Source organism: Paenibacillus sp. NPDC057934 (assembly GCF_042887565.1).
In the GTDB taxonomy this organism is placed as follows: domain Bacteria; phylum Bacillota; class Bacilli; order Paenibacillales; family Paenibacillaceae; genus Paenibacillus_AQ.
This window is the reverse complement of the sequence record NZ_JBHVPB010000002.1, coordinates 1-57,419: the sequence shown is the minus strand read 5'-3', so window position 1 is coordinate 57,419 and position 57,419 is coordinate 1. Positions and strand designations below refer to the sequence as shown.

Here is a 57,419-nt window from a genome sequence, read left to right as displayed (position 1 = left end):
AAAATCTCATGAATGCGCGGATTCTTCAGCTCAGTTGTCATCACTAGCGCCTTGGCGTAGATATAATCCCCTGTGTACATGGCAATTTTATCATCCCATTTGGCTTTGACCGTCTGCTCGCCCCGGCGCAGTTCGGCATCATCTATGACATCATCATGTACTAGTGAAGCGCTGTGAATCAGCTCCAGGGGCACAGCCACCCGCTTCAGCTTCTCCAAGTCATAGGTTCCGAATTTGCCACCCATGAGTACAAAGACTGGGCGCAAGCGTTTGCCCCCAGCCTTCAGCAGATGTAGTGAGGTCTCAGTTAGCAGTTCGTCGTCACCCTGAACACTGCGATACAGTTCTTTTTCAATCTGGTCCATATCTTTATTTAGCATGCCAAATATTTGCAGTCTTTTCATTCCTTCACCCGTGTCAGCAGATTGTGGCTCCAAAGCTCCATCTTCACTTCCTGCGGCAGCAGGCCCATTTCATAGGCATAGCGGAAATAGAGGTTCAAACCTTCCTGCTGCCTTTCTTCAAAGTCATAACACAAATTACGGAAGTATCCATACCAGTAGGCCTCCGTACCGCCAACCGCACGCATGGCTTCGGACACAATCGGAGCCAGATCACGCACCCCGCGCCGTTTGCTCTCAGCAAAGGCTTCTGCGATCTCCGCGACCGCATCGAATTTGTTACGTGCCGCATCCCGGTTCACAGCCCAGACTGCAAAGGTCATGCCATGTCCGGTCCAGTTTTTCCAGAACTCACCGAGATCGGTAACCACATACCCTTCATTCTGCCAGGAAGCCTTAATGGCATTATCGCCGATCAAGAGACAGGCATCAGCCTGCTCCATCATTGCGTCCAAATCCGGTTCTGCACTTATGTACTGCGGGCGTCCTCCGATGGCCTTCTGCATAATAATCTTCAGCAGATTGGTCGAAGTTGCCGATGTGTTAGTAACCGCTATGACTCCATTCGCAATCTCTTCGAGAGGCTTCCTGGAGAATAGCAGGATGGACCTTACAGGTCCGTCTGAACTGACCGACAGAGAGGGGAGCAGCAGCAGACGGTCACTAGCCTCAGCATAAGCGAAAGAGGATAGTGCGCCAACATGAATACTGCCTTCACTCATGCCTCGGTTCAGGACCGCAGGCACCTCGCTGACCATTTTTGCAGGATATTTCAGGGAAGAAGGATGAAAGTTGTGAAAGACCGGCCATGAGTTGGTATAGCTTATTTTCCCAATTACAGTAGCACTGTTGCTCATCTCTTTACTCCCCCCATCTACGAAATAACTGATGTTCAATATTCAAGCTGTCCAGTACCTTGCCGACCATAAAGTTAATCAGATCATCCATGCTCTGCGGTCCATGATAAAATGCCGGCATGGCCGGAATGATACGAACGCCCAAGCGGGCCAGCTTCAGCATATTTTCGAGATGTATCGCATGCAGCGGCGTCTCACGCGGAACCAGTATCAGCGGGCGTCCTTCCTTCATCATGACATCCGCCGCACGACTCATCAAGTTATCAGAAGCGCCATTTGCTACTGCAGAGAGTGTGCCCATAGAGCACGGCATTATTATCATGCCCTCCACACGAAAAGAGCCGCTGGCGATCGAAGCTCCAATATCAGCAACAGGGTGATAATGCAGAGAACCGGGATGGCCTTTGAACGTATCGTTCAAAAAGCCTTCCCGGTCTGAGACGGCGAAGCCCAGCTCCTCCTTGAATACACGCCAGCCGGCAGTACTTACCACAAGATGCACGGTATGCCCCATCGACAGCAGGGTCTCCGTCAGACGAACGCCGTAGATCGCGCCGCTCGCCCCCGTAATGCCCACAACAAAACTCTTAGGTGAAGAAGTAGTCATTTATAGTATTGCACCACCAGGTCAATCAATGTGAATGAGAAGACGACGATGCTGAGTACCCCATTCATGGTGAAGAAGGCAGTCTGCAAGCGACTCAAGTCATTTGGGGTAACAATATAATGCTCATAGAACAAGATGATGTAGGCAATAATCATTCCAGCTGCATACCACCAGCTCAAATCGGTCATGAAGAACAAAGATATAAAACCAATACTGGTCAAAATATGAAATACACGAGCAATAACCAGCGCCTTAGCCACACCAAATCGCACAGGGATGGAATGCAATCCTTCCTTCGTATCAAACTCCACATCCTGACAAGCGTAGATAACATCAAACCCTGCTAACCAGAATACGATCGTGAAGTAAAACACCATGGACGTAAGATCTACAGTTCCGGTTACTGCCACCCAGCCTCCGAGTGGAGCTAGCGCCACTGTCAAACCTAGAATAAGGTGACAAGCCCAGGTAAATCGTTTGGTAAAAGAATAAAAAACAAGTAAAAAGACGGCTATCGGTAATAACTTCATCGACAGCGGATTCAGCTTAAATGCAGCCCAGAAAAGCAAGAAGAACGAAAAAGCGATAAAGATAACAACTTCTCCAATCTTGAGCAGGCCCGCCGGGATCGCTCGTCCCGCTGTACGTGGGTTTTTGGCGTCACTAACCCGGTCAATTAACCGGTTTAAGCCCATAGCCGCGCTTCGCGCGCCAAACATTGCCACAACAACCCAGCCAATTTGCGCCCAGGACGGCAGTGCACCAAACATAACCACCGAACCGAGTAATGCGCCCATAAATGCGAAGGGCAAAGCAAATACAGTATGTTCAAACTTGATCATTTGCAAAAAGATGCCGATTTTCTTAAACATCTCACTTCTCCTTGAGCCCAATGTGTAGTGCCGCGATGCCTCCGGTCAAGGGGAAGGATTCCACTTTGTTCAGTCCGGTTTCACGGAAAATAGCAGCCAGCTGCTCCCGGTCAGGGAACAGGGCCAATGATTCGGGTAGCCATCTGTACTGCTCATAACGCTTTGCAAACAGTTTACCCATTAAAGGAAGTATCCGCCTAAAATAAAAATAATACACACCCTTGAAAGGCTGTTTCATCGGCTTGGACAGCTCGAGACACACCACCATGCCGCCCGGTTTCACCACGCGCTGCATCTCTTTCAAGACTTGCACAGGATCGGGCACATTGCGGAGGCCAAAGCCGATTGTTGCATAATCGAAGGAATTATCGCCGAACGGCAACTCCATCGCATTGCCCTCGACGAGCGAAATACGGTCCTGTAGGCCGCGCTCCTCTACCTTGCGTTGACCAACCGCCAGCATACCCGCACTGAAGTCGAGGCCCATCACGGAGCCTGTCTCGCTCTTCTCGGCCAGGGCGATACTCCAGTCACAAGTACCGCAGCACAAATCCACAGCGGTATCTCCGCGGCGCATCGCCATTTTCTTCATTGCAAATTTCCGCCACGACTTGTGGCGCCGGAAGCTTATGATATCATTCATAACATCATAATTGCTGGCAATACTCTCGAATACAGAATGTACAAATTGCTCTTTAGGTTTGACTCCGTCCCCCTGGACGGAAGCCGTTGTCTTCTCCATCGTCATCATTACCCCTCCACGGCTGCTTGTCCCGGAATTTCTATCTGCAGCAGGAAGACATCAAGCAAGGCATTTAGTTCAGTAAGAAGCCCCTCATCCTTTACTCCCTGCAGCAGTCCCTGTATGGACTGAATACATTGATGCAGCTTGTCCGTCAGCAGGGAATCACACTTATACTTCATCATAAGCTTCTTCCAATCCTTCAGCTCGATTTCATTTCCGCGCAACAACCGCTGCTCCTCTTCAGATGCGGTCTCCAGCATCTTCCAGTAGCTGTAGCTGCCTAGCGCCTGAGAGAGAGCATTGCTGCGTCGCAGTTCTGTAGCCAGAGCCTCACACAGGCTGATTTCTGCAAGCAGCTTCTCCCACAATCCGACGAGTGCGGTCTCGATCTTAGGTGTAAAAGAAAGAAACAGCACCCTATTGAGCTGTACCTTGTACCGCAAATATTCATCAGCAGAAAGCAGCATGCCCTTCATCTTTCTGTAGAGCTGGGCTTTCGTGATATTGAAGTCGGCAATGGCGGTACTCAGTGTCCCCACGAGTGCGACCTCACCGCGTTTTGACAGCAAATGGTAGAACCAGCTGCTGAAATAATCGCCAGCCAGTACTTTCAACTGACGGGAGCGCATGAGATCACCACCGGGATCATTCTCCGAGCGATCAATTCCCTCATGGGTATCAAGACCAAGCTGCGCCAGCGCGGTTACCAGCGTGTACAGTTCACTGCTCTGCCCTTCAGCAGAGGAGCCCTGGTTCAGAAAAATATATAACAAATGACTCCGGCCATCCGAAAACGGCGGCAATTCCGTGTGCCGCTGAATCATGTCGTAGTCAGTGTAGGGTTTAGCCAGTTGCGGTATGCGGTACGGTTTCATTTCAGCCTCCGAAGCCATTGACGTTATTACTATATCTTTGCTCACAATCTTGTCTATTATATCACATGTTTTTTTGTGACGCACGATAAGGCGTCCTAGTTTCTTTTACCCAGGTCAGGGAGAAATGAACTGGTTTTTCCACAGGTTGCTTTCGCTAATCCTGAGACTGCTTTTGAGATGCTCCGAGAGGGGACGATTCCCCGTGTTCAGAAGCTCCTTTTGCAGTTCTCCCGACCATTCCCGCCGGCGAATGTCTCCGGCTAGCAGTAATCTGCGGGTCCGGGTCCACTTGTCTTCGGCAACAACGCGCAGCAGCAGCTGATTCACGTTAGACGTATCCTGAATAGCAAAAGCAACCGACTGGGCCATATTGCGGTACAGTTCCTCTGGCTCGTGATCATTACCTGTTACCAACAAATCCAGGGATAGCACCCCGTTCTCCCAGCCAACACTGCCAATGGTTAGCGTTAGGGGGAGCGCTCCTATGGCATCCACAAGATTAGTGTCATCCAGCACTACATTGTTGTCTTCACTGAAGGTCTCAACCGCTCCACGATCCTGCTGAAGGGATAATTCCAGATCTGCCAGCTGCGGTAGCAGTATAGCCGAGCCAGCAGTCAGCAGTAGCAAGGTACCAATCAACCATGTCTTATTCATAGGCACGCCCCCCCTTATCCATCGTTTCCGCCTCATTGTCTCTTTATACGAAAAGACATACTGAATCAATTTCATATATGGATTTATGAAATCTATTCCTACTTACTTATATTTCGAAAAAAAGCAGGCTATGCCTGCTTTTCAGCTCTCGCTCTCCAATTGTCCGTGTTTACTCCATATTTCGGCTTTTCCGCGGATTTTCATCGCTGAGGTATGATCGGTAAACTGGGCGATCAGCACCTCGCCTTTATCCAGCTTTTCTGTATGGTGAAACCGTGTGTCCAGACCGCGTGTCAATCCGATCACCTGTACTCCGTTTTCCTTAGCCTTGATCACGATGTAGTCGCTTCCTGAGGGAAGCGGGTTCCCGCCACTCTTGTTCTCCGTCATCTCTGATCCTCCTCTGAACCTATTGGTCTGCGCTAATACTGCTTCCAAAAACAAATGCCGCCTTGGAGGGCGGCATCGTGTTTGTCGAAAAATCGGGTCGATATGTAGAAATCTTTATTTGATTCCGTCTTTAAGTGCCTTACCCGGTTTGAACGCTGGGACCTTGCTAGAAGGAATTTCGATTTCTTCACCAGTTTGCGGGTTACGGCCTTTACGTGCAGAACGCTCGCGCACTTCAAAGTTTCCGAATCCAACCAGTTGAACTTTGTCACCGTTTTGCAGAGCTTCCGCGATGGCTTCAAAAACAGCATCTACCGCTTTAGTAGCATCTTTCTTGGGAAGTTCAGTTGCTTCAGTAACAACATTGATCAAATCAGATTTATTCATATCTTTTCACCTCCCTGGGCAAATTTCCGGTATCATTCACTCTTTCCGTTTCAACGCAAAATATACGTGATAATCCCGTTTATTAAAGTACAATGGCGCCCTTAGACCCTAAAAGCGCAACAAACTTATAGTAATACAGCCCATCCATAATTTCAAGGCGTTACTTAAAAAAGGAGCAGAAAGTATCAGCTAGAATGGGGATGTTGCATGATTTTCAGGCCCTGTGCTGACATAAAAGTAGCTGTTACCAGCAAAAAAAGAGCAGGAAAATCCCTGCTCTTTCAGCATGTCTATTCAGTTAAAGAATGATAGCGATCAATCCGCCAGAGCCTTCGTTGATGATTCGACCCAGCGTTTCCTGGAGCTTGTAACGGGCATTGTCCGGCATCATGGCAATCTTGCCCTGAATACCCTCACGAACAATGGAATGCAGTGACCGTCCGAAGATATCAGACTCCCATATCTTGATCGGATCGTTCTCGAAATCCTGCATCAAATAGCGGACCAGCTCTTCACTCTGCTTCTCCGTCCCGATAATCGGCGAGAATTCCGACTCAACATCAACGCGGATCATATGAATGGATGGTGCTGTCGCTTTCAGCCGGACCCCGAAGCGTGAGCCCTGCCGAATCAATTCTGGCTCATCCAGCGCCATTTCAGCCAGTGATGGTGCGGCTATACCATAACCTGTGGTCTTGACCATCTCCAGCGCCTCGGAGAAGCGATCATACTCGCGCTTGGCGTGCGAGAACTCCTGCATAAGCTGGAGCAGATGATCCTTGCCGCGAATTTCGACCCCGACCACTTCCACCAGAACCTGATCGTACAGCTCTTCCGGAGCGAACAGGTCGATCTCGGCTACCCCCTGCCCCATGTTCATCCCGCTGAGGCCGGCTCTTTCAATAAAATCATATTCCGTGAACTGGGATACCAGCCGATCGACATCACGCAAGCGACGAATGTCTTTGACCGTATCGCGAACTGAATTCTCATAGCTGCTCCGTAGCCAATGGTTCTCACCAAGGACCATTACCCAGCTCGGCAAATTCACATTCACTTCATGCACAGGGAATTCGTAGAGTACTTCACGCAGGACGCCAGTCACATCATCTTCCGACATGTTAGCTGCACTAAGGGTCATGACCGGAATATCGTATTTGATTGCTAGTTCGCTGCGAAGCTGCTGCGCTTCCTCGCTGCGAGGGCGGGTAGAGTTGATGACAAGCACAAACGGCTTGCCTACTTCCTTCAGTTCGGCAATGACGCGTTCTTCCGAATCCACATATGAAATGCGAGGAATTTCGGCAATGGTGCCGTCGGTAGTGACGACTACGCCCAGTGTGGAATGCTCTTGAATAACTTTACGGGTGCCAATCTCCGCCGCTTCCTGGAACGGAATCGGTTCTTCGAACCACGGCGTCGAGATCATCCGCGGACCATTCTCGTCCTCATAGCCTTTGGCCCCGTCAACTGCATAGCCGACACAATCGACCAGCCTTACGTTTACCTCCAGCCCTTCCGCGACCTTGATTTGCACCGCGTTGTTGGGGACGAATTTCGGTTCTGTTGTCATAATCGTTTTGCCGGCTGCACTTTGTGGAAGCTCATCAATAGCTCTTACCCGATCGCTTTCACTCGTGATGTTGGGCAAGACAATCGTTTCCATGAAGCGCTTAATAAATGTTGATTTACCCGTGCGGACCGCGCCGACGACGCCAAGATAAATATCTCCGCCGGTTCGCTCGGCAATGTCCTTGAAAATATCGACTTTTTCCAAAAGAGATCCCCTCCTCATATACTTCCGAAGAAAAAATGCTTGCAGAGCATCGACTTCGCGTTCCGCCGGTATTCATGACCCTAAAGCAGGACACTAACCGGACCTTCGTATGCCCGCTCGTAGCTTAGCCGCTTGGCGATGCGGAACGTACGGTCCCGCGCTAAACTCCGAATGCTCGGACATGCATTTGGACTAGTATCATCATATGTATCCGGTACGGATTTATGACCTGCTTTCGCGCAATTCGTATAAAAATCATAAAAGGAGGAGCCTGCGCTTAGGTTGTCGGCCGGTCAAACGCCCGGAAGCTTTCTCATCAATCATATGAAGAGGGAAACCCTGATAGAACCGTATAAGTAAGGTCATAAAAGAAACGGCTACCCAACAAGGGCAGCCATAATTCATAGAACAGTTTAATTTGTTATAAACTCAACTTGGGGGGCTGTGGAACGGGTTGACCATTGATCCACTGGTAAGGAAGAGATTTCACCGGAACATAATAAGAGGCCTGCTCCAATTCAAGTCGCAAATCCTGCCCCGCCTTATGTTCTCCACCGTTCTTGTCGATGGCGTTCATAATATCGAATACATAATCAACGTACACTATGCCTTCACGATCCATAATAAATTCAAGAGGCTGGCCGGAGTATACGCTGTTCAGGGTAATGGAGGCCGAGCCCGCCTTCTTGGCATCGATAGTATGCAAGCCAGGATATAGCTCCTCTGCTACCGGCAGTTTGCCCCCATGGGAAGACTTATAGCGGTTCACTTGGCGCTGGACATCATTAACCTTCTGTACGGTCACTAGGTCCATGACTTTTACCTTAGGATCAGTTTCTTCATCCAGGAGTAGAAAATAAGCACTGCCACCCTTCTCAAAAGCGGTGGTTGGGATGTCGTCCAGATAACCCTTTTTGTTCAGCTTGTCCAGATCAATTCTGAACTTCTCATATCTTGGGGTCGTCTCATCAGCATTCAGGATCGGGAGTAATCCCTCTTCCTGCTGGTAATCGTCAACTGCAGACTGTATTCGCTTCACACTTTCACGGTAACTCCCCCCTGACTGTCCTTCCTTTTCCCCTGGATACATACAGCCGGAAAGAGGAAAAGACAGCAGTAGCAACAGTCCCATGAGGCGTCCAGCCGCTCTGAGCCGCTTCCTTTGCAAGATGTATTTCAAGAAGATACTCCCCCTTCTCTATGAATGTATCTGCTCACTATTACCATAGCTCGTCTTCTTCCCCTCGCCGGGCGGCTTCCAGCTTCCGCCGGACCGCAGCTTTAAACGGGTCCTCCGGCACATTGACCGTCACGTCGCCCCATACGGCGGCCTGACAAGCCAAGCGCTGCCCCTGCTCGATGGCGCTTCCGAGCTTCCGCCGCTCCGCCTCTGAAGGCGGTCTTACGCCTTCTGCCTGCTCGGGATCTACGGTAACCTTGCACATCAGGCAGCCGGCTTTGCCGCCGCAACGTGTTGCGATCGTTACACCAGCCTTGCGGGCAGCTTCCAAGAGGGTTACTCCCTGGTTTACAACAACCTGACGACCTTCCGGTTGAAACACTACTGTCCTTCCTTTTTGCGATATCATGCTGTCCTTCCTTTCCTTACGCTTTCGCCTTCGAAATATCCAGTTGCCCTTCCAGAATAGACATGTGGGACGGTCCCCATTGATGATGTTGGATGAGTTCTTGCAAGGGAGGAAAATGGCGCGACATATCCATTTTCATTACAGAGGAGATAGCTTTATAACGATCAACGCGACCCCTAAGAATATTAAAAACCAATTCGTGCGCCAGTGGCATCAGCCTCATCATTCCGATCTCTGGAAACACTTGCAAAGGGGTATGGGGCAGTAAGCGGAATGTCTCGACAGAATAACGGGAAAGCCCTCTGTACATCCGAAAACCACACACAAGCTCCACACTCATCTCCCCGATCCGGTAATGACTGAGCAAGGAATAACAGCCATTGCTACGATCTTCCTCGGGATTATCCACGGCATATGCGCTCATGGCCTCATGAAGCTGCTCAGCGGCTCCCATGTCGGCATATAGGTCAATGTCCTGCGGCATTCTCCCCAGCGCGACTCCATGCAACAGCAGCCCACAGCTCCCGCCCAGCATCCAAATCGGAGGGTTGTCCTCCCATGTGAAATCCAGCAAATCGGCTACGCTACGTAGCGCAGCCAGCAGCTCCAGAGACATCTCCGTATCGGGCATATCATCACATCCAATCCCTACAAAATCGTGATACGATTCCTTCAGAACTTGTCTATGAAGTTAGTTCATGTTGTTATGTAATGGCTTACATAATTGAAGCTGCCCCGCCTAAAATACCGATCACCATTGTCAGAAAAGCAATGAACGACAGAATGGCCCGAACTACGCCCTTAGTCTTACTGCGGGCAAAGGTAATCAGGAATACAGACAATCCCATCACTAGAATCGCAATCAGGGACAACCACATTTTTGTCATTGGATCCATGGCTGAGCTCCTCCCATTCGGCTGCAATATATAGAGATTATTATATCATGAATGATATCCAATTCTGCAAAAAAAAGAGCAAAAGAACTGGAATACTGCTGATTCCAGATTCTTTTGCTCTTTTGCCAAGCCATTAAGCTATTTTTTCAAGATCAGTTTCATTAAAGACTCCATCGAGCCTGAAGAGGCCCCACCTTTTTTGACAGCGTTGACTATCTCCTGCACCGTTGACTCGCTGACCGGTACTTTAGCCATTGATGACACCTGCTTGATCAATTGGCGGAGCTGGGCTTCATTCTGCGTGGTTCCCGGTTTGACAGTACCGGCAAGTTTTTTGATGGCGCCTTCGGTGATGTTTTTCCCCGTCTTCTTGTTAATGGCGTTCAAAGCGTCCTTGGAAAAATTTTTGCTCACTTCTCATCCCTCCTCCGTCAATCCCCAATAACAACATATGAGGAAATCCGGCAAAAGGTGAACCTAATCAGGAGTGCCATTGCTCCCAAGTTTCCTGCGAAATAGCTTCCATCTCCGTCTTGCGATCGCGGCCCATCAGCGCTTCCACAGCCCTACGCGGACTTCTTTCCTTGAACAGAACATGATAGATCTGATCAGTAATCGGCATCTGCACACCAAGTTTCAGTGAAATGGCATAGGCTGCTTCCGTCGTGCGAATTCCTTCCACTACCATGCCCATTGAATCCAACACCTCAGCCAGAGGCTTACCCTGACCCAGCAGTGATCCTGCACGCCAATTGCGGCTGTGTTGGCTGGTGGCCGTAACCACAAGGTCCCCAACTCCAGCCAGACCAGCAAACGTAAGCGGATTCGCTCCCAGTTCCACCCCGACCCGGGAGATCTCTGCCAAGCCACGGGTCAACAGCGCGGCTTTAGCATTATCGCCAAAGCCCAGACCATCGGAAAGACCTGCGCCGAGCGCAATAATATTCTTAAGGGCTCCGGCCAACTCTACCCCTACCAGATCTCTGTTCGTATATACCCGGAAATCATTGTTGATGAACAGTTCCTGCGCAGCGACCGCACGTTTGTCGTCATTGGAGGCAACAACAACCGTTGTCGGACAGCGTCGCACCACCTCTTCGGCATGACTTGGCCCGGAGAGCACCACCACCTGTCCTTCAGGACAGCCGAGCTCTTCGGATATTACGGTAGACATACGCTTCATCGTCTCGGATTCGAAGCCTTTGGTGGCGTGCACGCAGATCATGTCTTCCTTCCAGAAAGGCTTCAGACTGCGCGCAACCTGCCGCATGCCCGAAGAAGGTGCTACAATAACCACAGCACTTGAGCCGGTTACTGCATTCTCTAAATCCGTTGTCGCAATAATGTTAGCTGGCAAAGTGATACCCGGCAAATAATGATGATTGGTATGGGATGAATTAATTTCAGCAGCCTGATCAGGGTTGCGCGTCCACAGATAAACCTCCCGGTGGTTAGCTGCCAGTACACTCGCCAGCGCCGTCCCCCAGCTTCCCGCGACCAGCACAGAAACTTTATCAGACAACGCGGTTTCCTCCTTTAACCTTGGAGCCAATCTTGTTCTCACGGCCCCCGGCGATCTTCACAATGTTGGTCCGATGACGCCAATAAGCAAAGATAGCAATAACAATGCTCGTCCAAAGAATCGGCGGTGTATAATCAGTCAACAGCAAAAAGAGTGGTGTTAACGCGACAAAAATAAGCGAACCTAGAGATACATAGCGGGTAATGACAATAGCCAGAATGGCGATGATCCCGGCTGACAGCGCAGGCCAGAACGCAAACGTAACCATCACACCGATCGTAGTAGCAATGCCTTTGCCGCCGCGAAAGTGAAAATACACTGGCCAATTATGTCCAACAATGGCAGCAATTCCGCAGAGTGCCGCAGCCCAGGTTCCCCAGCCAAAAAGCCAGGTGCCTAGCCATACTGCGGCAATCCCTTTCAGTACATCCAGAACCAGCACCAATATCGCAGGGCCTTTGCCAAGAACCCGTAAGGTATTGGTTGCACCTGCATTGCCGCTGCCGTACTGACGGATATCAATGCCTTTCAGCAGCTTGGCAAGCAGTACACTAAAGCTGACGGAGCCTAGCAAATAGCTGACAACGATAACCAGAATTTCAAGCGCCACGCTTCTTCTCCCCTAACCTTCGTCTGATTTGCGCCGTGTAAAGAGTCTGATCGGCGTTCCTTCGAAATTAAACGCTGCACGGATTTTATTCTCAAGATAACGCTCATAGGAGAAGTGCATCAGCGACGGATCATTAACAAACACGACAATCGTCGGAGGCTTCACCGCAACTTGAGTTGCATAGTTAATACGCAGACGGCGTCCTTTGTCTGTTGGCGGCGGATTAATGGCAACAGCATCAGAGATTACATCGTTAATCAGATGCGTCGTAATCCGAAGCGCATGCTGCTGTGCCGCGTGTTGAACCACAGGTAGCAGTTTCTGCAGGCGCTGCTTGGTCAGTGCGGACAAGAAGACTACAGGCGCATAACTCATGAACAGGAAATGATCACGGATCTTGTTCTCAAAGTTCTGCATCGTCTTGTCATCTTTCTCAACAGCATCCCATTTATTCACAACAAATATAGATGCTTTACCCGCATCATGAGCATAACCGGCAATATGCTTGTCCTGGTCAATAATGCCCTCTTCGCCGTTAATGACGACGAGTACAACATCCGCACGTTCAATTGCACGCATCGCGCGCATCACGCTGTATTTCTCGGTATTCTCATATACCTTACCACGCTTACGCATACCAGCAGTATCAATCAGCACGTAACGCTGACCGTCCCGTTCAAATGGCGTATCGATCGCATCCCGCGTAGTCCCAGCAATATTGCTGACAATAACGCGTTCTTCTCCCAAGATGGCATTGACCAACGAGGATTTGCCGACATTCGGACGGCCGATCAGGGCCACACGGATAACATCCTCATCATATTCCTCTTCCGTTGGCTCTGGGAGGCGTTCCGTAACCGCATCCAGTAAGTCTCCAAGTCCAGTACCATGGCTTCCCGAAATACCAATTGGATCGCCAAATCCGAGGCTGTAGAATTCATAAATATCTTCCGTACGCTTCATGTTATCCACTTTATTGATGGCCAGCACCACCGGCTTGCCGGAGCGGAACAGAATTTGTGCAACTTCCTCATCGGAATTCGTTAATCCGCTTTTGGCCTCGCACATAAAGACGATGACATCGGCTTCCTCAATCGCCAGCTCCGCCTGAACGCGGATCGATTTCAGAATTGCGTCTTCACCGTCAATTTCAATACCACCAGTATCAATTACACTGAACGAAACACCATTCCAGTCCGAAATACCATAGATCCGGTCACGTGTAATCCCCGGTTTATCTTCTACAATGGCCAATCTGTCGCCGATCAACCTATTAAAAATCGTCGATTTCCCGACGTTAGGCCTCCCAACGATCGCCACTACGGGTCTTGCCATATTCATTCCTCCTGTCTTCCTTACGTTACTCATCATAGCAAAAAACTATAAAATTGGCTAACCGTGAAAACACAATCGGCGAACCCCCGTATTGAGGGTTCGCCGATTACTTTACCCGGTTAGATTCCCCATCCCTGAAAAGACGGGTGTGTCCGTTTCTTTCTAGGTTAAGGGATTAGTTGCCCTTGAATTTGTCCAGCTTGTCGCCGAAACGCTCAGCAAGTGTGAAGCTAAGGCCTTCGTTGCTCAGGGAAACGTTAGGATTGTTGAGCACTTCTTTAGGAGCTCTGTCTCTGCTGTTGCTGCGTTCGGGTCTAGCAGTAGGAGCAGGAGCTTCTTCAGTTTCTTTAATGCTCAGGCTAACGCGTTTTTCGGACGGGTTGAAATCAAGTACCTTCACTTGAACTTCTTGTCCTTCTTTCAGCACTTCATGCGGAGTGCCGATATGTTTGTGGGAAATTTGCGAGATGTGAACAAGACCTTCAACACCTGGAAGCAATTCCACGAATGCGCCGAAGTTTACTAGACGTTTAACTTCGCCTGTAACAACATCGCCGATATTGATTTTGCCTGCTGCGGAATCCCAAGGACCTGGAGCAGCTGCTTTGATACTAAGGCTGATTTTTCCTTTTTCAGGATCAACCTTAAGTACTTTAACGGTTACTTTATCGCCTTCGGATACCACGTCAGATGGTTTATCAACATGGTTCCAAGCAATTTCGGATACGTGTACGAGACCGTCTACTCCGCCCACATCAACAAATGCGCCGAATTGAGTCAGACGTTGTACAGTACCTTCGAGTACTTGGCCTTCAGTAAGCTCAGCCATGATTTTTTGCTTGTTAGCTTCGAATTCTTCTTCAAGAACTTCTTTAGCCGACAGGATTACCTTGCTGTTCTCACGGTCAAGTTCTTTGACTTTCACACGCAGGGTACGTCCTTTGTAATCGCTGAAATCTTCAACGAAGTGACGTTCAACCATGGAAGCCGGAATAAATCCGCGCGCGCCAACATCCGCTACTAGACCGCCCTTAACTACGTCGGCCACGGTAACTTCGATAACTTCTTGGGAAGCAAAGTACTTCTCAAGATCTTCCCATGATTTTTCGCTGTCGATTGCACGTTTGGAGAGCACTAGGCTTTCCTTGTTGTCGTTGATGCTGACAACTTTGCACTCTACTTCCTGTCCAACTTCGACAGCTGCAGCTGCATTGTCAAGTTGTACAGAAGAAAGTTCGCGAATTGGAATCACACCGTCGTATTTATATCCAATGCTTACATAAGCTTGGTTATCTTCAATTTTGACGATTGTTCCTTTCACGGTATCGCCTTTTTTCAAAGAAATGATTTCCAGATCTTCTTGGTTAGTCACTTCTTCGTTGTTTCCAGCAGCTTCCACAGCTTCTGTTGTTTCTACGGTTTCGTTGTTCTCAACGTTCTCCGCAGCTTCCTGATTTCTAATTTCCTCAGACATGTGATTACCCTCCTCGATTCAAAACCCCATTTATTTAAACCCGCGTAGAGCAGAGTTCAAAACAATCATTACCTTAAAATCTTACCACTCGGACATATGCCCGAAACCTAGCTTGCACTCGGCTTGCCAGTCTCCATCATCTCATGAATCCGCGACATAATAACATCGGTAACGGCATCCAGAGAATCACTTCCTGCTCCCTCGAAGGAACTGAGGTCAATGGGAGCTCCATAGACAACAGTCATCCGGCGAAAAGGCTTGTACCCGCCGATAATGGCGGCCGGAATAACAGCTGCTCCACTACGGAGCGCAAAGCTTGCTGCACCTTTCTTCGCAGCTCCGGCATCGGAGTTGCGGGTACCTTCAGGGAAAATACCCATTACATTACCACTACGAAGTGTAGTAAGGGCCGTCTTAATGGATTCTTTGCTTACGCCGCCACGCTTGACAGGAAAAGCGCCTAACTGTCTGATGAGCCAGCCCAGAACAGGAACCTCGAAAAGCTCTGCCTTAGCCATATACTTCACCTTACGCTTCAATTTAATGCCAATCGTCATGGGATCAAGCAGGCTGATGTGGTTCGCGCAGAGCAGTACCCCGCCTTCCTTAGGCACATTGTCTCTCCCTATAATTCTTAATGGAAAGACAACAGCATAGATCATACGGAGTATTCCAACGCAAATGTTATAAATCATGAATGATTTCTCTCCCCGTCAACATAAGATCTGCAGTGTGATACGATGGCCTCTACAACCTGAGTGATATCCATTAACGTCGTATCCAGAAGAACTGCATCTTCCGCACGTCGCAGCGGTGAAATTTTCCGTCCTTCATCCAGACGGTCACGCTGAGCGATATCATGTTCAAGCTGCTGCAGAGTCACCTCTTCCGTATCCCTGAGCTCCTTGTAACGGCGAAGCGCGCGCTCCTCCACACTGGCCGTCATGAAAATCTTCACTTCGGCATCCGGCAGCACGGTCGTACCGATATCGCGGCCGTCCATCACAACCCCCTTGCGTAACGCCATCTGGCGCTGCAGGTGGCTGAGCCTGGATCTTACACCCTCGATCTTGGAATACTGCGACACAAGGCCGCTGACCTGAAGACTGCGGATATGTGGGGTAACGTCTTCCCCATTGATCAACACCTTCTGCCTGTCTTTCTCCGGAATTAGTTCCATCTCCATGCCGTTGACGGCTCGGTTGACTTCACTCTCATCTTCCGGCGCAATGCCTTCACGGATCATATACCAAGTTATCGCCCGGTACATCGCCCCTGTGTCGACATAAATGTAAGAAAGATTCTGGGCAACCAATCGGGCAACAGTGCTCTTGCCTGCCCCGGCAGGTCCGTCGATAGCGACGTTAATTCTGTCGTTAATATGTGTACCCTGCCTATCCAACGGGGCATTCCTCCTCAAACACGCTTTCATAAGAAAAGCATCTAACGATGACATTTCAAATCAGCATTGACTTCATACCGGCAAGGTAGAACCCGCCCATATTATCAAGAAAAAAGCAGGCATTGCCTGCGACTTATGAAATTATACCACAGTTTGTACGTCAGTGCAAAACCGCACAGGTCATACCACACGAGAAAAAAGCCCTATCTGTTGCGGAAATCAAACTGACGCTCAAAGCAGTAACGGATTATTTTCTGGCGTTCGGTATCCGAAATCGCGGCAAACTTCAGCATCGCCAGACTACGCCCGTTCTCCAGCGTTTTGATCCGTACCACCTCGCCCTCAAAATTCACATGTTCCGAACTACCATTGCGGTAAGGAACTAACAACCAGCAAGAAAGTTTGTCCTCTACATCTAGCTTTACCTTGGCATCGGTCAGAAAAGAAGTTCCTCCTCCGCCGACATCCTCCGTTCGCACGAGAAATCGACTGCCATTGCTGCTCTTTACAGCTAATTCCAATTCTGCGCTTACACGTAAAAAACTCCGCCGCTGGATCTTGAAAATAGATTCTGTCGCAGGCTTGCGCACCCGAACCATCCGGATTACATCTTCCTTAAAACCTACAACGTGGGTGTAAAAGTAATTCTTAATGCCGCCCTCTGTCATAAAATAGACTGAAAGCTCGTCCCCAACCGTCAATTTCTTGAGCCGCCCGCTGCCCTCTTGCATCGGGATTTCAATCAAAAAAGCTTCATCTTCCGTCTCTGCGATTCTCGATCTATATTCAACTTCAGCTTCAACAGCATCACTGGAAGCGACTTGAATGTATAGATTATCGTTGATTTTGGGATACAAAGGTGTCACCGCCACATGAATTAGTAAGATATTCTAATTCTGATTATAGCATGGCCTTTCGCACCCCGGGTGAGAAATATATTCGTGATAGCAAGAAAAAAAGGGCGGCAGCCCTATAGGGTGCGCCCTGCTTGATCGGTTTTCTTTTCCGGAAGAGCATCCGTTATTTTTTCTGAGCCCCTGAGGAGGTTCTGATCTGTTCAACCGATTCTTCGGTACCATCCTCTGCATTCAGATAGATACGGTACTTGGAGCCGTTAATCGCTCCGCCGAACTCATAAGTCAGCACTTCTGTGGAATCATCATTCTTAATCCAGGCTAAGCGGTTATAGCTTTCCTTAAAATCTTTATTCAGCAATTTCCTTGCTTCGGCCAGAGAAAGCTTTGGCTTTGGAATTTCCCGTTTATCTTTATGTTGATTCACATAATCACTGGCTTCAAACCCGGTCGCTTCCCCGGTGTCAAGCCCGACACGAACGGTTATTTTCTCCGGATAAATCAGGACATCACCCTGCTTGGTAACATATGTCAGGTTCCCCATGTTGTCATACTGATCAGCACTGACTGCTGTCATATGAGGAAAGCCCTTTTTGTTCAGGAACTGCTCTGCTTTAATTACCGCCTCTTTCATCGAGACCTTAGCTGGACCTACCTCACGGTTATTGTGGTAAGAGATCAACAGGCCGCCATTTTTGGTGAAATCCATACTGATTAGCTGTTTTTGGCTTGAGCCGGTAACCGTGGCTGTATAAGACTCCCACTCCGTGCCCTTCCCATTCTCTCGAACATCCACCTTGGCGTTAGGCCCGGCATCAGCGAATTTGATCGCCTTACTTCGGATCTGCTCAGCGGTTACGGGAGCGCCACCCAGTTTCTTGACAGAACGCTTCTCATAAATGCTTGCTACGGAAGGGCCCCAATCCAGCTCCGGGTATTCCGCAACCCGCTTGTCCACAGTCTTGAACCCGTCGATAATCGTGTTGTCCTCCGACTTGTTCTCCGTCGCCAGCGCCGTCTCCACATCCATCCAGCGCAAGCGGTTGCTAATGACCTTGTTCTGTACGTCCTGCAAGTTCTTCGAGATTTCACCCGAGTTGGTGTAGAGTGTCTTCAAGTTCTGAAGCTCACCATCAGTAAGGGGTTTTTTGGTGAAATCCCGCACTGCGGCTTTATAAGAGAAGTTAGAAATTTTGGAGAGAAACTCCTCCGTCTTGCTGAAGGGCAATAAGGTCAGCGGCAATTGGTTGATTTCATTCTGCGCCTCGCTAGTCAGCCGCCATACGTTGACAAGACCCTTACGGTGCGTCCCGCTGGATGCAGAGTTAACCGCAAGCGTATTTCCAAGCTCACCATGCAGTCGTTCCACATGATATGAAAGATCGTGAAAGGCACGCTGGTACTGGTTCTCCGCTTTTAGCAAAATTGAGTTCTTCTCCTGATTCTCCTGGTATCCCCACACAAGCGCTCCAAGCAACAGCAGCGCGGTCAAGGGGAACATTACAGCACTTAATCTTTTGTACATATGGCTGCAAGACTCCTTTCGATAGCTAATTGCCGTTAGTTTGACAATAACCGAGAAGTCTTATGCATAAAAAGAACCAGCTTTACCGTTTACACAAAAAAATCCCCGCATAATGTGGGGACCCCAGCGCAGCAAAGAAAGTTCTATCATAACAATCTCCTGCCATTTAAATTCGCTCTTCAATATGAAAGCCACTGCTGTTGCTGCACAAGCATTGCCTGAAGCCAGTCTGGATAACACCCTGCTCCTTAACGCCTCTTAAAATATAAGTTTCGCCGCAGTTTTTGCAAACGATTCGTACCTTTACTCGCAAAAAAAGACACCTCGCTACTCTATGGAATTCCTTGCTGAGGAACTGCTTTTAGAGTAAGTGTGTCCAATTTCGCTACATATTAACCTCTTCTTCTCGCTTCAGAACCCGGAATGGGGATCGGTTGTTAGCCCGGGCAACCTTGCCCATGCCCCCATACCACAGAAAGGCCATTAGAGGAACGATAAACCATATCCAGTAGTTAGCTGTTGTGTTCAAAATAAAATCGTAAATCCCATGCCAAATCCACGGTAGAACCAGTGAAATGACCAGAATCCACCGCGTTCTGACCCCTTTCGAGAACCTGGCCCTGCCCATGTGATACCCCATAATTACACCGAACATGGCATGTCCAGAGACAGGAAGCAGGGCCCGCAGAAACATGGAGCCGATGGAGGCATGGCTGTACCAGGCGTACATTACATTTTCTATTGTTGCAAAGCCTAGCGAAATCGCTACGGCATATAGTATTCCATCATATGGCTCGTCAAATTCGGTATGGTTGTAAATCATATGGTACAGCACAAACCACTTCAGACACTCTTCCACGCCGGCCGATATGAGGAAAGATTCCACATACGGACCGTCGCCCCAGCCCAGCATAAGTCCTCTTTGAATAATCATTACCGGAAAAACGATCAGAAAACCAAGGAGAAATACTTTAATCACCATGTGTAGTGGTTCCTGATCATACTTGTCTTTCAGATAGAAAAAAGTTAGCAGAGCAAGTCCTGGCGCCACTGCCGACGAAATAATCGATAAGATAAGCACCGAACAACCTCCCTGCATGTTAAGAACCGGGCATATGCCCAGTTCCACTAATCCAATTTTCAACTAAAGAGCTGTTTGTTCCTTAAAGCAAAACAGGGCTGACAAGCAAGCTTCAGCCCTGTCTCTCTCTGATTATTCCTGCCGCTTAAAGTGCGTGCAGAGCACTTCCACTGCGTTCTCAGCCATAACAGTCTTACCGTATTCAGCCAGTACGGCGTCCGTAACGGATGACGAGTCAGCAAATTCAGCCAGTACGGCCACTAGACCCGATAACACAGATTCTTCGTATTCCTTCGGATCGAAGTAGAGATACCATTTATCATTATAAGAATACAGTTTTCCCCCGGAAGTAATATTGCCGATGAGTACATGGGCCGCTTCAACCAGAACCTCAAAATCGCGGAATGCATATACAATGGAGTCGCTTTGTTCAAGAGTAACTTCCATTTCGTAAATCTCTTCGGGCAATTCATCCTCCCCGGACGCACCGTACTGATGGTGATCATATTTTCCCCGGGTCACAATAACGACCATGCCTTGTGCGGGCAAAGCGAACACTTCCACGGCTAGTGGACCTGTAGCGTCAAAGCCAAGTTCGCTGTACGCCTGATCCATCATCTCCGTAAACAGATCGTGCACTTTGGGAACTTCCTGCCACATATCTTCCTTCTGGATGCCCCGCTCGCTCAGGTCGTCAAAAGTGAGGAAAATCCGTATCTTATCTTGACCTAATCTCTCTATTCTCATGACAGGATCCTCCTTTTGCAAGCTCAATTTATTATAATGTATGATGAGTCCCGAGTAATGAGCCAAAAATGGTTACTATGTATGTATGTTATCATTTTGTCGCCATAAATGCACGTAAATAAATATTAAATCCGCACCCCATTTACAAGCGGTATTCCTTTCTGAATAAAAAAGAATCATTTTGCGGATATGTGCATCCTCAAAATGATTCTGCAGGCGTCTTTTGTGGTTACAAACCCGGTATGGCTGAGTGCGTATCTTTCAAAATCTTCTCGACTTCATGCTTCACATCAGGGTTGCTGCTGATAAATTCTTTCAGCATTTTCAGATTGGATTCCTTTGACTGGACCGGGGATTCAGACTTTTTATGCTCGCCCTTGCCCGATTTGCTATCCTGCTCATGGCCTTGATCTCCCGATGCCGAGGTATTTCCAAATCCAGTCATAGCCATGCCGAATAATTTTTCCTTGGCTCGATCACCGGCGCCGTGCCCGTTCGCACCTGATTGTACTAGCGAAGACATGAGCGCGCTGCGTTTTTTCGAGATGATCATACTGGCTGCGGCACCCAGCAAAACTCCGCATAAAAATGACGAAGTATTCATATCCTCAACCTCCTTGTATGGTAAAATCATGTCTAGTGTTCGCGGAAAGATTCCCGCTCATACAGTCTAATAACAGGAAAGCGAGTTGAAAAAAGTGGGTAAAGCAACAATAGCGCTGCTGCTCTCCGCCTTTCTGCTGGCATCATGCAGCAGTAATGGGGGCTCTTCTGAGGCAGTAAAAAACACAGGGAATTCACCTACAGCAGCTCCGTCACAGGAAGCATCAGTAGTGCCAGCAGGAACAAATAATTCTGCAACCAACAGTGGGAAACCTGAAGAAAATTTGGATAGTCCTTCCCCACAGGCAAACCAAGACGCGGAGGGCAGTACCAGCGGCAATGAACAGACGGCGGAGATTCCGCTCCTGTACCATATGAACAAAAATTATGATATCGTCCCAAATAAAGAAGGCACACCCAAGAAAGTAGTTCTCCTCACCTTCGATGACGGACCCAAGGAAGCCAAAATGATCAATTCGATTATAGATACCTTGGACAAGCACCATGCCAAGGCCATTTTCTTCGTGAACGGCTACCGGGTTAAAGAGCATCCCGAGTTGTTGAAGCTTATTTACGAACGGGGAGGCATTCTCGGCAATCACAGCTGGGATCATATCGAACTAAAAGATAAGCCTTATGACACCGTAAAGAAGCAGCTTGAAGATGTTCAGACAGCCGTCAAAGAGATTACAGGCGAGACACCGCATTTCTTCCGGCCTCCCTATGGGGCAGGCGGCGATGTTGGCAAAAAGGTTGCTGCGGAGAATGGCATGCTCTACATGACCTGGTCCGTAGGTTCCCTGGACTGGGAGATGAAGGAGAAAAACAGCAACAAGACAGAGAAATTGATTGGAAACGTAACGAGTCAGCTTCACTCCGGAAGCAACATTCTGATGCATGAGCTACCATGGACAACCGAAGCGCTGGATACGCTGCTAACGACTCTGGAGGAAAAAGGCTATAGCTTCGTGGACCCTCGCAGCATTGAACTGAAGATGCGCTGAGAAGGGAAGACTGATAGAACACTTGCTGATGTTATGAAAATTAAGGCGCTGTGTCAAAAGTGAGCTCCCCCCTTTCAGGTAGAAAGTTCAAAAATAGACAGTTCAAAATCAACGTCCTATGGAGCAGCGTTGATTCTAAACGAAGAAGCTCCCCTATTGGTAGACAGAGATAATCATAAACTCTGCTACGACTAGGGGGGCTTTTTCATGTTAATTCAAATAGTGGATACGGTATAGCAGGCTCCAACTCGAAAGCAGGATCTTAAGGTCAGAAATTGTAAATGAAGGTCAGTAACTATAAGTAAATTGGGGCCTTGAACCGCCGTCGTGCGCATCTCGTGCAGAATGGCGGACTGGTCAGAGGCCGGTGCAAGTCCTTACACCCTACCTTTGGAGTTTGGCTCTGAGCTAGGCTCTGGGCTGAGGTTGGATCTGAGATTGGACTTCGATTTAACAGGAAAAAGTACCGTTATTTTCCCGCTTTCCTTAGGTTTTGTTCGAATTAACGGGAAATTATCCAGTTAATTCCCCCTGTTATAAGAAAATAGAGAGGAGCCCTAAAGATTAACGGGAGTTTTTCCCGTTATTTTTGAAAACACTCCTTTTTTCGAATCAATAACGGGAGTATTTCCAGTTGTTCAAGCACCGCATGACATCCACTTTGACTTTATCAGATCGGCACCCCTCAATACTAAGTGGGTTTGGGTTTTGACTTACGATTGCCCCTCCTTGGCAAGAAGGCGGGGGTCAATTACAAAAAGAACATGGCGGGGTTCAGGAATCCTCCTGAGCACCGCCATGTTCTTTTTGTGCATTTTTTTTAAGTAGATGGACTTCTCATCGAGGAATTCACTTGTTTTGGGACAGTCCTTTTTCTAAGGGCTACACAGGATTCTTGCAGCGTAACGTGAGTACATGCATTTCGGCAGGACTGCCCCACCGGATCGGCAAATGCGCCGTTCCGAAGCCACGGCTGATCAACACCTTGGCTGCTGCACCTGAACCATCATTGCGGGGCCACGGATACATCCCTGCCTTGTAATGATCATAAAAGCTTTCCACACGTTTGCTGCCGATAAGTGGCAGAACCACTTGGCCTCCATGGGTATGTCCCGAAAGCACCAATTCACCTGGAACTGTACGCCTTTGTGATAACCACATCGGATCATGAACCAGAAAGATTCTACAGACGTCAGCATCCGAACCAGACAATGCCGGTAGTGGGGCATACGCTGTCTTCCCGCCCCGCTTAGGGAAGTCTATTCCAGTCAGCCAGACTGCCGCTCCCTTACGTTCAATAAGAACATTCTCATCGAGGAGGAGCCTTGCACCGCTGCTTCGAATAATCTCATCTACACGGTCTATGTCTGCCTTATAGTCATGATTTCCATGAACTGCATAGGTCGGCGCCATGGATACCATCAGTTCCATATTGTCAGTCAGACGGTCCAGCGGACTATTCTTCTCGGTCAGATCGCCTCCTACGAAAACAACATCCACTTTGCCTTTTAGTGTCGTCAGCATATCGGAAGGAAGCCTCCTCCGATGAATATCCGTTATGAACAGAATCCGATAGCCATCAAAAGATGAGGGGAGCGTCTCCAAAAATATTTCCTCGGCAATAATTCGATTTTTAAACGCATTGATCACCATCAGCAGCACAAATGAGCCTCCTGCAAAGAGCAAAAGAAATCCAATAGTCAATATGGATGAAATCACCATAAATCACCCAATGGTGGGGCCCCTTTAATTCCCCACGTCAAAAGAAAACCTAGCAGCAAAACGAATAGAAAAATCAAGGAATTGACAAACATTTTACTGAGGCGGACACGATCGGAGGAATACGTTTCGGAACGGGACGGGGTTGACTCTTCACCTGCATTCCCTTTTTCGGGAGGCGTAACCACGGTCGACCGACGACGGCCTTTGCGAGAAAGCGTGGCCGGCGGCTTGATCGCGGTTGGACGAACCGGCTCATCTATAGTAGGATGGTCGTTTACCTGGGTCGACGGTTTGACTTCAGTAGAAGCCTGTTTCCGACTTTTCTTCTGCCGGGATTGAACCCGGCTTAATTGTTCGCTCATGACTCCCTCCTGTAGCGGATGACCAAACCGGAGAAGAGGTCGATCACGAAATGACATACAATAGGCGCCCAGAGACTTCCTGTGTGTATATAAATATAACCTAATCCATAACTACTTAAGAACACCCAGCCCGTAGGAATCCAGTGCCGCAGATAACGAACATGAATCAGAGCGAACAGAATACTGGTCCAATATGGACCAAATGCATGTTGAATCGCTCCCCGGAACAACACTTCCTCGCATACCGCTACAATTGCCGCGATCAGCACAATATGCCAGATGGGCCGGGCGCGAAATAGCATGTCATTGATGCCCCCATCATCCATCGTTTCCTCAGGCACAATATATGTCAACAAAAAGTCAACAATTAGCATTAATCCAGCTAAACCAAGGCCCCAATACAGAAAGTGTGCGTTTTCGGGCAGGTTTATGACTTGAAGCGGATTTCTTTTCTGTAATAAAATCCAGATCAAACCGATAAATAACGTAAGCCCTTGTGTAATGTAGAGATTAAGCAAAAGAAGACGGTCTGTAAGCTGCTGCGGTTCTACCCTTTTTACTTTGATATCACCAATTTTAAATTTTTTTCTCATCATAACCTGCCTGTTCTATAATGATTTTTCCGGGCAGCTCCCAAAGTAGAGTCCGTCCTTAGCAATTACTGCAAAATACATAATGATTATTTTCCCAGAAAAAGGAGCACTTATTATGAAAAATCTAACCTCCCGAAACCAAATGCTGTACACCCTTGGATTTCTGTTCTTCCTGATTTCTGCATTCGCCGCTTTTTTTACGGGAGTGAAGGTTGGCGCAGATAAAACTGAAGCAAAATACGAACACCTCCAGAAAGCCAAGAGCCCCGAGGAATCTTCTGGATCATACCAGCAGCAAGATCTTGTTACCTTCTATCATAACGTATTTTTGCCTTATCGGGAATTCAAGCGAAGTTGGAACATCGAAGTCGACAAGCTCGCTCGAAGTACGGATGCCCGTGAAAACGCCGCCACGCTCAAGAACCTGAGTATCCTTGCCGACAAACAGCATAAAAAGGTTAACCAGGACTCTTTTTTCACCAATTCGCCGCTGCTTCAGCAATCTCAACTGAATATCCTTAAAAGTCTGACCCTTTTCTCTCAGGCTTCCGGTAAGGTATCCGCCAGTGCAGGGGGAACGGAAACTGCCAAGCTGCTAAAAAGTGATCCTTTTACAGTTAGCGCAGTGAAATTCGGCCTGCAGTCACAAAAACAATTCTATGATTCCATGCTGAAGTGGGGAGCCAGAGCCAACAGTAAAATCCCCGCCTCCACCAAGGAGATCAAAACACTGAGCTTTATCCAATGGAAGAAGATGCCATTACTGCTCAAGAATGCGACAATCGCAGATATGCTGCTAAACCGGGGGATATTTGCGGGGTATGATCCCCAGGACATCACAGCAAAAGTGGACGATATGATTTACTCCGGCACCGCAAGCTCGCTCAAGCTCGCAGACGTTCAGTCGTCTCTGACGCTGCTGATTTCTACAGGTGCTGTTCAGGAACAGGATTTCATTAAGTGGCGGGATCAATATTATCCTAAGGAAACGATTCCCCAGCTCCCGTTCTTTTATGAATAAGACCAGTTACTGCATCATAACGAAAAACGAGGCTCACTTCAAGCAGACCGAAGACTCATCCTGCAAAAGCCTATTGACACATTTGGCATGACCATGTTACATTATGAAAAATTAATCAAGCAAAAGCGATGATGGAACAAAGACGATGCTAGTCTACAGAGAGCCGGTGGTTGGTGTAAACCGGTGACGAACAGAACTCTTTAGCGCTCCTGAGATATTGTATCGAAGTTAAGTAGATGCAATCGGATCACTCCGTTACCAGTGTGGCCTATGCAGGCCATTGAGGCTGCTTCTGACAAGAAGCAGTGAATTAGGGTGGTACCACGACAACTCTCGTCCCTTACTACGGCAGTAGTATGGGGTTGAGAGTTTTTTTGTATCTCCAGCGCCCCCATATTCTTCTCTTATACGGGCTATTGTCTTATTTTCGCGGAATAGCTGCATCCAATTTCTTTGATGCGACACCGCGTTGCTTCGTTATTTTTTGTAGCGTTCTTCTTCATGGCTGTAACAATACAAGATACTACAGGTACTGTGGACCGCCCTTTCGGGGGCATCCTCAACATAAAAAGCTTTCTAATCATAAGGAGGAAGAGAAACCATGTTTAAAGTATTAGTATCGGATCCGATCAGTGATTTGGGGATTCAGCAGTTGATGGATGCAAATGATGTAACGGTTGACAAGAAAACAGGACTTAGCGAAGACGAACTCATTGCGATTATTGGGGAATACGACGGCCTGCTCGTACGCAGCCAAACAACAGTTACTGAAAAAATCATTGAAGCCGGAAGCAAGCTGAAGGTCATTGGCCGCGCTGGCGTAGGCGTTGACAACATCAAGCTGGATGCAGCAACTCAGCGTGGTGTAGTTGTTATTAACGCTCCGGATGGTAATACAATTACAACTTGTGAGCACGCTTTTGCCATGATGATGGCTCTTGCCCGTCACATTCCACAAGCTTATGCCAAGACCATTGGCGGTACTTGGGACAGAAAGTCTTTCCTCGGGGTTGAGTTGCGTGGCAAGACACTCGGCGTTCTCGGCATGGGCCGGATCGGCAGCGAAGTAGCCAAACGCGCCAAAGCCTTTGGCATGAGCATTTTGGCATATGACCCATTCCTGACAGCTGATCGTGCCGAGAAGCTTGAAGTAACGCTAGCCTCCGTGGATGATATCGTCCGGAATGCAGATTTCATGACGGTTCATACTCCACTGACACCAGAAACACGTCATATGATTGCCCGTCCGCAGTTCGAAGTAATGAAAAAAGGCATGCGCATTGTTAACTGTGCTCGTGGCGGTGTTATTGATGAGCTTGCACTGGTAGAAGCGATTGACAGCGGGATTGTTGCTGGAGCCGCCTTTGACGTATTCGAGAAGGAACCGCCTGAAGCTGACCACCCGTTCCTCTCCCATCCGAAAATTATCGTAACGCCGCATCTGGGTGCTTCAACCGTTGAAGCGCAAGAGAACGTTGCGATTGACGTTTCGGAGCAAGTACTCAATATCCTGCGTAACGAACCGTTCATTAACGCTGTAAACATTCCGCCAGTGGCACCAAGTGTGATGAACAAGCTGCAACCTTACTTTAACCTTGGTGAGAAACTCGGGAGTTTTGCGACCCAAATCACCGACGCAGCCATTCGCGAAATTCACGTTGAATATGCCGGAGACCTCTCTGATGTGGACACACAACCACTGACCCGCTACATCGTGAAGGGTGTGCTTTCCCGTCATTTTGCTGGGGATGTTAATATTGTCAACTCCATGCATCTGGCCAAGACCCGCGATGTGAATGTGGTTGTGACTAAAGCTTCCAAAACAAAAGGCTTCACGAACCTTATCACCGTGACTTTAAAAGCTGAGCACGATGAGGAGCGCCTAGTAGCAGGTACCCTGCTTCAAGGTTATGGCGAGCGGATCGTACGAGTGAATAAATTCCCGGTTGATATTGCGCCGGAAGGTCACCAAATTGTCATCTCGCACAATGACAAACCGGGAATCATCGGTCTAGTAGGAACGCTGCTGGGCGAGAACAATGTCAATATCGCATCCATGCAGGTTGGACGCAAAATCGTTGGCGGTGCAGCAATCATGCTGCTCACTGTTGATAAAGCCGTTCCACAAGACGTGCTGGTGAAGCTGGCTGGACTCCCAGAAATCAATACCGCTGAGGAAATTGTTCTGCTGTAGGTTAATGCTACTGCCTGAAATGCTATTCTCATAAATATAACAAGAAGCCATCTCCGCTCTTTAGTGGGGGTGGCTTCTTGCATTTTATTGAAGAACATGGAACCACACTTTGCTTAAATTCCATTTAATATATGACATCAACTGACATATTAATATGATAAACTTGAACTATTACACTCAAGGAGGACAAGTGGTATGAGAGCTGACCGGCTCGTTTCTATTTTACTGCTGCTGCAGAATCGTGGCAAAATGACCTCACGTGATCTAGCGCAAACGCTCGAGGTGTCCGAGCGGACGATATTCCGGGACATGGAAGCACTCAGCTCAGCAGGCATTCCCGTACTGGCAGAGCGGGGACGAGAAGGCGGCTGGTTGCTCACCGAGGGCTACAGAACCTCCCTGACAGGTATGAAGCCCAAAGAGATCGCCTCCCTCCTTCTGTCTGCTGACTCTACGATTCTTAGCGATCTTGGCATCGAAGAGGACTTTTCATCTGCCGCTCGCAAGCTGAAGGCTGTAGCAGCCCCGCCTTACAGCAATTCCACTCTTGACTCGGTTCAACGGATTCATGTGGACGGCGCAAGCTGGCATCCCTCAGATGAGGCCTATCCTTTCCTGACGCTGCTACAGGATGCCCTTTGGCACGATCGTGTTGTCAAAATTACATACATGCGCAATAACGAATCCAGTGAACGGCTAATTTATCCACTCGGACTCGTGACCAAACGCGGAGTTTGGTATGTTGTTGCAGAAAGTATGGGTGAGCTACGGACCTACCGGGTCTCTAGACTGCAGCATGCGGAGCACACAGATGATTTTTTCAGACGTCCAGAAAATTTTGATCTTGGTCAGTATTGGCAGCAATCCACTCAGGCCTTCAAATCTGCCTTGCCAAGTTATCCAGCTACCGTGCTGATACGGGAAGAAACGATGAAAGAATTCGCGAGAGAGAGATATCTTACTATAAAAAATACTATCCCGTCCTCCCACCCCGGTTGGCTGGAGATTGAGGTCGATTTTAACGCCCTGGAATGGGCCTGCCGGGTACTTTTGTCTTATGGGTCCAGTGTCCTGGCCCTCTCACCGCAAGTGCTACAGGAACAAGTACGACAAGCCCTAGTAGATACAACCGTCCTATATGAGTCTATCGGGAAGGATTTATCCAAAAGTTGTCCTGAATAGCATTTATGTCAGTTCTTACAATAGACCTATACCCCTTTAATCGCCTATAATATTACAATACACAACATTAAAGGGGGACATATTTCCTATGGACTGGATGTACAAGCTGCCTTTGAAACAAAGAATTGTCGCCGGATGCTACCTGGTTGCCGCATTATTCTCTATCCCTGTTTTGGTTACTTTTATTATTCTCGGCAAAATTGTTGTGGGTATCATTCTGGTGGTCCTGCTTGCAACCCTGACTTACCCTCTTTCTCGCTTTGTCGAGAGAACGCTTACATCGTCGTTCGATGACATCTCCAATGTGACCCATACGATCTCCAAAGGAGACTTTACGCATAGAGCCGATGAGAATGGCTCCATGGGTGATATCAGCCGCTCCTTTAATATGATGATCGATAAATTGAAGACCATTTTGACCGATGCTTCACAGATTACCCGTCAGGTTATGGACGCAAGCCGCGGCATCGAAGACAAGAATCAGAACCTGAAGATCGTCATGTCTCAGGTGGCAACCTCTTCTAACGAACTGGCTCAGGGTGCCAATGAGATTTCCAGTGATATTGCTGGCATGATTGATTCTATTAAAGATATTGAGACCAAGGTCGCCGACTACGCACATTCAACCAAAGAAATGAACAAGAAATCTATACATACGTTGGAATTGGTAGAGCAAGGTCGCCAGTCAGTGGATACCCAAGCGGAAGGCATGCGCAAGAATATTGAAGCTACACAAAAAGTAGCCGATACCATTGATGCCCTCTCCCATAACGCTCGCGGTATCACCATGATTACGAAGACAATCACCGAAATTGCGGAACAGACCAACCTTTTATCCCTGAACGCTTCCATCGAAGCTGCCCGTGCCGGAGAGCATGGTCGCGGGTTCGCCGTGGTTGCCCAGGAAGTACGCAAACTGGCAGAGGAATCCACCGCCTCGACCAAAGAGGTCTTCGGCCTGGTACGAAGCATTGAGAGCGATATTAAGGAAGCCATTGCGAACATTACCATCAATGAGGAAGTCGTTCAGGTACAGAATGAAATGATCATTCAAACTGCACAGGTTTTCGGGCAAATTGTCCAAAGCGTACAGTACATTACCGAGCAAATCGCCGCCTTCTCTTCGGAAAGCGACCTGATGCTGGACAGCGCCCTGAAGATCTCCACAGCGATTGAGAACATCTCAGCAATTACTCAGCAAACAGCAGCCAGCACCGAAGAGGTCTCTGCATCGATGAGTGAACAGATCAATGCCCTGCAATCCGTTGCGGATGAGAGTGAAAAAATGACATCAGCTGTCTTCCAGCTGCAAAAAACGATTCATATTTTTAAATTTTAGAATTTGTCATAAAAATTTTATTTTTATTCATTGCAGCACAAAACTGCCGTATAAGCTCTGTCTTATACGGCAGTTTTTCAATTTATGAAACGTTTGTATTATATCACTTTCAAGCCTTTCTGAAAGTTTATAACCACAATTTTTGTTTATCCACTCCCCTCTCAAATACCCTACTTTCAACCTAATCCCCTCCTGTGCAGTTCAAAAGAATTTGAGCACTATGATTCATTGCCTTTCATGAAAAACATCATCTTAAATCTTGATTCAACTAATTTCTTCAATTAATATCTAATCTTGTCCATCCAATAGTTTTCATCTAATTTGCATTTTCACACCAATCCCTCAAATGAAATCTTGCTCTTTCTCCTGATTAAATGCTTGCTTCAGACCTATTTGTAACCGTATTCCATTTTACAATGCACCCTTGGATACATTTTAAATTAAAACTAAATTCCTACTTTCTTTCATATTTTTCGTCAAATTCCGAGTTCGTTTGTGTAAAATATATTGACAAAGACGAGCTAGGAATATAATGTAAAGGAAAATTATTCTTATAATTAGTTATAAAATTTATATGGGCAAAATTCCTGAAAAGGAATGACGCAAAGCCATGGATCTACAGCCTCATTTTTTCGGGGCCATGACTGCCAGGTTGCAGTAAAAACCAGGAAGATCGACTTAATTTTGCGGTCTGAGTGGCGGTTTTTTGCTACCAACCTGTGCTCCATTATTCGAGCACAGGTTTTGTTGTTTCTTTGTACCCGTTAGTATCGTTCTAATCATTTGGCACTACCAGAACGATAATATAATTATCTTTTACTTAACCCAATTCATTTACTTGAGAGGTGTTTTTTTTGAAGACAGTCGCAGATTATATGGCGGAGGCACTACGTAACCTCGGAGTAACCCATTCATTTGGTATTATTGGTAAATCCATTTGTCCCTTAGTTCTGAAGATGGTGGATTACGGTATTGAGTTTATTCCTGGAAGACATGAATCCAGTTCCGGCTTTGAAGCCGCAGGCTATGCACTCAAGACTGGCGGACTAGGCGTTGCTTTCGGAACATCCGGTCCCGGAGGCACGAACCTGCTTACTGCAGCGGCCCATGCCAAGGCGAATAACCTTCCGGTACTATTTATTACAGGGCATCAATCCATAAAAGAACTAGGTATTCCGCAATGTCAGGATTCTTCCTCATATCTGGCTGATCTAGCTGATATGTTCAAACCGGCTACCCTGTTCAGCAAACTTGTAGAACGTGGCGATAACTTGAGCACCATTTTCAATCATGCTATCTCTATTGCTCTGGGCGGTACCCGTGGTCCCGTTCATCTTTGCTTGCCGTTCGACGTTCAGACTGAACTGCTGGAAGAATTCCCGGTAGTTTATCCAGAGCGTGAATCGCTCGTCAGCATCTCCAATTTTGACCGTGTAATCAACGCTATCAACAATGCTGAGAATCCGCTAATTATTGCCGGTAAAGGTGTTAACCGTTCCGGGGCTCATAAAGAGCTGATCGAACTGGCTGAAACATTCAACATCCCTGTCGTGACCTCTCCTGGTGGCAAAGGTGCTATTCCTTGGGATCACCCGCTCTATCACGGTCCTGTCGGTGTCGGCGGATGTACGCATGGCGATGACATGCTAAATCATAGTGATTTGTATATCGTGCTGGGCTCCCGCCTGAGCGATATGACCATCTGTAATCTCAAACGCGAGAATCATCCAGAAACATTAATTCAGTTTGATAGCGACCCTACGTTTGTAGGCAAAATTCTAACCTCCAAAACTATACCGGTCTCCGGGGATCTGCGTGATAATCTTGTGTATTATCTTGAACACCTGGATAGAGATTCTGTGACCAAACATAATACTCCAAGTTTTAACTATCGGGAAGAACTGCCTGAGCTTCCAGGCCTCTCCCTCGCTTCAGTTATGAGCGTGATGAGTGATTTTATTCCATACAACAACACGGTGTTCGTGGATGATGGAAGCCATGGCTTTAATGCCGTTAAATGGTATAACGTTAAAAAACCGGGCAGTTTTGTGTTCGATGCCTATTTTGCCTGCATGGGTAACGCAATTGGCATGGCTATCGGCGCCAAGGTTGCATCACCGGATGAAACGATCTTCTGTGTGACTGGCGATGGGTGCTTTATGATGCTGGGCGCTGAGATTAATACAGCAGCATGTAAGGATATCCCGGTTATTTTTATCGTTGTCAACAACATGCAGCTGGATATGGCACTAAAGGGTATGGAGAAGACTACGGGCCGAATTGACGGAACCCTATTCGAAGTCCCAATGGACGCGGTGAAGTTCGGCGAATCGCTTGGAGCAACCGGATATCGCTGTGAAACTTTGGATCAATTCTCCGCTGCGATCGCAGATGCAGTAGCCTTGAACAAGGTAGCCGTAATCGAACTGTTGACAGACCGTGACGAAGTACCACCTACAGCACACCGTGTAGTGAATCTTTAATCAGGGGGCCAATTTATGAGCGACAATTTGGACAAAAATATCAATAGTGGTCTGAACCACTTTGCTAACTTATCAGGAGAGTATGGAGCCAAAGCCTTGGCTCCTATTAAAGACCATTTTCCAGATCTGGCTGAATACATTATGGGCGCCGCCTACGGTGACATTTTCCAGCGCAACACGATCGGTGATGACTGGAAAGAAGTTGCCGTGATCTCCGCATTGATTGCGATGGGACAATACGAACAACTAGGCGTCCATTATGTAATGGCGCTAAGTGTAGGTGTCACTGAAGAGCAGCTTAAGGGTGTTCTGCTTCATTTGGTGCCTGCTCTAGGAGCTCCGCGTGTAATCAGCGCCTTTAACGTGTTGCTCGAAGTTCTAGAAGAAGTGAAGTAATATCTGTAAAATTCAAAAATTTACATTTTTCGACTTTCTCATTGTAATTCTATCAATCATATGCTATTAATATAGTTAAATTATCCCAAAAATAAGTATAGTATCGATTGCCGAAAATACGGAATCGAAGTTTTTGGATAACACTAATTTATAGGAGCGATGAAACGAATGGGTAAATTTATTTTGAAGACAGATTCGGTTAAGAAAGTTATCAATATCGATTTGGATGGCACGTTCTCTGAAGAGGATGGTATCAAGTCCATTCAGGCTTACCAGCAAACGATTAACCCGATCACTCCAGCAGACTATGAGCTGCACTTTGATTGCAGAAAGCTTAACGTTACCGCTCCTAATGTTGTACCTCTGCTGGAGGGATGCTTCATCATGATCCAGAAGGATGGCTTTGTCAAAGTGAAGCTGACTCTTGAGAACAACCCAATTCTTAAAATGCAATTAGCGCGTCTGGGCCGTAAAGCGGGTCTGGATAACCTAGAAATTATCTCTACAGTTACTGCATAAGACACACAACTTCATATTCAGCCTGTATCTTACCTGCTCATGCAACGATCCATCAGCTCATCACTAATAAGGGGGCAATTCAATGGCCGGCATACGCATCAGAGACATCGCTATCTATCATCCGAGTAACAAAATCGGTAATGATTTCTACATCAAGCATTTTGACGATAGAGGAATAGAGATTCGTGGACTTCTGGCGGCATTGGGTCGTGAAACCCGCTACAGTATTGATAATGAGGACGAGAATGCACTGACTATGGGATTTGAGGCAGCCAGCAATGTGCTGGAACAAGCGGGACTTACAGGCGAAGATATCGATCTTATCGCCTTCTCCAGCCAAACGCCGGAATATATTATCCCGACCAACTCGGTGATCATGCACCGTTTGATTAATGGCGCTTCCCGCACTATTTGCATCGACAGCAATGCAAACTGCATAGGTATGACAGCAGCCTTCGAACAGGTCAGTAGACAGATGATGGCGAATCCCCGTATTCGCCGTGCACTGGTGATTGGGTCCGATCATATCCTCCCACACACCGACCGCAATAACCCGGTATATTATGCCGGATTCGGCGATGCTGCCGCAGCGATCATCCTAGAGCGTGATGAGAATGCTGTTGGATTAATCGATTCTATCTACCAAACGGATACCTGCGTGCTGTACAATTCCGTCTTCCCTGCTGAAGGCTTAGCCAAATTGGGAACGAAGGGCGTCGCTCCTGGTGAATTTAATGTAGAATTCACCCCCTTTGATGATTCCATCTGTGTAGAAGCAGCTGTCGAATCGATCAAAACATTGTTTGCTGATTCAGACATCGCTCCGGAATCCATTAAAGCAGCCTGCTTCTCGCAGTTGTCTCTTCCCAATATACTCAGTGTTGCGGAAAAAGTCGGTATTGATAGCAGCGTAGCCGTGTATGTTGGGGATGAATTTGGTTATACTTCGACCAGCAGTCCATTTGTTGCTCTACATAAGGCTGTATCTACCGGACAAATCGAACGCGGTGATAAAGTATTATTCTGGACTGTCGGTGGAGGCATGCAGAATATTGCAGTTGTGATAGAATACTAAGCCTACTAAATATAAGTTTACAAAAGAAGCATTCCAACAGCAGTATACTGCTGAGGAATGCTTCTTTTTCTATACCCCATAAGCCTGTCCAAAACCGATTCTAGGAGGCTCTTCTCCCCGGTCTTAGGGGTTTACTCATTTATCTGTTAAAGGTGTTACTGAAGACGATAAGGGGCTGTATAGCTGTGTTTTGTTCCACGATGAACAAGATTAATCGGTTCCTTTCAACAAAAAAGCACCTCCTAAATCAGAGGTGCTGTCAGGCTTTGTTTAGAATTACTGTTTTTCGACAGGTAAGCGCAGTGTAAAGGTCGTTCCTTCACTCAATTTGCTCGCAGCCGAAATATGACCATGATGCGATTCGACGATATTCTTAACAATGGCGAGACCAAGCCCCGTTCCCCCAGATTCCCCGCGGACACGAGCTTTGTCAGCCTTGTAGAACCGTTCGAAGATATACGGAAGGTCATCCGGCGGAATGCCTACGCCTTCGTCCCGGATCTCGATCTCAACATAACGGCGGCTCTCCTGTACGGATTGCCCCGCGACGATCAGAATCTTTTTCCCGGCAGGCGTATGGCGGAAAGCATTGTCCAGCAGGTTCGTGAGTACTTGCTCCAGCTTATCCTCATCGGCAGCCTTCAGCAACAGTTCTTCACTTAACTTCCTGTATTGCAGATCAATGCCACGTTCCTTGGCCCTTACAGAGAACTTACGGTAGACCCGTTCTAGCAATTCACTCATATCGACCTGAGCCTTCAGCATATCTGTATGCCCAGCTTCCATTCGCGCCAGATCCAGCAGATCCTTCACGAGCCGGCCCATGCGCAGCGATTCATCATGAATGACCTGAATCAGTTCGCTGCTCTCCTCGGGTGAAGAGGCCATACCGTCAAGCAGTGCTTCACTGTACCCCTGCATCATAGACAACGGAGTGCGAATCTCATGCGATACATTAGCCACGAAGTCACGCCGCATTTTCTCCAGCTTGACCTCTTCGGTCACATCACGCAGTACCGCTACAGCACCACGAATATGGTTCTCGGAATATAGCGGGGCCATATGTACAGACCACACACCCTGCCGGACATGCACGTTAGAGCGCTGGTCGCCCCCTTCCTGTAATGTACTCAGAAAGAGCGGACGAAGCGGTAACGGAACCTCTCCCTTGCTGATGATCTCTTCACCCGGCTCGGGATCAGCTTCTTGCTCCCACTCCAGATTACGCCAAGTCTCCAGCAAGGATTGTCCATGTGGATTAGTCAGAATAATGTGGCCTTCAATGTCAAATGTAACCACTGCATCACTCATGCTGCGTAGAACACTGGACAGATGGCCCTTCTCATGATTCAGACTGCGAATATTTTCTTCCAGCTCCGCCGCCATATGGTTGAAAGAGGTGGCGAGTTGCCCGATTTCATCACTGGTGACAAGGGTCAGCCGGGTTCCATATTCGCCTTTGCGAATGTTGTTAGCGGCCTCGATCACCTGCTGCATCGGCTGTGTTATCTTAGTGAACAGAAACAAGGCAAAGAACGTCGTCAGAGAAAACCCAATCATGCATGTGTACATAAATAAGCGCTTGATCGCCCCGGAATTGGCAAAATTACTGTCGATATAAGGCAACAGGAACAGTCCCAGTGTCATCAGTACGACAGCAACCAGACAGATGATCGTGACCCACAGCTTGCCGACAAGGCTTCTCCAGAAGTTCACCTATTTAGGTACCTCAAGTTTGTAGCCCACTCCCCATACGGTCGTGATCATACTTGCGGATTCCGGCGATACTTTATTCAATTTCTCACGGAGACGTTTCACATGCGTGTCCACGGTGCGCAAATCTCCGAAAAATTCATAATTCCAGACATCCTTGAGCAGTTCTTCACGCGAGAACACTTTATCTGGTGAAATTGCCAGGTAATGCAGCAGTTCGTATTCCTTAGGGGTCAGGCTGACTTCCTGGCCACCAGCAGTTACACGGTGTGCATCATGCTCAATAATGAGATGCGGGAATACAATGTTGTTGCTGGAATTACTCTCCTTGGATAGAAAAGCTGTAGCCGAGGACCGGCGCATAATCGCCTTTACCCGGTAGATGACTTCACGCGGGCTGAACGGCTTGACGACATAGTCGTCTGCACCCATCTCGAAGCCCTGCACCCGGTTGATCTCCTCGCCCTTGGCGGTAAGCATTAACACCGGTGTCGATTTAACGCCGCGAAGTCTAGTCAGAACTTCAATCCCGTCAATGCCGGGCAGCATTACATCCAGCAGAATCAGCCCGTAATCATTGGCTGTTGCTTTGCGAAGGGCGATCTCGCCATCCTCCGCCTCGTCAATTTCATAACCTTCTTTTTCGAGATACATCTTAAGCAGGCGGCGGATACGTTCTTCGTCATCCACGACCAGAATTCTGTTCAAATGATCTGCCATTTCACAACAACCCCTTCATCAAATACAGTAGAACGTTACCCTTACTATCGGCTGTTTCGGCAGATTTACTTACCGTTTAATCCGTTCCTGCATAGGAATGAAGTCCGGCGATGACCAGATTAACGCCAACCAGGGTAAACATTACGACCAAAAAGCCGAGTACAGCGAGCCATGCGGACTTGCGTCCCTGCCATCCGCGAGCAAGCCGTAAATGGAGATAGGCGCTATAAAATAGCCAGGTGACAAGAGCCCAGACCTCTTTGGGGTCCCAACCCCAGAATCTTCCCCAAGCCACTTGAGCCCATATCATTGCAAAAATCAAAGCCCCCAGTGTAAAAATCGGGAAGCCTATCGCTATGGCCCGGTAAGTAATCTCATCAAGATCATCGGCGTCGATGCCGTCCATTGCGGGATGCAGGGCTGCCCCCAGTGGTTTACGGACAATCAGTCGAATCAACCCGTAGAGAATTAGCCCAGAAAGGAGCGACCAGATTACAGTATTAAACTTCCGTCCCGCGTTCACGCCATTCATCCATGAAGGCGCTTCGAACAACGGTTTTTTTATGCCCAGGAAGGGCTGGAAGCTCTCAATTTCGCTATGGTAAGGTGCCACAATCGGCGGCATTTTATAACTCACTCTCTCTATTGTACTATCTTCCTGCCCAGGGCTGTCAATCGTAACGTTCTCGCGGACAAAAATCGATTCGTATCCGGCTCCCCGGAACGCGAAAACCGACCCTAGAAAGGCTATGATGACAATAATAGAGAATAAGGTAAACTCAACAAGACGTTGCTGCTTACGGTCATTCTTCTCCTTGCTAGTGAAGTTAACGGTGCGCAGCAGATACATCAGTCCCGCTGCAAAACCGACAGCAAAGAACGACTCTCCCAGAGCAGCCAGCGTAACGTGGATGTTCAGGTAGATAGATTTCAGCGAAGGGATCAGCGGCTGAACCTCCTGCGGGAACACAGCAGCATAGGCCATAATAATAATGGAGATAGGAACTGCGAACAATCCCAGCAAGATTTTACGGTAAATAGCAAATATCACGGTAAATGCGACCATCACCATCATCGACAGGAAGGTCATGAATTCATACATGTTACTAACTGGGATATGACCTGCCCCCGCCCAGCGGGTAAAGAAATAGGCCATGTGGCATAAGAGCCCCAGTGAAGAGCCGATAAAAGCAATTCGGCCCCAGCGGGCGGTGTGTTCCTCCGGTTTGCGACCGGACCATTTCCGGCCCATAATGGCAATCGTGAATAGCATGAACGAACCGCTGTATAAGAAAAAGGCGGCTATAAAGACATCACTGCTGAAATCGAGTAAGCTCATGCTTGACCTCCCCCGTTGTCCAATGATTTTTCATCCACTACCATGTCTACCTTCTCCAGAATGGATACAATCTCACGGCGAAATCCGAACCAGTTCTTATTCGTATGTCCTCCAAGGATAAGTTCTCCGTCCTGGGCGGTCAGCCAGATACGTCTATGCTGCCAGTAGAAGCCCAGTACAAGGCCCAACATCACTATACCCGCACCTACCCATACAAAAGGCATTGCCCGGTCCACACGCATATTCAGGTATGCCGTAGATTCGGAGAAATCGACATCCTGCATGCTGCTGACTTCAAGCTCCAAGAAACGATCTGCCCCACCTAGCTTGTCGTTGATGCCCGCCTGCTGGAACTGCACCTTGTCAACCTGCTTAGGGAAATAGAAGTACTGTTGACCATCTGCCGGTAAGCCCGGTCCCTTGATCAGGAAGAGAAACGCCGGTGCATTGGGATATGGCGTTTTGGAGACTGGCTGCCCACTCTCGTTCAGTCCAAAATCCATGTACTTCTCCTTCAGGGCAAGTGTATAAGGTCCTGCTTCGAAACTGCGCTGCGGATTCTTCATCTCCAGCTTGAATTTGCCGTACGCTTCCCCAGTCCGCTTATCCTTAAGTTCAGGCTGTACTGAACGCAAGACAGGGGTGAGATCGTAATCAAACTGATACGCTTTCAAACCATTGTAGCTCAAAGGAGAGTTGACCTGAATATCATGTGCGGCCACTTCTTTTAGCTGCGGTGTACGAGTCGGATCTTCGCAATCTGCTGTACACTCGTACAGGACGGCTTTGGTTTCGTACAGCTTGGGCAGCACTTTTTTGCCCCGGAATTCTTCTGGCATTTCAGCTTCGGTGTAGAATTCTACGGTAAATTTCTCATTCTTCAAATAATAGGTCGTATCTGGGATTGGTGTGACCTCCCCTTGCGGAAAGGCAAGATGCTGATCCATGTTTAGACCCGGCAACCCTCTCGCCAATACGGCAAGTAAAAAAATAATCAGGCCGATATGTATGACGTATGGCCCCCAGCGGCTGAAGCGGTGTTTCTCGGCGAGTAACGCCCCGCCCTCCGTGATGACACGATAGCCTCGCTTCTTTAGGGGTTGAGCTATCCGGCCAACCCAGGCCTCCGGCTCCTCCTGCATCTCCGTGACCAGCACGACCTTTTGCCGAGTCAGGAACTGCCGGTGTTTGCGGATTTTCTGTCTTGTTAGCGCTTTATAAAGTGGAAGCACGCGGTCAAGGCTACAAATCACGAGCGAGGCACCGATCATTACTAACAGCAGAACGAACCACCAAGATTCATAGGTACGGGATAGTCCAAGCTTGTAATAGATCTGTCCTGCAGTTCCGTATTGTTCCTTGTAATACGTTGAAGCATCAATATTGAGAAAGGTACTCTCCTGTGGAAAGATAGTTCCCAGCATGGAGCCAAGCAGCGTCAGAACGATCAGATAGATGGCGATTTTGACAGATGAAAAAAAATTCCAAACGAGGTCGATAACATTCGGGTTGGAACGCTGTGAACGGCGGGCCACACCGTCATAACGCATTTCAAGGTTTTCACTGGAATTCCCCGCTTCGTCCAGCGGCTTGCCGCAGGCTTCGCAGAGGACTGTGCCTACCGGGTTCTGATGACCACATTCGCATTTGGTGTTGGTAATTAGCGGCGTCCGTCCACTCATGGGCCCACCAACTTCCCGATTTGTGAATCCAGCGTATCCAGATCAAGCTGACCGATATGAATACTGTCCACCTTGCCCTTTTTATTAATGAAAAAAGTCGTAGGCATCGGCGAAATCCCGTAGCTGCGTACTGCATCCCGCCCCGGGTCCATAACAATCGGAAAATTGATGTTTACCATCTTCACAAAGTTTTCCACAGTCATTTGGTCTTCGCCTACATTTACGCCTACGACAACAACGCCTTGATCCTTCCATTTCTCCCACTGCGCCTGGAGAGCTGGCATTTCCTTCACGCATGGCGCGCACCAGGAACCCCAGAAATTCAGCACGACAGCCTTACCTTTGTACTCATCCAGCGTATGGGCTTTGCCGTCCAAGCCCAACAGGTCAAAGGCTGGCGCCTTGCTACCTTCCTTGGGTTTCCCGTCCCCTCCAAATACGGAGGTAGCGATGGCATAGCCGCCAAGCAGGACTACCAGTAATAAAATTACAATCTGAACCGGTTTTCTAGCTTTGCCCACACATGAAGCCCCCTTCTGTGACGCAATTCGTTACTTTAGTTGTTAGGTGTGAACATCCTATGAACATTATAACGAATATTGTCACAACTTTAGGGCGCCAAATTGTGAACTTTATGTGTCCTTGCGTGGTGTTTTTGACTTGAGCAATCCACTTTTGGCAATTTGCTGCAGATGATTGATTTCATCCTTAGTCAAATGGCGATAAGAGCCGCGTTTGAGATTCTGCAGCAAAATATCCCCGAACGAAATCCGTTTCAAACGGGTAACGGGGTGAGACACAGCCTCGAACATCCGGCGAACTTGCCGGTTGCGTCCTTCGTGGATCGTGATGCTAATTACCGCTTCTTTGTTAGCTTCATCAATGTCCTTGTACTCGACTTCTGCCGGAGCAGTCATGCCATCCTCAAGTTTGATGCCCGACTTCAGCTTGTCCAACGCGCTACCATGTGGTACACCCTTGACCGTGGCCAGGTACGTCTTGGGAACATGATGCTTGGGATGCGTCAGCAGATTGGCGAATTCACCGTCATTGGTCAGCAGCAGCAATCCCTCCGTATCGTAGTCCAGGCGGCCAACAGGGTATACCCGCTCGTTGATGCCCTTCAAATAATCCGTAACGACCTTGCGGCCTTTGGGATCAGAAGCGCTTGTGATTACGCCCTTGGGCTTGTTAAACATAATATAGATTTTATTCTCGCCCCGGATTTCCTTGCCGGAGACCTTAATAATATCTTGGGCGGGGTCCACCTTCGTACCCAGTGTGGTTACGAGTTCCCCGTTAACCTCTACTTTACCGGCCAAAATCAATTCCTCGCACTTGCGTCTGGATGCAACGCCAGCTTGTGCCAAAACTTTCTGTAATCTTTCCATTTTCGACTAGTCACCTCAGACTAATGATAACCACCCGAGGGATAAATCACAAGTTCATTCCACGGAAAAAATGCACCCGGACAAGAATTACTATGGGGTTCGATAAGAAGTGGGGTCATTCGGTAGCGCGAAGTCAGCTCCAGAATCAGTTTGCCTGTGGCAAACAGCTGGTCCTTTCTGCGCTGTGGCTCCGGTGAAGTTTCGGCTGTGCTGTAATCCCCTTCCAGACAAAGATGAATATATTCTGGATCGGTGAGTAGCGGGGCCGCATAAATGGACCCGTCTTGCCCGATCCAAAAGTCGAAGCCTTTGCCGTTAATTGACGGGCATCGGGAATGATGTAGAATAAAGCCTTTGTATGTCATCCGCAGAATCTCTCCCTCCACACATTGCTGCAATAGCATATGCCCAGAAGGGAGGCCTGGTGACACTCTTGCGGTGAATATCTTGTACTTGGTAAAAGGGGGATTACGGGTATGGGAATACGAAGAGATTCGGACCGAGAACTGACCTAGGAAATGATGTAACGTACACAATGTGGAGCTGACACACAAGTTCAGTGAATCAGTAAACCCAAACTTTCACTTGGTCGCCTGTACTACTAAAGTTGCCATCCCCGCCGTTTTCCGCTGAGCGAGAGAGTCCCTCCCATGTTGTTCAAAGGGTCTTACTGGAGACTCCAACTATCCTGCCCATCACCATGCTGCTCGTACCTCGCTCGCCTCATCCTTTAGGCCAATGCTGCTTGGATACTCCATTATCCGAATAAGAGCAGACAAATAGCAATGGCAGCCACGAAACCGACGACATCGGAGAAGAGACCCACCTTAAGAGCGTAGCGGCCGTTGCGGACTCCGACGGCCCCAAAGTAGACGGTCAGCACGTACAATGTGGTATCCGTGCTGCCCTGAATGGTGGAGGCAATCATACCGATCAGCGAATCCGGGCCGTGTACACGGATCAGGTCGGTGGTATAAGCCAGCGACCCGGTCCCGGTCAGCGGACGCAGGAGACCTAGTGGCAGCACTTCAGACGGCACCCCCAGCCCCTGCATCAAGGGAGCCACGAAGCTCATCAGGTAATCGAGCGCTCCAGAAGCGCGGAATACACTGATGGCAACCATCATCCCGACCAGATGCGGGATGATGCTGATGGCGGTGCTGAAGCCGTCTTTGGCGCCTTCTACAAAAGACTCATAGACGGGAACTTTACGTGAGAAGGCGTACAGCGGTATGAACGTGATCAGAACCGGAATCGCCCAAGCCGAGATAAGGCTGATAAAATGCAGCACGACACGTTCACCCTTTCAATGAGGAATGAGGAAGCGTTCTACTCCCGCGAATGGACTTATTCGTCCCTTGGGCAGGCGGTTTGGGCGGCTTGCGCATCAGGGTTAGCCGCCTGAACATCCGGTCAGCCACGATAGCGGCCAGAGTAGCTACCGCCGTTGCGGCGAGCGTCGTGCCGACGATCCCTGCCGGATCAGTCGAGCCATAGTTGAGCCGGATCGCGATCAGTGTCGCCGGGATCAGTGTGATGCTGGCCGTATTCAGAGCCAGCAAGGTACACATGGCAGGCGTGGCCGTGTCCTTATCCGGGTTGAGACTCTGCAACTCCTGCATCGCCTTGATGCCCATCGGGGTCGCAGCATTGCCAAGACCGAGCAGATTCGCGCTCATGTTGGAGAGAATATAGCCGATGGCCGGATGACCTTTGGGCACATCGGGGAATAGAAAGGCCACGACAGGGCCAAGCACCTTAGCGATTTTTTTCAATAGCCCGGCGTCTTCTGCAATCCGCATAATGCCCAGCCAGAACACCAGCACGCTGATTAAGCCGAAGCTTACGGTAACCCCATTTTTCGCCCCATCAAATACCGCTGCCGTAAATTCATCCATGCGGCCATTGACCGCTGCAAACAAAAAGCCAATGACGATCATCCCCAGCCAGATTCCATTAATCATGGATAAGCCCTCCCTCTCCCACTTTCAGCTTCCCCCTATTCGTGATGGACCCGGCCAAACAACGCTCGCAGCGCACTGCCAATGGCTTCGATCCAGGTATGCGCCGGATACTCCGCGGCCAGAGCCGAGTTGAATTTCTTCGCATACGGTGTCTGCTCGGGAGGTAGTGTGCCAGGTTGATAGACCGGAATCCGGCCTATCTCTTGCCCGCCCAATTGGAGGACCAACACACCGCGCAGTCCAAAATCTGTACTTCGAGCAGTTTTTGGGGTTGCTGTTGCTGTTGCAGGCTCGTTCAGTATCAGCTTAGTAACCATTCTCGCCTCTTCCCCAGAGCTGAATGGATACGCAAAATCCTGCCCAGTTACATATTCTTGCCCCTTGATCTTTTCTCCGCGTTCTACGACGGTTTTAAGCGGATAACGCTTGAAGCCAAAATCAAGCAGCGCAGCGTGATCATTCCAGTCATTCCCATCGTTCAGTGTCACTGCGACGAGCTGCTGCCCGCCTCGGGTAGCGGAGCTGACTAAGCAACGCAGCGCTTTTTTCGTATAGCCGGTCTTTACCCCATCCGCCCCTTCATACAGGCGCAGCATTTTATTTTTGTTGAGCCACTTGTAGTCCCACTTCTCATAAGGATTATCTGCAGTCTTCACTTCAGTCTTAACGATCTGCTTGAATACAGGATTATGCATCGCGTACGCGGTCAGCCTGGCCAAATCATTAGCACTGGAGTAATGCCCTTCGGCATCCAGTCCGTGTGGATTGGCAAAATGGGAGTGCTTCAGCCCCAGTTCCTCCGCCTTGGTGTTCATCAGGTACACGAAGCCTTCCTCCGAACCTCCCACATGCTCAGCAATAGCGGTCGCCGCATCGTTACCAGAGCGCAGCATCAAGCCGTAAAGCATATTTTCCAGGGTCATCTCTTCGCCATTTTTCAGGAACAATGAAGACCCTTCCTTGGCAAAAGCGTTCTTGCCGACCTTCACCTTATCGCTTAATTCCCCGTTCTCTATCGCCACGATCGCCGTCATGATCTTTGTCAGGCTGGCAATCAGCATCGGCTCGTCGCCGTGGCTGCTATACAGAATACGCCCGGACTCCACATCAATCAGTGCCGCCGCCCTGGCATGTGTAGAAATGGAGCTATGCTCCGCCCGGAGTGACGGCAAGGGCGCCAGAAGCGCCACAAGGCATACTATTAAAGCAACTGAGCATATACGGTTTATTGTCTTCATGTTTATCCTCCGGCTTCTTAGCGCTTATATAGTACAAGTGTATGCGGACAGGCGGGAAGGTATGTCCTTCAACCCGGCTTATCCTTCTTTGAAAATCCTCATTGAAGCCCTCTCATCCTGGTTGCAACTCTCCTTATTCCAAAAAAAGGGACACCGCCGATAAGGCGATCTCCCTGATTCAGCCAAGCTTGATGAGTTATCTTACAATAGATGTGATATTTAATGGGTCGATGGCGTAGTGTCGCTCTTGGTTACGGTTTTTTCAGTTGTTGTCGTAGCGACAGAGCCATTGTACTGAAACGCGGACTGGATTTTGTCGATCAGCCCAGGGGTAGCATCGATGATTTTTTCAAACAGATGAGTTTGATTATCCAGCGGAACGATATGCACCCCGCCCTTGCCTACAACGAGAAAAGCAATTGGCCGGATAGATACCCCGCCACCGCTACCGCCACCAAAAGGCAGCAGCTTGACTCCCGCTTGCGATCCGGTCACACTGCCTGATGAGCCGTCGTCTTCGACACGGTAATCACTACCACCTGCGGCAAAGCCAAATGCTACCTTACTGATAGGCAAGATCACGCTACCATCCGGTGTTTCTACTGCATCGCCTACAATCGTATTGACATCAACCATACCTTTGATATTTTCCATAGCAGTCTGCATTAGACCTTGAATGGGATGATCACTCATTTTCATGTCCTCCTTTGGCTTCTGGGAAAAGTCATCATTCTACAGCGATATCATCCCCATCATCGCCCGTTTGTATGTAAACCAGTATCGTCTCAGGAAGAATGATGCCCCTTGGCTGCACGGGATTTGCTAAGCAATGCCCTCCACTGCCGCAGACCACCCGTTTCCTTCGAGATTCGGCGCATTAGCCCTATCGCAGCATAGAGCATATAAGCGATAGACACTTTTCCTGTACAGACCAGTTCTGAAGAAAAGCTAAAGTTATCCTCAAAGACGGGTTTTACAAAAAGCCGCGGTCCTTGCTCCATTCTCATCCACTGCGACAGCCAGCCGGCTAAGCCCCATTTGAGGCCCCATAGCGCACCTGCAGCTGTAGCTGTCAATGCCGCATCCTCCAGCGAGAAATCCGTGGACCAGTCTAATTTGGTTATATGAACATGGGAGGCTGTGTCCTTGAACCATTTTTTAAAGTAACGGGTCGCTTTCAGCACCTTTTTGACCGAATCCAGCCAATTGTCCACGGTCTCCTTGTCGATATCCCCTTCTTTGTCCTGCTCACTTCTGACGGGTGCAATACCACTTTGCTCCAGCTTTACCCGGACTCCCCGCTCAATCCCCGCATAGATCACCTTGGGAAGCTCAAAATGATGCTTTAAAAGTCCAAATAAAGTGGTCACGTCAAGCTCCACTCTGTCATCCTTGCCCACCCTGCACAGCCGGAAATGAAAATGGAGGGAGGAGGACAGGATCAGTACAATCACAAGAAGCAACAAGACAATCGGAACTGCGATCCATAATGTCACGAATTAACCTCCAGGCATCCTTAATCATGGGAACTATTGGTTTAGTATGGGAAGGAAGGTTGGAAAAAATTCGGTGCAGTCCAAAAATATCATCCGTTCCACCTAATCAAAGCAAAAAGCACGGTTCATTCCAGCCCCAAAGGCTGAATAAACCGTGCGTCACAGGAAAACAAAACGTTCAAAGGAAGGTTCTATTCGTTACACGTGCTCAAGAGCAGCCTGCAGATCAGCAATCAGATCATCCGTATCTTCAATGCCCACGGACAGACGAATCAGATTGTCGTAAATTCCTATTTGCTCCCGGGTCTCTTGGGGAATCGAAGCATGGGTCATAATTGCCGGAACTTCGATCAGGCTTTCGACACCGCCCAGGCTTTCCGCCAAGGTGAACAGCTTTGTCTGCTGGACGACTGTGGCTGTTTCCTCCGCGCCTCCTTTGACCAAAAAGGTCACCATGCCGCCGAAGCCACGCATTTGTCCTTTAGCCGTCTCATGATACGGACTTGCCTTCAGTCCGGGATAGATCACCTTCTCGACCTTTGGATGACGCTCCAGAAATTCGGCAATGGCGAGGGCATTGCGGCAATGAGCCTCCATCCGTACCGATAGGGTCTTAATGCCTCTAAGCAGCAGAAAAGCATCAAATGGTGAGAGCGGGGAACCGGTAGCATTTTGCAAAAAAGCAACCCGCTGCGCTACATCATCATTCTGTTTCGCCACAACGATACCTGCGATCACATCGGAATGCCCGTTCAAATATTTGGTGGCGGAATGTACAACAAGGTCAAAGCCCAGCCTCAGCGGTTGCTGAAGATAGGGAGAGGGGAATGTATTGTCGCATACGCTGATAAGCTTATGCTTCGCAGCAATGGCAGCGATTTTTCGCAAATCAACTATTTTCAATAAAGGATTGGTCGGTGTTTCCACCCAGATTAGACGAGTATTGTTACGAACGTGCTCTTCAATGTTCTCGGGATTGGATAAATCGACATACGAGATCTCCAGCTCTAGCGCATCCTTCTTCACCTTGTCGAGCAGGCGAAATGTACCTCCATAGAGATCATCGGTCACGATAATATGTGATCCCCGCGGAAGAGTATCAATAATAGCTGACTCAGCGGCAAGTCCTGAAGCAAAGGCAAATCCGACTTCTCCTTCCTCAAGAGCAGCAACACAAGTCTCCAGCGCTGTTCTCGTTGGATTACCGCTTCTGGAATAATCGTAGCCTTTATGCTTACCGGGAGATTCCTGGGCAAAAGTGGAAGTGGCATAAATGGGTGTAATCACCGCCCCGGTCGTAGGGTCAGGCTCCTGTCCGGCGTGAATGGCTCTGGTGGAAAATCCGTAGTGGCTCATATCCTATTCATCTCCTGCTTCTTATAATAGTTTGCGGCGCAAATAATGAATGTAATCACTCTTGGTGATGACCCCGTAGAACGCTCCCTCTTTAATGACGATAACGAGCAGACCTTCTTTCAGAATAGAAATTACCTGAGCTAGATTATCTTCGATCGAAACGGCTGCAACATTGATAGACATATACTGTCCAACCTGGTCTTTGAAAGCAAGCTCATTACGGCTTTCTGTAGCCGCCAAGATATCCCATTCATCAATAATGCCCACGACTGTCCCATCTTCAAGCACTGGAATCTGCGAGATCTCATACAGACTCATTTTGGCGTGGGCATTCAAAAGCGTATCCTCTGGCTTAACCGTAATTACACTACGCTCCGAGTACTTGCGGGTAACCAGATCTGAAATCCCTCCACTTTGCTTCTTGCGGATCAGTCCCCGGTCCATCATCCAGAAGTCATTAAACATCTTGGTGAGGTACTTATTTCCGCTGTCGCAGACAAATGTAACAATGTTTTTGGGCTCATTCTGTTCCCGTGCATATTTCACAGCAGCACTGATTAGTGTCCCGGTGGAGGAGCCGCCCAAAACCCCTTCCTGACGCAACAGAGTACGAGCAGCTGCAAAGCTTTCTTCATCGGTGACATGATACGCCTTGCTGATCAGTGTTTGATCGAACTGAGGAGGGATAAAATCCTCCCCGATCCCTTCTACCAGCCAGCTTCCAGGCTGAGACAGAGGATTGCCCTCCACAACATCGACGAGGATGGACCCTTCCGGATCAGCGAGCACAATTTCCAAATCCGGCTTTACCCTGCGAAAATAATCAGTCAGTCCTTTCAGCGTACCTGCCGAGCCGACACCTACAACGATGGCATCCACATCATGCCCGGTCTGTTCCCAAATTTCTGGCCCGGTTGTTTGCTCATGGGCGAGCGGGTTGGCGGGGTTATTAAACTGGTTAACAAAATAGCTGCCTGGTGTCTCCTCCGCAATTCGCTTGGCATAATCCTGATAGTAATCAGGATGGCCTTTCTCCACATCGGAGCGGGTAAGAATGATGTCCACCCCGAGTGCCCGGAGATGGTTCACCTTCTCAGTGCTCATCTTGTCAGGGATTACAAGAATCAGCTTGTATCCCTTCGTTATAGCGGCCAGTGCCAACCCCAGCCCCGTATTTCCCGCTGTAGCTTCGACCAGAGTGTCTCCGGGCTTGATCAGCCCCTTCCGCTCTGCATCCTCAATCATGGACAGACCAATCCGGTCCTTAATGGACCCGCCAGGATTCTGATTTTCCAGCTTGAGGAACAGTCTAGACTGCCCCACATCAAAACAATGGACTTCAATTAACGGGGTATTGCCGATCAGATCAATCGCTGTGGGAATGTTTTTCATCCAAATCAACCCTCAACCCTCTATCTATTAATATTCATATAGAAATAGTATGCTTAAAAATTATAATGGTGCCCGCTCATTTATGTCAATTTGTCTCATTAAAGGGACAAAGCGTAAATTCTATAGTCAATAACTGAATTCATGAAAAAACCGTTGCCCCAAATGGGACAACGGTCTAGGTTGTAACACTATCTATAGACAATACAAGTTGCAGCTATCCGATTTCCTCGAAGGTCATTTGGCTGTCCAGCTTACTGAACAACAGTTGTGTCTCCTCTTCCAGGCTTTCCGGACTCTCGAAGCTGGATGGTTCCGGCAATTCCTTCAGGCTTGCCAGCCCAAAGCTGTCCAAGAAGGACTTTGTCGTTCCATACAGAATGGGCCGGCCCACGGCCTCAGCCCGTCCGACCTCATGAATCAGATCCTTATTATTCAGTGTATGAATAGCCCGTTCCGACTTCACGCCGCGGATCTCTTCAATCTCCACACGTGTGATCGGCTGACGGTAGGCGACAATCGCCAACGTCTCCAGCGCTGCCTGGGACAAGGATGCGCGGGACGGTGAGTAAGCCAGTCGCTCGAAGTATGGCGCATGGGCAGGCAGTGTGGCCAGCCGGTAATTCCCGGCGATCTGCACGACCTGAAGGCCGCGTTCCTGCGTGCTATAATCGTCCTTCAGTTCATCTAGCGCTCGTACGGTGAGATCCGGACGCTGCTCTGTAATCTCGGCAATTTGTCGCACAGACAAACCTTCATCCCCGGACAGAAAGAGCAGGCCCTCAATAACTGATTTCAGTTCCTTGTAGTTCATCTAATTGTTCTCCTCCTCTCCACTCCATCACGATGTCTTCGAACAATTTCTCTTGATAGCAATAGATCGCCTTCATCTTCATTAACTCCAGAATCGCTAGAAAAGTCACCACGATCTCATGTCTTGCCATCTCGTCATCCAGCAGAGCCGAAAAGCGCAGCTTGTGGCCCCGGCCACCCCGCCGCAGCGCATCGGACACATCCCGTATCCGGTCCTTCACTGATATCTCGTCCCTTGTGATTCGCTGATAGGAAGATCTTCTAGCAGCTTTACTGAGTGCTTTGCGGAACGCCGCAATCAGGTCGGCGGTATGTAATCCCTTAAGCGGATGATCTTGCTGGGTCGGAACGAAAGGCCCCAGATCTTCCGGCTCCTTCGTGAAGATCAAGCTCCGCTCGCTTTCCATATCCATCAATTGGACCGCAATACTCTTGAACTTGCGGTATTCCACCAGCCGCTGTACGAGTTCGGCCCGTGGATCAAGATCATCATCCTCGTAATATTCAAAGTCATCGATTTCGATGACCGGAGGCTTCGGCAGCAGCAGCTTGCTTTTAATAGATAACAAGGTGGCTGCCATAACGAGAAATTCGCTGGTAATGTCCAGTTCAAGCTCCTGCATGGTCTGCAGGTATTCCATGTACTGTTCGGTGATCTCGCTGACCGGAATGTCCTGGATGTCGATTTCCGCCTTATCAATCAAATGCAAGAGCAGATCCAGCGGACCCTCAAACGATTCCAGCTTGTACAATACAGTCACGCGGCTTCCTCCCGCCAAAAAAAAGTAAAGTGCAGCGCCGCAAGGACGCTACACAAGTAGAAAGATTCATATCATTCATGCTTTCTTCTTATACATATAAATAAGCACGATTTTAGTAGATTCGTCAATAGGTGTTATTTGAGTAGTTTGTTCAGATTCGCCATTTCAATGGCTGCCGTCGCAGCATCCCAGCCCTTGTTGCCTGCTTTGGTTCCGGAGCGCTCAATGGCCTGCTCGATATTTTCGGTCGTTACTACGCCGAAGATGGTCGGTACGCCTGTCTTGAGGTTGATCGCCGCCACACCCTTAGCCACTTCATTGCACACATAATCGTAGTGTGTTGTAGAGCCGCGAATTACTGTACCTAGCGTAATCACAGCATCATATTTGCCGCTTTCGGCCATTTTTTGCGCAATCAGTGGAATTTCGAACACCCCGGGAACCCAGGCTACATCCACTTCGTCATCACCCACGCCATGACGCTTGAAGGCATCTAGTGCGCCGGACAGCAGTTTACTGGTAATGAATTCATTAAAACGTCCTACAACAACTCCATATCTTAACCCTTCGGATACTAAATGTCCCTCAAAATAATTCGGCATATTATTCATCAACCCTTCATTAGTAAGTTATTGGAAATTATATTTAACGAGTTTTGGTAATTAGAACAAACTTCCGCTGACATCATAAGGTTCGCTTCATTCTTTCAATCATTCCTGTTGCTTTATTTGATTCATCTATCAACGGTTTAAGCTTTAGTGGTCTCGTTCTGTTCAATGTCGTCAAAAGACAGCAGATGTCCAAGTTTAGCCTGCTTCGTGTGCAGGTAGTTTGTGTTATCCTCATTCTCCGGCATCTGAATCGGTACACGCTCCACAATCTCCAAGCCATACCCCTCCAGCCCCTTAATCTTGCGTGGGTTGTTGGTAAGCAGCTTGATTCGTTGTAAACCGAGATCCTTCAGGATCTGGGCACCGATGCCGTAATCCCGAAGGTCTGCCGGAAAGCCGAGCTTCAGGTTGGCGTCAACGGTGTCGAGTCCTTCTTCCTGCAGCTTGTAGGCTTTCAGCTTATTGATCAGCCCAATACCCCTGCCTTCCTGACGCATGTAGAGCAAGACACCTCTGCCGGCAGCATCAATCTGACGCAACGCAGCTTCGAATTGCGGGCCGCAATCGCAGCGGTGGGAATGGAAGACATCCCCGGTCAAACATTCGGAATGGACACGTACCAACACCGGCTCGTCGCCGGAGATATCGCCTTTAACCAGTGCAATATGCTCCTTGTCATCCACTACATTGGAGTAAGCAATCGTCTGGAACTCACCGAAATCGGTTGGCATGCGCACCGCCACCTCACGGGTAACCAGCTTCTCCTTCTCATTCCGGTAGTGAATAAGATCCTTGATGCTAATCAGTCTCAGATCATGCTTGCGGGCAATCTCAATGAGATCCGGCAGACGAGCCATAGTGCCGTCTTCCTTAATGATCTCGCAGATCACACCAGCCGGATATGCACCGCTCATCTGGGCCAGATCAACAGCAGCCTCAGTGTGTCCCGAGCGGCGCAACACACCACCTTTTTTGGCAATAAGTGGGAACATATGACCCGGTCTGCGGAAATCGGACGGCTTCGCATCGGGGTCCATGATCGCTTTGACCGTCATGGAGCGCTCCGCTGCGGAAATGCCAGTAGTCGTATCTTTATGGTCGATTGAGACCGTAAAGGCCGTACCGTGGAAATCCGTATTTTGGCTGACCATCGGCTTGAGATCCAGCTCTTCTGCCCGCTCCGCCGTAATCGGCAGGCACACCAGTCCGCGTCCTTCGGTAATCATGAAATTGATCACTTCGGGGGTCGCGCGTTCCGCTAGGGCGATAAAGTCTCCTTCATTCTCACGGTCCTCGTCATCCACAACAATGACCACTTTACCGCGCATCAAATCATAAATCGCTGATTCTATGGAATCCAGGACTACTTCCTGTTTCGATTGTTCGCTCATGATTCTATCCTCCTCATCGTTTCGCAATCACTTCATCTTGTATTAAATAAATCCGTTAGCTGCCAGGAAATCGTGACTTATGCCGGAGCTGATATCCTCTGCTTCCTCTTCTCGTCCCGCAGATCCGTAACGCAACAGATGGTCCACATACTTGCCGAGCACATCACATTCGATGTTCACGCTATCTCCCGCCCGTTTATGCCCAAGCACCGTCTCGCCCAAGGTGTGCGGGATAACCGACACAGTGAATGATGATGTTCCTGCCGTGACTACTGTCAGACTGATGCCATCAATCGTGATAGAGCCCTTTGGAATGATGTATTTGTACAGCGACTTGCGGTCTGCTGCAATCTCGAACACCACTGCGTTCTGGTCCCGCTTGATGCTTTTGAAGGTGCCGGTGCCATCTACGTGACCCTGCACGATATGACCGCCAAACCGCCCCCCGGCTGCCATCGCCCGTTCCAGATTGACCTTGCTGCCGATTCGCAGCTCCTTCAAATTGCTGTTCCGGAAAGTCTGCGGCATCACATCAGCCGTAAAATAATTGTCGCCCAGCGAGGTTGCTGTAAGGCAAACCCCGTTAACCGCGATACTATCGCCAATCTTCAGATCATCCATAATCACGGAGGCGCCAATATTCAGCACCATCATTTCACCGCCAGTGGAGAGGCTGCGCAGAACGCCCACTTCCTCGATTAAACCTGTGAACATCACTATCCCTCCTCAGGCGTTAGCGTACCGGAGTACCGCTGATACAGACATTATCCCCGAGCACTTCTACTTCCAATCCTTCTAGCGTAATGGCTTCGGCCATCTTCTCCACACCTGGGAACACGAAGGTTCCTTTGGCTTCTGCACCACCGCCCACAATCTTAGGAGCAAAGAACAGCATTACCCGATCTACCAAACCACTCTCCAGCATCGCACCGTTCAGTGTGCCTCCGCCCTCCAGCAGAATGGAACCAATCTCCATCTCGCCAAGAGCTACCATAGCCGCCGATAGATCCACACGTGGGCCTGTGCCGCAGACCACAATCTGCACGCCAGCTGCCTGCAGCACAGCCTTCTTCGCGGCATCCGCCGAGCCTGTAGTCACGATAATCGTTGGAGCCAACCCGTCGCTAACGACTGCAGCGTCCAGCGGAATTCGCAAAGCCGAGTCAATAATGATCCGCACCGGATTGAAGCCAGGAACCGCCATCCGCGTCGTGAGTGACGGGTTATCAGCGATCACGGTATTGACCCCGACCATAATGCCCTGGTGGCGATGGCGCAAGGTATGTACAATTTCCCGTGCGGCCTCACCAGAGATCCATTTGCTGTCGCCTGTTTTCGTAGCAAGGTTACCGTCCAGCGTACTGGCACTTTTCAAAGTGACAAAGGGTTGTTTGGTCAAAATATACTTGATAAACTTCTCATTCAACCGAAGCGCTCGCTCGCGCAGCAATCCCACTTCTACTTCAATGCCCTGATCACGCAGCATTTGAACACCCCGTCCTGCTACCTGCGGGTTAGGGTCTTCACAAGCCACCACCACCCGTGCCACGCCTTCGTCGATTAGACGCTGGCTGCAAGGTGGCGTAATGCCATAGTGACTGCAAGGCTCCAGCGTAACATAAGCAGTGCTTCCCGCGGCTTTCCCGGCCGCCATATTCAGTGCATGCACCTCAGCGTGGCCTGTCCCGCGTTGCAGATGCGTACCCAGCCCAATCATGGCCCCGTCCTTCACCACAACACAGCCTACAACAGGATTGATTCCAGTCTGTCCTTGAGCGCGTTCTGCCATGTCCAGGGCAAGCGACATGTAAAACTCGTCATTCATGATATTCATTTCATCTGTCCTCCGATCTGTAAGTCGTACTTCTTGTATGCAGCATCCGCTGCCTCATAACTAAAAAACCCATCTCAGACTCCAGGAGGAGACTAGATGGGTTGTTGAGAGTTAGTTTACTGAGAGTTTCAATAAAACTGTGCGCAAATAGCCGTTATAAAAACAACGGAATTGTGAAATAACGCACATGATATTAAAGTACACTTCAGTACGCCTGCCCATTAACGGACAAACGCCAATCTCTCCTTCTTCCATCCAGACTATACTGTCGGTCCCGGAATTGCACCGGGTCCACCGTCCGCGCTGTAGCACGGTCCGGGTAGCGGACTAAGCACTGCAAGATTAACTTGCAGCAACATCACCGCCGGTAGGGAATTTCACCCTGCCCTGAAGGATTGATACCTTATTCATTTTGAAGTATCAAGCTGTTGCTTACAACAAAATTAACACTTACCCCTGCAAAAAGCAAGTATAAATTGTACATTAGCTTATTTTTCGTAACTTTACAACTTTTTATTATCAAGACGCCTTACAGTAACAAAAAACAAGCGCCGAGGAGTTACTCTCGACGCTTGTCCTATGTAAGTGAACTTACACACCGCGTTCCTGCTGCTTCAGCAAATCGCGAATTTCCGTGAGCAGCTCCACCTCCGGAGCCGGTTCCGGGGTCTCGGCAACCTCCGCCTTAACCGCTTCCTTCTTCTTGAACTTGCTGGCCAGCTTAATAGCCATAAAGATCGAGAATGCAATAATGAAGAAATCCACCACGGTCTGCAGGAACACTCCGTATTTCAAAACAGCATTCCCATAGGTAAAGGTCAGGTCACTTAGATTGATGCCACCAATTATCAATCCGATAATAGGCATAATGATGTCTTCCACCAAGGAGGAGACAATCTTCCCGAATGCTGCACCGATAATGACAGCGACCGCAAGATCGAGCACATTTCCTTTCAGGGCAAAGCTTTTAAATTCTTTCCACATTTCTAAACCCTCCCCAAAGCTTGGAATTTTAAAATATTATAGCATCACCTTTGCCGACACACCAAAGAATTTTCAGAAACTGTCCGCTTACTGCTGTAACTCTTGTAACAGAACTAGCTCCTATATCTGACCGAAAATGAGAATATTTGCACATTCCTCTTCCACCACCTCCCATACATCGGCTATGATGAAACTATAATAGACTTTTCTTTCTAGAAAAAAACTTCGTCTCAAGGAGCTGCCTATGAGTTATTCCTCTTTCTTTGGACGCAGCCGCGATGCCGACTTCTCCATGTTTTCTGCCTCACATTGGATGGCTCTGGCGTCGGTGCTCGTTATTTGCCTGCTGCTGTACGGAGGCAGATTTGCTCTTCGCACCCGGAGTCGGCTGCGCCTGTCCGTTCGTCTGCTGCTGGCCATTATTCTACTCTCCTCGGAGGCTGGACTTCAGTGGTGGTACATTTCACAGGGAATCTGGAGAACGGACGCCTCGCTGCCCCTGGAGCTATGTGGGCTTACTGTGCTGTTGTCAGCTATCATGCTGCTTACCCGTAGCCGGATACTATACGCCTTTCTTTATTTTGCCGGGATCGGCGGCGCGTCGATTGCTCTGCTGACACCGAACCTGGTATATCCTTTCCCACACTTTCGTTTCCTATTATTCTTCATCTCACATGGGGCTATCATTCTGTCTTCCTTGTATATGACGTGGGTTGAGGGGTTCAAGCCAAGCTGGAAATCCCTTTCTTTCACGATGCTCTGCCTGAATCTGACCGCCGCTTGCGTTTGGGTCGCTAATTCTATGCTGGGGTCCAACTACATGTTCCTTATGCGAAAGCCAAGCACGTATTCTGTTCTGGATTACTTTGGCCCGTATCCCTATTATCTGCTGGTTGAAGAGCTCTTCGCGTTCGTTGTGTTTCTGTGTATGTACTTAGCGTTCTTTTGGCTACCGGAGCGGGTAAAGGGACGCAACCGACGTATGAATCGGCTTCCCTATTGAATGCGTGCCAGGAAAAGTCAGGAAGTCATTCCGTCGAACATATGTCGTAGGGTGATTAGTGGATGGCTCCAGATCATACGCGGACCAGCGTAGCGCATGACAGTCTTGATCTCGCTGCGCTGATCTGCTTTATAGCAATGCACTGGGCAGCGCCCGCAGGTGGTCTTATTTTCACCGAAACGGCAGTGTTCAAGCCGCTTCCAGGCATAGGTTAGAAGCTCTCCGCATTCCCTGCATATCGCCTGCCCCTCTACCTCTGCCTTGGACCGTCCGGCTCCCAAATGTTCATGTCCTTTGCAGTATTTAACAATCATGATCCTTACTGTGGTTTTTTCCCTGCTAATTCTGGGCCCAACATTAAGCGTCCGGACTTGTCTTTGATTTGTCGTCGGTTCTGTAGACATGCCACACATTCCCCCCGCCACTTTTCCATAAGCTTACAATGAGAAGCCACACGGTTCAATAATATTTCTAGGAAACAGGTACATTTGTGATCGAGTAGGAGGGGGCGGCGGGCCCCCGTCCTCTCACACCACCGTACATGCGCCGCGAGTTTGCCATCGCCAATCCTGCCCACTCCGGCACCCCGAGTGCCCGAAGTTCACGGATTCGTGTTCGCACTCGTTTCCATTGCTTCC

Annotated in this window: 61 protein-coding genes, 2 riboswitches and 1 other annotated feature (1 of these 64 running past the window's edge); of the genes, 10 read left to right on the top strand and 51 right to left on the bottom strand. The window is 48.8% G+C overall.

Annotated features, from left to right (window positions below):
• From ACFVRY_RS04785 to ACFVRY_RS04660, 26 genes are all read right to left on the bottom strand, one after another.
• A protein-coding gene (locus tag ACFVRY_RS04785; protein ID WP_387498791.1) for a polyprenyl synthetase family protein crosses the window boundary here: on the bottom strand, positions 1-404 show its beginning. It extends 565 nt beyond the left edge of the window; only the first 404 of its 969 coding nucleotides appear in the window; it begins with the start codon at positions 402-404; its stop codon lies off the left edge, out of view.
• Complete coding sequence (locus tag ACFVRY_RS04780; protein WP_387497873.1) at positions 401-1,258, bottom strand: menaquinone biosynthetic enzyme MqnA/MqnD family protein; 858 nt, start codon at positions 1,256-1,258, stop codon at positions 401-403. The genes ACFVRY_RS04785 and ACFVRY_RS04780 overlap by 4 nt, the downstream gene beginning before the upstream one ends.
• A 4-nt stretch (positions 1,259-1,262) precedes the next feature.
• Positions 1,263-1,865, bottom strand: coding sequence for a UbiX family flavin prenyltransferase (locus tag ACFVRY_RS04775; RefSeq protein ID WP_387497871.1), 603 nt, complete (start codon positions 1,863-1,865; stop codon positions 1,263-1,265).
• Positions 1,862-2,737 (bottom strand): UbiA-like polyprenyltransferase, encoded by an 876-nt coding sequence (locus tag ACFVRY_RS04770; RefSeq protein WP_387497869.1) that lies wholly within the window; start codon positions 2,735-2,737, stop codon positions 1,862-1,864. Before ACFVRY_RS04770 ends, ACFVRY_RS04775 begins: the two co-directional genes overlap by 4 nt.
• A gap of 1 nt (position 2,738) precedes the next feature.
• Positions 2,739-3,485 carry a demethylmenaquinone methyltransferase gene (locus ACFVRY_RS04765; RefSeq protein ID WP_387498789.1) on the bottom strand — a complete coding sequence of 249 codons (747 nt, stop codon included), beginning with the start codon at positions 3,483-3,485 and terminating at the stop codon, positions 2,739-2,741.
• Positions 3,486-3,487: 2 nt separating this feature from the next.
• A complete protein-coding gene (locus ACFVRY_RS04760; RefSeq protein WP_387497867.1) occupies positions 3,488-4,357 on the bottom strand; it encodes a heptaprenyl diphosphate synthase component 1 in 870 nt (289 codons plus the stop codon).
• A 114-nt stretch (positions 4,358-4,471) separates the two neighbouring features.
• Complete coding sequence (locus ACFVRY_RS04755) at positions 4,472-5,014, bottom strand: hypothetical protein (protein WP_387497865.1); 543 nt, start codon at positions 5,012-5,014, stop codon at positions 4,472-4,474.
• 141 nt (positions 5,015-5,155) lie between these two features.
• Entirely contained in the window at positions 5,156-5,404 is a 249-nt protein-coding gene (gene mtrB / locus ACFVRY_RS04750) for a trp RNA-binding attenuation protein MtrB (RefSeq protein WP_066363294.1), read from the bottom strand.
• A gap of 114 nt (positions 5,405-5,518) precedes the next feature.
• Positions 5,519-5,791, bottom strand: coding sequence for an HU family DNA-binding protein (locus ACFVRY_RS04745; protein ID WP_066363296.1), 273 nt, complete (start codon positions 5,789-5,791; stop codon positions 5,519-5,521).
• Positions 5,792-6,089: 298 nt separating this feature from the next.
• The gene (gene spoIVA / locus ACFVRY_RS04740) at positions 6,090-7,568 is read right to left on the bottom strand and encodes a stage IV sporulation protein A (protein ID WP_066363298.1); all 1,479 of its coding nucleotides are present in this window, start codon (positions 7,566-7,568) and stop codon (positions 6,090-6,092) included.
• 421 nt (positions 7,569-7,989) lie between these two features.
• A complete protein-coding gene (locus ACFVRY_RS04735) occupies positions 7,990-8,748 on the bottom strand; it encodes a hypothetical protein (RefSeq protein ID WP_387497862.1) in 759 nt (252 codons plus the stop codon).
• Positions 8,749-8,788: 40 nt separating this feature from the next.
• Entirely contained in the window at positions 8,789-9,157 is a 369-nt protein-coding gene (locus ACFVRY_RS04730; protein WP_387497860.1) for a 2Fe-2S iron-sulfur cluster-binding protein, read from the bottom strand.
• A 16-nt stretch (positions 9,158-9,173) separates the two neighbouring features.
• The gene (locus ACFVRY_RS04725; RefSeq protein WP_387497858.1) at positions 9,174-9,788 is read right to left on the bottom strand and encodes a nucleotidyltransferase family protein; all 615 of its coding nucleotides are present in this window, start codon (positions 9,786-9,788) and stop codon (positions 9,174-9,176) included.
• 85 nt (positions 9,789-9,873) lie between these two features.
• Positions 9,874-10,053, bottom strand: a complete 180-nt coding sequence (locus ACFVRY_RS04720) for a DUF2768 family protein (protein ID WP_387497856.1) — start codon at positions 10,051-10,053, stop codon at positions 9,874-9,876.
• Between the two features lie 138 nt (positions 10,054-10,191).
• On the bottom strand, positions 10,192-10,467 hold the full coding sequence (locus ACFVRY_RS04715; RefSeq protein ID WP_066363312.1) for a stage VI sporulation protein F: 276 nt from the start codon (positions 10,465-10,467) through the stop codon (positions 10,192-10,194).
• A 67-nt stretch (positions 10,468-10,534) separates the two neighbouring features.
• Positions 10,535-11,575, bottom strand: coding sequence for an NAD(P)H-dependent glycerol-3-phosphate dehydrogenase (locus ACFVRY_RS04710; RefSeq protein ID WP_387497854.1), 1,041 nt, complete (start codon positions 11,573-11,575; stop codon positions 10,535-10,537).
• Positions 11,568-12,185, bottom strand: coding sequence for a glycerol-3-phosphate 1-O-acyltransferase PlsY (gene plsY / locus ACFVRY_RS04705; protein ID WP_066363331.1), 618 nt, complete (start codon positions 12,183-12,185; stop codon positions 11,568-11,570). Before plsY ends, ACFVRY_RS04710 begins: the two co-directional genes overlap by 8 nt.
• Positions 12,186-12,197: 12 nt before the next feature.
• Positions 12,198-13,520, bottom strand: a complete 1,323-nt coding sequence (gene der, locus ACFVRY_RS04700) for a ribosome biogenesis GTPase Der (protein ID WP_387497852.1) — start codon at positions 13,518-13,520, stop codon at positions 12,198-12,200.
• A 175-nt stretch (positions 13,521-13,695) separates the two neighbouring features.
• Entirely contained in the window at positions 13,696-14,994 is a 1,299-nt protein-coding gene (gene rpsA, locus ACFVRY_RS04695) for a 30S ribosomal protein S1 (RefSeq protein WP_083205005.1), read from the bottom strand.
• Between the two features lie 107 nt (positions 14,995-15,101).
• Entirely contained in the window at positions 15,102-15,689 is a 588-nt protein-coding gene (locus ACFVRY_RS04690; RefSeq protein ID WP_387497850.1) for a lysophospholipid acyltransferase family protein, read from the bottom strand.
• Positions 15,686-16,396, bottom strand: a complete 711-nt coding sequence (gene cmk / locus ACFVRY_RS04685) for a (d)CMP kinase (protein WP_387497848.1) — start codon at positions 16,394-16,396, stop codon at positions 15,686-15,688. The genes ACFVRY_RS04690 and cmk overlap by 4 nt, the downstream gene beginning before the upstream one ends.
• 203 nt (positions 16,397-16,599) lie before the next feature.
• The gene (locus tag ACFVRY_RS04680) at positions 16,600-17,253 is read right to left on the bottom strand and encodes a flagellar brake protein (RefSeq protein ID WP_387498787.1); all 654 of its coding nucleotides are present in this window, start codon (positions 17,251-17,253) and stop codon (positions 16,600-16,602) included.
• Positions 17,254-17,416: 163 nt separating this feature from the next.
• Positions 17,417-18,775, bottom strand: coding sequence for a germination protein YpeB (gene ypeB, locus ACFVRY_RS04675; RefSeq protein ID WP_387497846.1), 1,359 nt, complete (start codon positions 18,773-18,775; stop codon positions 17,417-17,419).
• A gap of 385 nt (positions 18,776-19,160) precedes the next feature.
• Entirely contained in the window at positions 19,161-19,856 is a 696-nt protein-coding gene (gene prsW / locus ACFVRY_RS04670; RefSeq protein ID WP_387497844.1) for a glutamic-type intramembrane protease PrsW, read from the bottom strand.
• A 132-nt stretch (positions 19,857-19,988) separates the two neighbouring features.
• Positions 19,989-20,603 carry a genetic competence negative regulator gene (locus ACFVRY_RS04665; protein ID WP_387497842.1) on the bottom strand — a complete coding sequence of 205 codons (615 nt, stop codon included), beginning with the start codon at positions 20,601-20,603 and terminating at the stop codon, positions 19,989-19,991.
• Positions 20,604-20,832: 229 nt separating this feature from the next.
• On the bottom strand, positions 20,833-21,207 hold the full coding sequence (locus tag ACFVRY_RS04660) for a hypothetical protein (RefSeq protein WP_387497840.1): 375 nt from the start codon (positions 21,205-21,207) through the stop codon (positions 20,833-20,835).
• A 94-nt stretch (positions 21,208-21,301) separates the two neighbouring features.
• On the opposite strand from ACFVRY_RS04660, the gene ACFVRY_RS04655 reads away from it, so the two are divergent.
• A complete protein-coding gene (locus tag ACFVRY_RS04655; RefSeq protein ID WP_387497838.1) occupies positions 21,302-22,210 on the top strand; it encodes a polysaccharide deacetylase family protein in 909 nt (302 codons plus the stop codon).
• Between the two features lie 882 nt (positions 22,211-23,092).
• Here ACFVRY_RS04655 and ACFVRY_RS04650 read toward each other — a convergent pair.
• The 3 genes from ACFVRY_RS04650 to ACFVRY_RS04640 all read right to left on the bottom strand — a co-directional run bounded on the left by ACFVRY_RS04650 (position 23,093) and on the right by ACFVRY_RS04640 (position 24,890).
• Complete coding sequence (locus ACFVRY_RS04650) at positions 23,093-23,863, bottom strand: metallophosphoesterase (RefSeq protein ID WP_387498785.1); 771 nt, start codon at positions 23,861-23,863, stop codon at positions 23,093-23,095.
• 62 nt (positions 23,864-23,925) lie between these two features.
• On the bottom strand, positions 23,926-24,294 hold the full coding sequence (locus tag ACFVRY_RS04645) for a hypothetical protein (protein WP_387497836.1): 369 nt from the start codon (positions 24,292-24,294) through the stop codon (positions 23,926-23,928).
• Positions 24,291-24,890, bottom strand: coding sequence for a CPBP family intramembrane glutamic endopeptidase (locus ACFVRY_RS04640; RefSeq protein WP_387497834.1), 600 nt, complete (start codon positions 24,888-24,890; stop codon positions 24,291-24,293). Before ACFVRY_RS04640 ends, ACFVRY_RS04645 begins: the two co-directional genes overlap by 4 nt.
• 112 nt (positions 24,891-25,002) lie before the next feature.
• Between ACFVRY_RS04640 and ACFVRY_RS04635 the strand changes: the two genes are divergently transcribed.
• From ACFVRY_RS04635 to ACFVRY_RS04600, 8 genes are all read left to right on the top strand, one after another.
• Positions 25,003-25,908, top strand: coding sequence for a hypothetical protein (locus tag ACFVRY_RS04635; protein ID WP_387497832.1), 906 nt, complete (start codon positions 25,003-25,005; stop codon positions 25,906-25,908).
• A 119-nt stretch (positions 25,909-26,027) separates the two neighbouring features.
• Positions 26,028-26,252: a binding site (T-box leader), on the top strand.
• 257 nt (positions 26,253-26,509) lie between these two features.
• Positions 26,510-28,102, top strand: coding sequence for a phosphoglycerate dehydrogenase (serA, locus tag ACFVRY_RS04630; protein ID WP_387497830.1), 1,593 nt, complete (start codon positions 26,510-26,512; stop codon positions 28,100-28,102).
• A 195-nt stretch (positions 28,103-28,297) separates the two neighbouring features.
• A complete protein-coding gene (locus tag ACFVRY_RS04625) occupies positions 28,298-29,284 on the top strand; it encodes a helix-turn-helix transcriptional regulator (protein WP_387497828.1) in 987 nt (328 codons plus the stop codon).
• 88 nt (positions 29,285-29,372) lie between these two features.
• Positions 29,373-30,623 (top strand): methyl-accepting chemotaxis protein, encoded by a 1,251-nt coding sequence (locus ACFVRY_RS04620; RefSeq protein ID WP_387497826.1) that lies wholly within the window; start codon positions 29,373-29,375, stop codon positions 30,621-30,623.
• Positions 30,624-31,190: 567 nt separating this feature from the next.
• Positions 31,191-31,283: riboswitch (cyclic di-GMP riboswitch) on the top strand.
• Positions 31,284-31,468: 185 nt separating this feature from the next.
• Positions 31,469-33,106 carry a thiamine pyrophosphate-binding protein gene (locus tag ACFVRY_RS04615; protein WP_387497824.1) on the top strand — a complete coding sequence of 546 codons (1,638 nt, stop codon included), beginning with the start codon at positions 31,469-31,471 and terminating at the stop codon, positions 33,104-33,106.
• A 15-nt stretch (positions 33,107-33,121) separates the two neighbouring features.
• Positions 33,122-33,502 (top strand): carboxymuconolactone decarboxylase family protein, encoded by a 381-nt coding sequence (locus ACFVRY_RS04610; protein WP_387497822.1) that lies wholly within the window; start codon positions 33,122-33,124, stop codon positions 33,500-33,502.
• 168 nt (positions 33,503-33,670) lie between these two features.
• Positions 33,671-34,021, top strand: coding sequence for a hypothetical protein (locus ACFVRY_RS04605; RefSeq protein WP_387497820.1), 351 nt, complete (start codon positions 33,671-33,673; stop codon positions 34,019-34,021).
• Positions 34,022-34,103: 82 nt separating this feature from the next.
• Entirely contained in the window at positions 34,104-35,096 is a 993-nt protein-coding gene (locus tag ACFVRY_RS04600) for a 3-oxoacyl-[acyl-carrier-protein] synthase III C-terminal domain-containing protein (RefSeq protein ID WP_387497818.1), read from the top strand.
• 276 nt (positions 35,097-35,372) lie between these two features.
• Here the strand turns inward: ACFVRY_RS04600 and ACFVRY_RS04595 are convergent, their stop codons facing one another.
• The 21 genes from ACFVRY_RS04595 to mscL form a co-directional block, all read right to left on the bottom strand.
• Positions 35,373-36,812, bottom strand: a complete 1,440-nt coding sequence (locus ACFVRY_RS04595; protein ID WP_387497816.1) for an ATP-binding protein — start codon at positions 36,810-36,812, stop codon at positions 35,373-35,375.
• The gene (locus ACFVRY_RS04590; RefSeq protein ID WP_066363404.1) at positions 36,813-37,529 is read right to left on the bottom strand and encodes a response regulator transcription factor; all 717 of its coding nucleotides are present in this window, start codon (positions 37,527-37,529) and stop codon (positions 36,813-36,815) included.
• A 76-nt stretch (positions 37,530-37,605) separates the two neighbouring features.
• Complete coding sequence (gene ccsA / locus ACFVRY_RS04585; protein ID WP_387497814.1) at positions 37,606-38,868, bottom strand: cytochrome c biogenesis protein CcsA; 1,263 nt, start codon at positions 38,866-38,868, stop codon at positions 37,606-37,608.
• Entirely contained in the window at positions 38,865-40,550 is a 1,686-nt protein-coding gene (resB, locus tag ACFVRY_RS04580; protein WP_387497812.1) for a cytochrome c biogenesis protein ResB, read from the bottom strand. Before resB ends, ccsA begins: the two co-directional genes overlap by 4 nt.
• Positions 40,547-41,071 carry a thiol-disulfide oxidoreductase ResA gene (gene resA / locus ACFVRY_RS04575; RefSeq protein WP_387497810.1) on the bottom strand — a complete coding sequence of 175 codons (525 nt, stop codon included), beginning with the start codon at positions 41,069-41,071 and terminating at the stop codon, positions 40,547-40,549. Before resA ends, resB begins: the two co-directional genes overlap by 4 nt.
• 111 nt (positions 41,072-41,182) lie before the next feature.
• On the bottom strand, positions 41,183-41,941 hold the full coding sequence (locus ACFVRY_RS04570) for a pseudouridine synthase (RefSeq protein WP_066363425.1): 759 nt from the start codon (positions 41,939-41,941) through the stop codon (positions 41,183-41,185).
• Between the two features lie 20 nt (positions 41,942-41,961).
• Entirely contained in the window at positions 41,962-42,306 is a 345-nt protein-coding gene (locus tag ACFVRY_RS04565) for an N-acetylmuramoyl-L-alanine amidase (protein WP_387497808.1), read from the bottom strand.
• 392 nt (positions 42,307-42,698) lie between these two features.
• Positions 42,699-43,232: a spore maturation protein gene (locus ACFVRY_RS04560; protein ID WP_387497806.1), complete on the bottom strand. Its 534-nt coding sequence runs from the start codon at positions 43,230-43,232 to the stop codon at positions 42,699-42,701.
• Between the two features lie 7 nt (positions 43,233-43,239).
• The gene (locus tag ACFVRY_RS04555) at positions 43,240-43,905 is read right to left on the bottom strand and encodes a nucleoside recognition domain-containing protein (protein WP_387497804.1); all 666 of its coding nucleotides are present in this window, start codon (positions 43,903-43,905) and stop codon (positions 43,240-43,242) included.
• Between the two features lie 35 nt (positions 43,906-43,940).
• Entirely contained in the window at positions 43,941-45,143 is a 1,203-nt protein-coding gene (locus ACFVRY_RS04550) for a D-alanyl-D-alanine carboxypeptidase family protein (RefSeq protein ID WP_387497802.1), read from the bottom strand.
• Between the two features lie 219 nt (positions 45,144-45,362).
• Positions 45,363-45,836 (bottom strand): GerW family sporulation protein, encoded by a 474-nt coding sequence (ytfJ, locus tag ACFVRY_RS04545; protein ID WP_387497800.1) that lies wholly within the window; start codon positions 45,834-45,836, stop codon positions 45,363-45,365.
• A 92-nt stretch (positions 45,837-45,928) separates the two neighbouring features.
• On the bottom strand, positions 45,929-46,639 hold the full coding sequence (locus ACFVRY_RS04540) for a DUF2953 domain-containing protein (protein WP_387497798.1): 711 nt from the start codon (positions 46,637-46,639) through the stop codon (positions 45,929-45,931).
• Positions 46,640-46,837: 198 nt separating this feature from the next.
• Positions 46,838-47,995, bottom strand: coding sequence for a cystathionine gamma-synthase (locus ACFVRY_RS04535; RefSeq protein ID WP_387497796.1), 1,158 nt, complete (start codon positions 47,993-47,995; stop codon positions 46,838-46,840).
• A gap of 21 nt (positions 47,996-48,016) precedes the next feature.
• Entirely contained in the window at positions 48,017-49,387 is a 1,371-nt protein-coding gene (locus tag ACFVRY_RS04530) for a pyridoxal-phosphate dependent enzyme (RefSeq protein WP_387497794.1), read from the bottom strand.
• Positions 49,388-49,601: 214 nt separating this feature from the next.
• Positions 49,602-50,198, bottom strand: a complete 597-nt coding sequence (gene scpB / locus ACFVRY_RS04525) for an SMC-Scp complex subunit ScpB (protein WP_387497792.1) — start codon at positions 50,196-50,198, stop codon at positions 49,602-49,604.
• Positions 50,167-50,958: a segregation and condensation protein A gene (locus tag ACFVRY_RS04520; RefSeq protein WP_066363439.1), complete on the bottom strand. Its 792-nt coding sequence runs from the start codon at positions 50,956-50,958 to the stop codon at positions 50,167-50,169. Before ACFVRY_RS04520 ends, scpB begins: the two co-directional genes overlap by 32 nt.
• A 134-nt stretch (positions 50,959-51,092) precedes the next feature.
• The gene (ribH, locus tag ACFVRY_RS04515) at positions 51,093-51,560 is read right to left on the bottom strand and encodes a 6,7-dimethyl-8-ribityllumazine synthase (protein WP_387498783.1); all 468 of its coding nucleotides are present in this window, start codon (positions 51,558-51,560) and stop codon (positions 51,093-51,095) included.
• A gap of 146 nt (positions 51,561-51,706) precedes the next feature.
• A complete protein-coding gene (locus ACFVRY_RS04510) occupies positions 51,707-52,960 on the bottom strand; it encodes a bifunctional 3,4-dihydroxy-2-butanone-4-phosphate synthase/GTP cyclohydrolase II (RefSeq protein ID WP_387497789.1) in 1,254 nt (417 codons plus the stop codon).
• 42 nt (positions 52,961-53,002) lie between these two features.
• Positions 53,003-53,674, bottom strand: a complete 672-nt coding sequence (locus tag ACFVRY_RS04505) for a riboflavin synthase (protein WP_387497787.1) — start codon at positions 53,672-53,674, stop codon at positions 53,003-53,005.
• A 19-nt stretch (positions 53,675-53,693) separates the two neighbouring features.
• Entirely contained in the window at positions 53,694-54,794 is a 1,101-nt protein-coding gene (gene ribD / locus ACFVRY_RS04500; RefSeq protein WP_387497785.1) for a bifunctional diaminohydroxyphosphoribosylaminopyrimidine deaminase/5-amino-6-(5-phosphoribosylamino)uracil reductase RibD, read from the bottom strand.
• A gap of 239 nt (positions 54,795-55,033) precedes the next feature.
• A riboswitch (FMN riboswitch) is annotated at positions 55,034-55,193 on the bottom strand.
• 192 nt (positions 55,194-55,385) lie between these two features.
• The gene (gene mscL / locus ACFVRY_RS04495) at positions 55,386-55,778 is read right to left on the bottom strand and encodes a large conductance mechanosensitive channel protein MscL (protein WP_387497783.1); all 393 of its coding nucleotides are present in this window, start codon (positions 55,776-55,778) and stop codon (positions 55,386-55,388) included.
• 244 nt (positions 55,779-56,022) lie between these two features.
• On the opposite strand from mscL, the gene ACFVRY_RS04490 reads away from it, so the two are divergent.
• Entirely contained in the window at positions 56,023-56,781 is a 759-nt protein-coding gene (locus ACFVRY_RS04490; RefSeq protein WP_387497781.1) for a YwaF family protein, read from the top strand.
• 17 nt (positions 56,782-56,798) lie between these two features.
• On the opposite strand, the gene ACFVRY_RS04485 is transcribed toward ACFVRY_RS04490, so the two are convergent.
• Positions 56,799-57,185: a nitrous oxide-stimulated promoter family protein gene (locus ACFVRY_RS04485; RefSeq protein WP_387497779.1), complete on the bottom strand. Its 387-nt coding sequence runs from the start codon at positions 57,183-57,185 to the stop codon at positions 56,799-56,801.
• Positions 57,186-57,419: the final 234 nt, after the last annotated feature.

Coding starts and splice junctions, on each gene's coding strand:
- ACFVRY_RS04780 (WP_387497873.1), bottom strand. CDS start 1,258: ATGAGCAACAGTGCTACTGTAATTGGGAAAATAAGCTATACCAACTCA.
- ACFVRY_RS04775 (WP_387497871.1), bottom strand. CDS start 1,865: ATGACTACTTCTTCACCTAAGAGTTTTGTTGTGGGCATTACGGGGGCG.
- ACFVRY_RS04770 (WP_387497869.1), bottom strand. CDS start 2,737: ATGTTTAAGAAAATCGGCATCTTTTTGCAAATGATCAAGTTTGAACAT.
- ACFVRY_RS04765 (WP_387498789.1), bottom strand. CDS start 3,485: ATGACGATGGAGAAGACAACGGCTTCCGTCCAGGGGGACGGAGTCAAA.
- ACFVRY_RS04760 (WP_387497867.1), bottom strand. CDS start 4,357: ATGAAACCGTACCGCATACCGCAACTGGCTAAACCCTACACTGACTAC.
- ACFVRY_RS04755 (WP_387497865.1), bottom strand. CDS start 5,014: ATGAATAAGACATGGTTGATTGGTACCTTGCTACTGCTGACTGCTGGC.
- mtrB (WP_066363294.1), bottom strand. CDS start 5,404: ATGACGGAGAACAAGAGTGGCGGGAACCCGCTTCCCTCAGGAAGCGAC.
- ACFVRY_RS04745 (WP_066363296.1), bottom strand. CDS start 5,791: ATGAATAAATCTGATTTGATCAATGTTGTTACTGAAGCAACTGAACTT.
- ACFVRY_RS04730 (WP_387497860.1), bottom strand. CDS start 9,157: ATGATATCGCAAAAAGGAAGGACAGTAGTGTTTCAACCGGAAGGTCGT.
- ACFVRY_RS04725 (WP_387497858.1), bottom strand. CDS start 9,788: ATGCCCGATACGGAGATGTCTCTGGAGCTGCTGGCTGCGCTACGTAGC.
- ACFVRY_RS04720 (WP_387497856.1), bottom strand. CDS start 10,053: ATGGATCCAATGACAAAAATGTGGTTGTCCCTGATTGCGATTCTAGTG.
- der (WP_387497852.1), bottom strand. CDS start 13,520: ATGGCAAGACCCGTAGTGGCGATCGTTGGGAGGCCTAACGTCGGGAAA.
- rpsA (WP_083205005.1), bottom strand. CDS start 14,994: ATGTCTGAGGAAATTAGAAATCAGGAAGCTGCGGAGAACGTTGAGAAC.
- ACFVRY_RS04690 (WP_387497850.1), bottom strand. CDS start 15,689: ATGATTTATAACATTTGCGTTGGAATACTCCGTATGATCTATGCTGTT.
- ypeB (WP_387497846.1), bottom strand. CDS start 18,775: ATGTACAAAAGATTAAGTGCTGTAATGTTCCCCTTGACCGCGCTGCTG.
- ACFVRY_RS04665 (WP_387497842.1), bottom strand. CDS start 20,603: ATGAGAATAGAGAGATTAGGTCAAGATAAGATACGGATTTTCCTCACT.
- ACFVRY_RS04660 (WP_387497840.1), bottom strand. CDS start 21,207: ATGAATACTTCGTCATTTTTATGCGGAGTTTTGCTGGGTGCCGCAGCC.
- ACFVRY_RS04650 (WP_387498785.1), bottom strand. CDS start 23,863: ATGGTGATCAATGCGTTTAAAAATCGAATTATTGCCGAGGAAATATTT.
- ACFVRY_RS04645 (WP_387497836.1), bottom strand. CDS start 24,294: ATGAGCGAACAATTAAGCCGGGTTCAATCCCGGCAGAAGAAAAGTCGG.
- ACFVRY_RS04640 (WP_387497834.1), bottom strand. CDS start 24,890: ATGATGAGAAAAAAATTTAAAATTGGTGATATCAAAGTAAAAAGGGTA.
- ACFVRY_RS04635 (WP_387497832.1), top strand. CDS start 25,003: ATGAAAAATCTAACCTCCCGAAACCAAATGCTGTACACCCTTGGATTT.
- serA (WP_387497830.1), top strand. CDS start 26,510: ATGTTTAAAGTATTAGTATCGGATCCGATCAGTGATTTGGGGATTCAG.
- ACFVRY_RS04625 (WP_387497828.1), top strand. CDS start 28,298: ATGAGAGCTGACCGGCTCGTTTCTATTTTACTGCTGCTGCAGAATCGT.
- ACFVRY_RS04620 (WP_387497826.1), top strand. CDS start 29,373: ATGGACTGGATGTACAAGCTGCCTTTGAAACAAAGAATTGTCGCCGGA.
- ACFVRY_RS04610 (WP_387497822.1), top strand. CDS start 33,122: ATGAGCGACAATTTGGACAAAAATATCAATAGTGGTCTGAACCACTTT.
- ACFVRY_RS04605 (WP_387497820.1), top strand. CDS start 33,671: ATGGGTAAATTTATTTTGAAGACAGATTCGGTTAAGAAAGTTATCAAT.
- ACFVRY_RS04600 (WP_387497818.1), top strand. CDS start 34,104: ATGGCCGGCATACGCATCAGAGACATCGCTATCTATCATCCGAGTAAC.
- ACFVRY_RS04590 (WP_066363404.1), bottom strand. CDS start 37,529: ATGGCAGATCATTTGAACAGAATTCTGGTCGTGGATGACGAAGAACGT.
- ccsA (WP_387497814.1), bottom strand. CDS start 38,868: ATGAGCTTACTCGATTTCAGCAGTGATGTCTTTATAGCCGCCTTTTTC.
- resB (WP_387497812.1), bottom strand. CDS start 40,550: ATGAGTGGACGGACGCCGCTAATTACCAACACCAAATGCGAATGTGGT.
- ACFVRY_RS04570 (WP_066363425.1), bottom strand. CDS start 41,941: ATGGAAAGATTACAGAAAGTTTTGGCACAAGCTGGCGTTGCATCCAGA.
- ACFVRY_RS04565 (WP_387497808.1), bottom strand. CDS start 42,306: ATGACATACAAAGGCTTTATTCTACATCATTCCCGATGCCCGTCAATT.
- ACFVRY_RS04555 (WP_387497804.1), bottom strand. CDS start 43,905: ATGATTAATGGAATCTGGCTGGGGATGATCGTCATTGGCTTTTTGTTT.
- ACFVRY_RS04550 (WP_387497802.1), bottom strand. CDS start 45,143: ATGAAGACAATAAACCGTATATGCTCAGTTGCTTTAATAGTATGCCTT.
- ytfJ (WP_387497800.1), bottom strand. CDS start 45,836: ATGAGTGATCATCCCATTCAAGGTCTAATGCAGACTGCTATGGAAAAT.
- ACFVRY_RS04535 (WP_387497796.1), bottom strand. CDS start 47,995: ATGAGCCACTACGGATTTTCCACCAGAGCCATTCACGCCGGACAGGAG.
- ACFVRY_RS04530 (WP_387497794.1), bottom strand. CDS start 49,387: ATGAAAAACATTCCCACAGCGATTGATCTGATCGGCAATACCCCGTTA.
- scpB (WP_387497792.1), bottom strand. CDS start 50,198: ATGAACTACAAGGAACTGAAATCAGTTATTGAGGGCCTGCTCTTTCTG.
- ribH (WP_387498783.1), bottom strand. CDS start 51,560: ATGCCGAATTATTTTGAGGGACATTTAGTATCCGAAGGGTTAAGATAT.
- ACFVRY_RS04510 (WP_387497789.1), bottom strand. CDS start 52,960: ATGAGCGAACAATCGAAACAGGAAGTAGTCCTGGATTCCATAGAATCA.
- ACFVRY_RS04505 (WP_387497787.1), bottom strand. CDS start 53,674: ATGTTCACAGGTTTAATCGAGGAAGTGGGCGTTCTGCGCAGCCTCTCC.
- ribD (WP_387497785.1), bottom strand. CDS start 54,794: ATGAATATCATGAATGACGAGTTTTACATGTCGCTTGCCCTGGACATG.
- mscL (WP_387497783.1), bottom strand. CDS start 55,778: ATGTGGAAAGAATTTAAAAGCTTTGCCCTGAAAGGAAATGTGCTCGAT.
- ACFVRY_RS04490 (WP_387497781.1), top strand. CDS start 56,023: ATGAGTTATTCCTCTTTCTTTGGACGCAGCCGCGATGCCGACTTCTCC.
- ACFVRY_RS04485 (WP_387497779.1), bottom strand. CDS start 57,185: ATGTCTACAGAACCGACGACAAATCAAAGACAAGTCCGGACGCTTAAT.